We start from the raw sequence: 57,671 nt of genomic DNA on the forward strand, positions 1-57,671 counted from the left end.
TACTTGATTTTGCACCGCAGGATTTTCTTTATGTTTTATTGTATTTACCCCTTGAATTAACTCCTCAAGATAAAGACAATCCGACATTAGATCACACTAAAAATCAAAATCACTATCTCACATAATATGTATTTTAATCTTTCTCTATGTTGTATTGGTCTTACCTCTCGAATTATCTCCTAAAGATAATCACAATCCTACCACCTAAATGACAATAAATTAGATACCTAAAATATTATCTCCAAAAAAAGAAAAAATACTACATTATGTAGTAAATAATGGCGGTCCCGACCGGGATCGAACCGGCGATCTCCTGCGTGACAGGCAGGCATGTTAACCGCTACACCACGGGACCGTATAAAATTAAATGGTGGAGGATGACGGGCTCGAACCGCCGACCCCCTGCTTGTAAGGCAGGTGCTCTCCCAGCTGAGCTAATCCTCCGTAATAAAATAATGGTGACCCGTACGGGATTCGAACCCGTGTTACCGCCGTGAAAGGGCGGTGTCTTAACCGCTTGACCAACGGGCCGTATGTATGGCAGAGAAGAAGGGATTCGAACCCTCGCACCGCGTTAGCGATCTACACCCTTAGCAGGGGCGCCCCTTGAGCCACTTGGGTACTTCTCTAAAATAATGGCTCCGCAGGTAGGATTCGAACCTACGACCACTCGGTTAACAGCCGAGTGCTCTACCACTGAGCTACTGCGGAATAATATAAATTATTCATCAACACTTTCTGGTAAGTGGTGACAAGTAATAATATAAACTATGAATATATAGCCTGTCAATACTATTTATAACTGTTTTAATGTACTTTTGCATATTCCACAAACAAACCGTTTCAAGTCCACTTTTCTCTTTCGTAAATACGTTTGCCCACATTTTGTACATACGTAGCGATACTTATATGGTACAGTTCTCTTTTTAGTTGTTTTCGTTAAAGGTTTGCAGTACCTTGGTGCACCAACATGTTTTAATAATTCTTTAAAATCCTTATCCTCATGCTTAAATCCTTTTTTCATTATGTGGAGATGATAATGGCATAATTCATGTAAGATAATACCCTTTAATTCTTCAATTCCATGTTCATGGAAATACAACTTATTTAATTCAACATTACTTGTTTTTAATAAATACCGTCCTCCGGTAGTTCGTAATCTAGCATTAAAGGTAGCTTGATGTAAAAATGGACGGTTAAAATATTGCAATGATAATTCCTCAACTAATTTTTGTAGTGTTTCGTTTTCCATCCTCATATCTTCCCTTAACTGATTCTATATTCCTTATTTCTTTTTATATTAACTAATATACAACTCACATTTTTCTAGGTATCTGCATACATTAAACTTACAAATGAGAATTTCAAAGATTATAATCGTACAATTTATACTAAATGAGTTGCTCTTAGTAAATCTCTCTACAATGGCGTAAAATTCATCTTTAAAATGAACAATTTCGTTATCCTTTTTATAAAGGTATTGGAAGGTTACCCCTCACTCATTTAATATGTCGCCCATCTTCCAAGTAAAAGATGGGCGAAGATTTTTAAGCTGGAGGTTTTTCATATGGTTATGCCAAGTTGGCTGAAAACCCAAATGCAAAAAGCTTTTTATGAAAAAAACCGCTATCAAATAAAATTATTAAATCAATGTTGGTTTTACTATCAAAAAATTAAGCTTTGACTGTTTCTTTTGATTCAATCGGAAGCATTGACAAGCCTACTCTTTGTTTTTTTTGATCCACTTCAGCAATCCAAACTTTTACAACTTGTCCAACAGATACTACATCTAATGGATGTTTGATAAATTTACTACTCATTCGTGATATATGAACAAGGCCATCATTTTTTAATCCGATATCTACGAATGCACCAAAATCAACGACATTTCTAACAGTACCTTCTAACTGCATGCCAATTTTCAAATCTTCTATATTAAGTACATCTTGTCGTAATAATGGTGCTGCTAATTCATCTCGTAAATCTCTTTCTGGCTGCATTAAGGAATTTAATATATCTTTTAACGTAATTTCTCCAATATCTAGCTGACCTGAAATTTCTTCTATATTTAACCCTTTTATTTTTTCTTTTAATTCATTAGAGCCAAGCTGACTTGAAGACATATTTAATTGCTTCAGTAATTTTTTAACTTGTCCATAGCTCTCCGGGTGAATGCCTGTACGATCTAATGGCTCGTCACCTTCTAGGACACGTAAAAATCCTATACATTGTTCATAAGTCTTTGCACCAAGGCGAGGAATCGTTTTCAATTCTTTCCTGTTTGCTATCTTACCTTTTTCATCACGATAGTTTACGATGTTTTTTGCAACAGTTTTTGATAACCCCGATACATATTGAAGTAGTGAAACCGAAGCAGTATTAACATTTACCCCTACCTGGTTTACAGAAGTTTCAACAACAAACGTTAATGACTCATTTAAGCTTTTCTGAGAAACATCATGCTGATACAATCCAACGCCAACTGACTTCGGATCAATTTTCACTAATTCTGCTAAAGGATCTTGTAATCGCCTAGCGATAGAAACCGCACTACGTTCCTCAACTTGCAGGTTAGGAAACTCTTCACGTGCTAATTCTGAAGCAGAGTAAACACTCGCACCCGCTTCATTCACAATTACATAATAAATATCTTTATTTGTCTCTTTTAAAATCTCTGAAACAAATAATTCGGTTTCTCTCGATGCAGTTCCATTTCCGATTGCAACCATTTCAATCTTGAATTGCAAAAGAATATCTTTTATTTTTGCAACAGCTTGTTCCCTTTTCTTCTGTTGAATTTCAACCTTTTCTCCTTTAAAAGGATGTGGATAAATGACATCAATTTTTAGAACCTTCCCGGTCTCATCAACTACTGCTAGCTTGCAACCCGTTCTAAATGCAGGGTCAACTCCAAGCACTACCTTCCCTTTTAAAGGTGGTTGCAATAATAATGAACGTAAATTTTCTGAGAAAATGTTAATTGCTTGAGAATCAGCCTTTTCAGATAGTTCCTTACGTATTTCTCTCTCAATTGATGGTTGAATTAAACGTTTATATGCGTCTTCAACAACCTCCATTAAAATTGAACGAACAAAAGTTTCTTTTTTAATTACATTTCGTCCTAGAAAAGAAATGATTTCTTCATAAGGTGACTGTACTGAGATTTTCAGGATGTCTTCCTTTTCACCACGGTTCATTGCCAGAATACGATGGGGTACTATTTTAGAAATAGGTTCTGAATACTCATAATACATTTCATAAACTTTTTTCTCATCCTTATCAGCATCTTTTACACTAGCTTCTATTAAACCTTTTCTAAAAGTAGCTTCTCTAATCCATTTTCGATAGTTCGCATCATCTGCAATCCATTCTGCAACAATATCTTTCGCACCTTGTATTACATCATCAACGGTATGTACTTCTAATTCTTCATTAATATATTTTAATGCTTCATCAGCAAGTGAGCCTTCTTTTGGTAGATGAAACATCCATTCAGCAATTGGTTCAAGGCCTTTATCCTTTGCAACTGTTGCTCTCGTTTTTCTTTTTTCTTTATAAGGTCTATATAAATCCTCAACTTCTTGTAATTTAGAAGCTACTTGGATACTTTTTTGTAATTCTTCAGTTAGTTTTCCTTTTTCTTGTATTAAACGAATGACTTCTTCTTTTCTTGATTGCAGGTTAACTGCATATTCATATTTTTCAAGGATTGAATGAATTTGTACTTCATCTAATGATCCCGTTTTTTCTTTTCGATATCTCGCAATAAAGGGGATTGTATTCCCTTCTTCTTTTAATTCAATAACAGTAGACACTTGTTGTGGGGAAATATTTAGTTCAGACGCAATTTTTTTAACTAATTGCTGTGACATGTTTACGACCTCCGATATCTGACTATTTTTGCGTACTTAAATAACCCTTCCAAATAGAAAGGGTTACAAAGCAATTTTAATCATTATTTTAAAAATATGTAGGAAAAGCTGCATATAGCAACTTTTAAAAATCAACAAGTCCCAAACTGATTTGCAGCGCTTCGTCAACCTGATCCATCATTTCATCATCAAGATGAGTAATTTTATCAGTTAACCGCTGTTTGTCAATCGTTCGAATTTGTTCTAGTAAGATAACCGAATCACGTTCAAATCCGTATTTCTTAGCATCAATTTCAACATGAGTTGGAAGTTTTGCCTTTTGGATTTGTGCTGTAATCGCAGCGACTATAACGGTAGGACTAAAACGGTTACCGATATCATTCTGTATTATGAGAACCGGACGAACTCCACCTTGTTCAGAGCCAACTACAGGGGAAAGGTCTGCAAAATATACGTCGCCACGTTTTACTATCAAGTGATTACCCCCCGCTAACTAAGCGCTCCACTTTCGAATCCGCTTCAGACTCAGCATAAAATGACTCAGAAGATATTAATAAGTTGATTTTAGCCATTTCCATGTATCCACGTCGCATTTGCTCTCGACTTTGGCGTCTTTTACGATCCTTCAAAAACATCTTAGTCGCTTGATAAATATATTCATTTCGATTACCGTTTTCTTGCTTTACTAATCCATCTAGTTCGCTTACTACGTGTTTTGGTAAACGTACTGTGATTTCAGTTGTCGCATTTAGTTCGGACAAGTTTCAGCACCTCCAGAATCAACTATTACCCATATATCTCCCTATATTACATCATACCATTAATTTCAAAGAATGGAAAGACACATATCTTCGTTTATCTTAACCAAATAAGCGTGTTTCATACTTTAATACATCAATTATCAAATTCATTTGCTACTAGATAATTACTAACGGACCTAATTTTCCCATCTTTTTTATACACTCTTGGAACTCTATTATTTATTAGACAAGTGACTTCATAATTAATCGTATTCATATGAGATGCAACATCTTCCGCACTCACAATTTTATCATTACTATCCCCGATCAACGTCACTTTAGTCCCTACTGGATACTGTTTGGATAGTTTTATCATACATTGATCCATGCAGACTCGACCTACTATTTCTGCTTTTTCGCCATCTACTAGTACAGAAAAACCTTGCATGTCTCTAAGCCAACCATCTGCATATCCTACAGGTAGCGTAGCAATCCATTCAACATCAGATGTTTTATAAGTTGCTCCATAGCTGACACCGCTATTTGCAGGTAGCTGCTTTATATGAGAAATTTTTGTGTAAAATGATAACGCAGGCTTTAAGCTAAACGGAATTTCTGACTTCATTTCCAAGGATGGTGTTAAACCATACATAATGATTCCAACACGCACTGTATTAAATAAGCCAGTTTCTAATACTGCTGCAGCACTATTTGCACAATGAATTAATGTAGGTGAAAAACCGCTGTCCTTAACCCATTCAATCATTTCATAAAATCTATCTAATTGTTGCTGAAAATATGATCGATCTAGTTCATCTGCTGTCGCAAAATGAGTAAACATTCCTTCAAGATTGATCGATGATTTTTTTAATAAAGTTGAAGCTTTTTCCCACTCAGCCTTTGTTTTTAGACCTAATCTTCCCATTCCAGTATCAAATTTAATGTGAATCGTTACTACATCAGAATCTGAAAGATAATTCGTGATATCTTCTAGCCAATCAACATTATATGCTGTTAAAGTCAAATTATGTTTGATTGCTATATTTATATCCTGTGCTCTAGTTGCTCCTAACACTAAAATCGGAGCATCTATTCCGGCTTTACGAAGAAAAATCCCTTCATCAATGAATGCAACTAATAAACGGGTTGCACCTGACTTCAATACTTGTTTTGCTACTTCTATATAACCATGTCCATATGCATTTGCTTTTAAAGCTACATATATTTCTTGATGATTAGGGTAAAGCGATACAATATTTTTAACGTTCTCTTCAATCGCATCTAAATTCACTTCAACCCATGTGTCGCGATAAAATGGCGTTTCTGACATAATTTACACTTCCTTATCGTTTTACCCTTGCTCTTTATATATATGTGTAAAATTATTTGCTTAAATACAAGAAATGTCAACCTTTAACCTTATACAAATAGTCTATTTCAAATATAAAAAGGCGTGATAGTACTTCATCACGCCTTTTCTCAAGTTTGTAAATATGTTTATTTTGTTCCTGTTTGGCCTACTGATTGAGCAACCTCAATTAATTCACTTTGCGTTAAGTTACTAGATACAATTGTAAAGTCCGTGCCTCCATGTGACCAAGAAATCATTTTGTCTGAAAGAGCACCGACAGTATAGCCTAAGTCAACTGGTTCACCACTGATTTCCATGACAGTACCTGTTTCTGAAATACGCGATTTTTCTTCAATTAAAGTAAATGATTTATCACCTTTATATGAAAGAATAACTTGAACACCATTTTCAGTCTTAACTTCTTGTTGGTCTTCTAATGTTACACCTTTCATTAATTTATTAGGGTATTGCGTTACTAATAAGTCTGATTCATTATTAGTTGACGTTGGGACACTTAAACGTGCACTTGTCATGTTTTTCTTCACATCAAATGCATCATTATCGAACTTCGGATTGTATTTCACTTTATCAAATTGAACGTCTAACACAACATTTTTATCTGAATCTAATAACTTAACTGACTCAGGTGTTAAACCTTTTTTATTAAAAGTGATTTCTTGAGTCGGAAGTAATTGTTTATTTGTATAGTTAGTTTTCGTTTCGAATACATAACCCTTTTTAGTTGATTTAAACGTAGCATCTTTATCTTGAACTAAATCATTTACTAATGATTCCGGTAAATATGGTTGGCTGCTGTTTGACGGCCAATCACTTTGGAATCGGTAACTCTTGTTCAGTGCAGGAGTTAAAACAAATACGCCTTCTTTGTTTCGTAAAATGATTTGATTTTGATCGCTTTTAGCATTTTTTAATTGTACTCGGTAATATGAAGGTTTTTTATGCCAAATGACTACTTCATATTTCTGCGGATCATTTCCGTTATTAATTGTTAATGTAGCATCCGCCTGATAACCACTCATTTTTTCCATCTTATTACTTAATGAACCTACAACATCTTCCCTAGATTTCTTACCACATGCAGCTAATGATAAAAATAACGTAAAGACCAAAAGCATCGCTACAAGCTTTTTCTTCATCTCCCCAGCTCCTTTGTGCCTCTTATATTGTAAAAAGAGAATCTCATGCAAAGGCAATAGAATAAATGTGCGCGAGTAGCTAAGAAGTTTAACCTAGATTTATTCATGCACGTTGCAACCTTGCTTCTCCTATCCTCATAGAACTATATGAGGTCAAGCTCTAAAATATGCAGACTAGCATGACAAGCTAAACTAAAAAAATTACAAAATAAAAAACAGTCACTAAACTCGTAACTGTTTAAACTACTTTGTCTATAATTGCTGTAAAACAACTTGTGCGGCAGCATAGTGCTCAGTGTGTGTAATAGATAAAAAAGGAATAAAAGGCAAATCTACTGATAGAACCGGTTTCCCTTTTTCATCATTCAATATTTCTATATCATGGAAGCTCAGTTCTTTTCCAATCCCTGTACCAAATGCCTTCGAACAAGCCTCCTTAGCCGCGAATCTTCCTGACAAAAACTCTAATTTTCTGCGCTCAGTGAGATTTTTATAAATGTCATATTCAGCCTCAGTTAAAATCCTATTTGCAAAACGTGGTTGCGATACAATAATCTCTTTCATTCTTTCAATCTCTACTAAGTCCAATCCTATACCTACAATCATTTCCTCACCCTTACTTTCATTCCTACGGTTTAAAATTAAAGCTAGAATCATTTACAATTTCAACTGAAGGATGACTTTTTAAATCCTCCATCAGTTTAAAAAGTGCATTATCCTTTTGTTTTGCTTCAATCATACAATCAATTTGGTTAACTGAGCCATATATTTCATTTAAAAAAGTAAGAAACATAGAAGAGTCTACATAATCAGCGTGTGCTCTTATGTCTTTTTCATCTCTTGGACTTGAAATATGCATTTTCATTGGCAATTCAGAAACTGTCCACGTATTGACTGCTCGATCCCAATTTTCAGTCCACAGTTCGTTTACGTGATTCACCAAGTGATGATGATAGTCAAAAACAATCGGCACACCTAGCTTTTCACATGCAAATAATGTTTCATCAAACGTAAATGTTGTATCATCATTTTCGAACATTAACATCTTTTGAATTGGAGACGGCACCGAGCTAAAATTTTCTACCAGTTGTTCTAACGATTTCTCTTTGTCATCATACCCACCACCAACGTGTAATACACAACGATGCTCAGGATTTATTTTCATTGCTTTTAAAAGTTGGTAGTGCATCTTTAATGTTTTAACAGATGACTTTAACAGTTCTTCATCAACCGAGTTTAGAATAACGAAGTGGTCCGGATGAAAATCGATTCTCATATTGTTTTTGAAAGCAAATTCACCAAGCTGATTTAATTCCTCTTTTAAAGGCTTCATAAAATTCCAATCCTTAAGTTCTTCGTGATTAGCTAGCGGAATCAGCTTACTACTTAATCGAAAAAAAGATATATCATGTGCTTTATTGTGTTTAAGTAACCGTAAACAATTATAAATATTTGTTTTTGAAATGAGTTCTAGTTTTCTTATCGCAGCTTCTTTATCTTTTTGTTTTAAAAACTGTGCAAATGTCATAGTTTTTGACGGAGATGCATTTTGTAAATTCATACTCATTGCAACATAACCAAGTCTTACAAGCATATAAATCCAACTTTCTTACATTTTTCCTTAGTTTATGGAAAATGCGTAAAATCACACAGATTATTTTCTAAGACTGTTTGCTTGAGGGGTCTTTGTCTTCCGCAACTCCCACAGGAGTCTCGCACTTTCCGTTATAATCACTCTTGACTTTGTCACTTTAAATCCAAAAAGATAATCTTCTAGAAAAACTCCTTTTCAAAACAAAAAGGTACACGGATTTAACCATGTACCTTCATTTTTATTATTTACTGCTATCTTGGTGTCTGCGTTGTCCGCCACGATTATTATCGCGAGAACCAGAACCTTCACTACGTTTGCTACGGAAGTTTCCACCACGGTTTCCGTCTCTATCACCACGGCGACCATCTCCACGGCGGTCTCCACCACCACGGCGATTATCTCCGCCACCACGTTTGTTTTCGCCGCGACGGTATCCACCGCCACCGCCACCACGTCCACCGCGGTCACGTTTTACCATTGGTGGCTCATCAGTTAATCTGATTGGTGTTTCATTTGGTTCTTTAGTTAACATTTTTAATGCTGCTGCTACAACACTAACTGAATCATGCTCTTCAAGTAATTCTTCAGCAATGCGTTTGTAGAATGCTAAGTTATCACTTTCCATTGTTGAAGTTAATTTTTCAGCAATAATACGTTGTTGACTTTCAATTGCTTCATCCAATGTAGGTGCAGTCATACGTTCCATACGACGTTTAGTTGTACGTTCAATATTCTTTAATTGGTTAAACTCACGAGGCGTAATAAATAGCATCGCAATACCTGATTTTCCAGCACGACCTGTACGTCCAATACGGTGAACATAGCTTTCAGGATCTTGAGGAATATCAAAGTTATAAACGTGTGTTACACCAGAAATGTCTAATCCACGAGCTGCTACATCAGTTGCAACTAATACATCAATTGAACCAGCTTTAAATTTACGAAGTACTTGCTCACGTTTTGCTTGTGATAAATCACCATGAATACCTTCAGCAGCATAACCACGTAGGTTTAATGCTTCAGATAATTCATCAACACGACGCTTTGTACGACCAAAAATAATAGCTAATTCTGGTGTTTGGATATCTAATAAACGTGTAAGCACGTCAAATTTTTTCTTTTCTTGAACTTCAATAAAATGTTGTTCAATATTAGGCATTGTAACTTCTTTCGCTTGAACTTTTACGATTTGTGGATTTGTCATAAAAGTTTCTGCAATGCGACGAATTGGGTCAGGCATTGTAGCTGAGAATAGAAGCGTTTGTTTATTTTCAGGGACTTCTTTTAAGATTGCTTCAATATCTTCAATGAATCCCATGTTTAGCATTTCATCTGCTTCATCTAAAACAACAGTATTAACGTTGTTAAGACGGATTGTACGACGGTTAATATGGTCTTGAATACGACCTGGAGTTCCTACAATGATATGTGGGAATTTCTTTAATGAACGCATTTGACGATTAATGTCTTGTCCACCGTATATCGGTAGGATTTTAACGCCTTTGTTCAGACCAATTTTGTGTAATTCTTCGCCAACTTGGATCGCTAACTCACGTGTAGGTGCAATAACAAGTCCTTGAACATGGTTATTATCTACATCAATTTTTTCTAGTAAAGGAATACCGAAAGCGGCCGTTTTACCAGTACCAGTTTGCGCTTGACCAATTACATCGTGGCCTTGTTTTGCTAATGGAATAGTCTGCGCTTGAATTGGAGTAGCTTCCTCGAAGCCAAGTTTTTCAATCGCAAACAGGATTTTACTACTTAATCCTAATTCTTGAAATGTTGTCAATTTGGTTAATCTCCTTTGTATCTCAATTATATCTATAAAAATTATATGTTTCGTGACTGTTCACATTTGGAAGGTTCGTTTTTAGTGGAAAACAATGTCCGAAGTATCATGAAAAGGAAACAATATCTACTCATTATACGGACATTCCATCTAAAAAGCAAATGAAGTTATATTTTTTCAGCATGATTTTGATTCCTTCTTGTGCGGAGAACAATGGTCCAACTTCCTTAATTTCCCCATGTTTCCTCACTTTTAACATAGTAATCCAGCACATATTTATTTTGCGCCTGAGCAATTCTTCCAATTAATTGTCACGTTAAAAATATAATTAGTAGCAATACTTATGTTACTTACTATTTCTCTCTACTCGTTTGTTTCTAGTAAAGCATTAACGACTTCTTCTAACTTCATTCCTCTAGAGGCTTTCACTAAAACAAGATCATTTGGTTTAACTTCTTGTTTTATAACTTCGATTAATTTATTTTTGTCATCAAAGCTTTTTATGTTTGAAGAGTCCATTTGTTCAAATGCAGAAACTGCTGCAAACTTACTTAATGAACCATAAGTGTATAAATAATCAAATTGAAGTCTTACAACCTCTTCACCAATCTCTTCATGAAAAGCAATTTCTTGGTCACCTAACTCTAACATATCGCCAAAGATAACAAACTTTCTGTTATAGCCAGTTAATTCCGCAGCAAATAAAAGGGCTGCTTTCATCGAGGTAACACTCGCGTTATAAGCATCATTAATAATTGTTAGCCCATTTTTAGTTTTTAATAACTCCATTCGCATTTTCGTCATTTCTAGATTCTGCATACCTAATTGTATTTCTTCCCAAGTTAAAGAGAACTTTCTAGCTACCGCTATCGCTGCCAAAGTATTACTAATATTATGTTTTCCTAGTACACTCAATTTGAAACGAAAATTATTTGTTTTATTTATTTCAAATTCACTACCAGATTCATTCATTTCTATTAATGTAGGATAATAATCATTTTGTTCATTAAATCCAAACGTTTCAATTGTATAAGAAAACTGTTGATCTTTTGTACCATCCAATAATAAGGGTTCATCTCCATTAATGACAAGTAAGCCTTCCTTTGAAAGTCCACTTGCGATTTCTAGTTTAGCTTTTGCAATCCCTGCCCTAGACCCTAATTCTTGCATATGAGATTCACCAATATTAGTGATAATTGCAGCATCTGGCTCCGCTAATTTTGATAAAAACTCGATTTCACCAAAATCACTCATTCCCATTTCTAAAATGGCAACTTCTGTATCTTCATCCATCGAAAGAACTGTTAGTGGTAAGCCAATATGATTGTTAAAATTCCCTTGTGTTTTATGTACTTTATATTTTGCTGAAAGGATGCTAGTTAAAATGTCTTTTGTAGAAGTTTTCCCGTTACTACCTGTAATACCAACTATTTTTCCATTCCATTCTTTTAAATATGATTTCGCTAACGCTTGTAGCGCTTCTAACGTATCATCAACTAAAATGACAGGAGTATTAGTTGGAGCTTTTGCATATTTTTTTGAACAAAGAACTGCACTTGCACCATTTTCGATAGCTTGAGGAAGAAATTCATGTGCATCAAACCTCTCACCGATAATTGGTATAAATAATTTCCCATTTAAATCTCCGCGTGAATCTGTTGATACCCCATTAATTAATAGATCACTACCTACTAACTGACTTCCAGGTATCATCTTTACAATTTGTGATAAAGTACGCACGATCGCCATTATTACCGACTCCTATCCGAAGTATTTCTATCTATTCATATGAAAACACTATTCAATCATGAATAGTGTTTTCAATTGTTAAATATTATATTTAATTTGTTGTTTTTGTTCGTGTCTTTCAATACCTAAGTTAATTAATTTCTCAATTAAACTAGAATATGATAAACCTGAAGCTTGCCATAATTGCGGATACATACTAAATGGCGTGAAACCAGGCATAGTATTCACTTCATTCATTAATACACCACCATCTTCAGTTACAAAGAAGTCCGCACGAGTTAAACCAGAACCATCAATCGCTTTAAAAGCTACTTCTGCATAATGTTTAATCTTTTCATACGTTTCTTGTTCGATTGGTGCAGGAATAATTAATCCTGTTTCGCCACTTTCGTATTTAGCATTATAATCATAAAACTCTACTGAAGGTTTAATTTCACCTACAACAGAACATTCAACTTTATCATTACCTAAAACGGCAATTTCGATTTCACGACCAACAATATTTTCTTCAATAATAACTTTACGGTCGAATTGGAATGCTTCTTCAAATGCGGCAACTAAAGATTCACGATTTTTCGCTTTACTAATACCAACACTTGAACCTAGATTAGCTGGTTTAACAAACACTGGATAACCTAGCTCTTGTTCAACTTTTTCATAACAAGATTCAGCTGTTTCCTTCCATTCTGTTTTTAAGAAGTGAACATACTTCGCTTGTGGAATGCCAGCTTGAGCAAATAAATTTTTCATGATGACTTTATCCATACCTGCTGCTGATGCTAATACACCATTTCCAGCATAAGGGATATTTAATAATTCAAGTAATCCTTGAACTGTTCCGTCTTCACCATTTGGTCCATGTAATAACGGGAATATTACATCAACTGGTCCAGTAGATTCTTGATTTGATGCTGCAGGAATAATTGATGAAGTTAATGCAACAGGAGCAATTTCACTTACATGTTGATCTTCGTTTGAGAATTTTAAAGCAGCTACACTTTCTACTTTGCCTTCTATTTGTTTACCTTGTAACCATTCACCTTGTTCTGTTATATAAATTGGATACACATCAAATTTTGAGTGATCTAAAGCTGAAATAACGGCAAAAGCTGTTTGTAATGATACTTTATGTTCAGCAGACTTACCGCCATATAATAAACCTAACTTAATCTTCATGATGTTCCCCCTACTATTTTTTGCTCTTCCTATTGTACCACTTTCTCCCAAACTGTATAAGCTTTTATGGGTAGAAACCTATATTTCTTTACAACATATGCAAATACGTTGGAGTTGTGATAGAAATACAATCAGCAGCCAAAGCAGATCGCTCAAAGAATCATCTCTCATGTTTTTCCCTAATTACGCAAATAAAAAAGGCCGCGCTTTATTGCGCTAGCCCTTGGTTTTTTTCCCTAAATGCTACTTTCTCATCAAGTGAACGATACATGGCACCAGAAATAACTACCCCAGTCCCTAAAATGACGAATAGCCATAATCCTAGTTTCAGATCAAATAAGAATCCGCCTAATAATGGACCAAGGAATCCTCCAATTGTCCATTTCATACTACCAACTGCCATATATGTTGCTCTAAGTTCTTCTGGAGCAATATTTGCAACAAAAGTCATTTGAACAGGTGACATAACCATTTCACCAAATGTGTAGTAAACAAAAATGATCCCTAGAATGAATAAAATCAACCATTTCCCAAATCCAAATGAAAGTAAAATTGGTGGAGCAAATCCAATAGATAAAATACCTAAACCAAATAATAACGTTCCATAAAACATCGTTTTTCCAATTGATCGATTCGCTAAATAACTTGAAATCGGAAATTGTAGTAAAACAACTAATAAACCATTAAGTGACATAAGAAATGGATACGGTGTCCACTCACCAAAATGAGATTGGAAGCTTTGTTTAAAATAAAGTGGTAACATACCCTCAATTTGTGAGAACCCCATAGAAATAATAATACCAGTAGCAACATAAAAAAGAAGTAATTTATCAGTAAGTATAATATTTACAACATTTTTAAATGGTATCTTTGAGCTTTCCTTTTCACTATTCTTCGCATTTCCAACTGGCAATGTTTCCTTCAATAAAATGAATTGAGCAATACTATAGATTCCTAGTGCAGTTGCAGCGATATAAAACAAACTATCCTTCGAAAAAAATACAATAGAACTTCCCAGTAAAGGTCCTATTACAGTACCAAAATTACTACCTACTCGAAGTAGTCCATACGCTTCAGTTCTTTCTTCTGGTGCAGTTACATCTGCAACCATGGCAGATGCGGCAGGATCAAAAAATGAATTACTGATTCCCAATAAAATTGAAAGGATCAGAAAAGCGGTGTATCCTTCTACAAAAGAAAATGAAACAAGAATGATTGAAGATGAAAAAGTTGAAAATACCATCATACGTTTACGGCCATATAGATCAGCCAATCTCCCACCAAGCATTGAACCAAATAATGATGCAATCGGTGAAATTGACATAATGAAACCGACTTTTAACATAGAATCCACTTTACCTTCTAAATATAATGCAAAAAACGGCATCAGCATCATCATTGCACTACTTGTAATCGTTTCACCGATTACTCGAATCCACACATTACGATCCATACCTTTTAACTTTTTAAAAAATTCCATATAAACGACACCTCCTAGTACGTCTAAATCTTCATTATTAAATGTATATGTAATAAAGTTTAACAATCCAACAAAATAAAAAGGGTGTTCAAATTGACTTTTTAGTCATTGAACACCCACTCTTTTTTAAGCTTGTTCTCTAGTTGAGACTGAAAACATCAGTCCCAAAAATGTTCCTAGTAAAAATAATGTTGAACAAGAGCCCATTAATACAATGCTCACTGTTAAGACAACGTCATTATGTACGTAACCGCTTCCAGTGAAATATAGTATAAAAAGAATAAGACCAATTAAAAAGGCAATACCTGAATATCGAGTATACGTTTCAACGATTTCATAATCAGCTCGCTTCATATAAATAACCTCCTGTAGTATTTTTGTTAAATGCAATACCTTAAATGTGACAACTTTGTGACACTTTCATATTAACACATAATTACAGTATTGTAACTATATTCTGAAAATAATTCGTAAAAAAGAAAAAGCCGAGATTTGTTCATCTCGACTAAATCAATCTATTTATTGAGAAAAATACTTTTATAATTCCCATAACCTTCTTCGTCCATTTTGTCATAAGGAATAAATTTCAAAGCTGCTGAATTAATACAATATCTCAGTCCTTCTGGTCCCGGTCCATCGTCAAACACATGTCCTAAATGTGAATCTGCTTCTGAACTACGTACTTCTATTCGCATCATTCCATGACTATAATCTTTCTTTTCTTCAATTTCACCTTTTAAAATTGGTCTTGTAAAACTCGGCCATCCACACCCAGAATCAAATTTATCTAGTGAACTGAATAAAGGAATACCAGAAACAATATCAACATAAATCCCTTTTTCCTTATGATCCCAATACTCGTTACGGAATGGTGGTTCAGTTGCATCTTCTTGTGTTACTGCATATTGAATTGGTGTAAGCTTCTGTTTAAGTTCTTCTTGACCTGTTTTCCAATGTTCTTTTATAAACTTTTGGCGTCCAGAGCCTTTATAATAAAGCTGGTAACGAATCGGATGTTTTTTATAATAATCTTGATGATGTTCTTCTGCCTCATAAAATGGTTTAGCAGGTAAAACCTCCGTAACAATCGGCTTTTTGAAAACACCACTTTTTTCAATTTCTTCTTTTGATGCTTGCGCTAGTTGTCTTTGCTCTTCACTATGATAAAAAATAGCTGTTTTATAGGAACTACCTCGATCATGAAATTGTCCACCTTCATCAGTTGGATCAATTTGTCGCCAAAATAAGTCCAATAATTTTTCATAAGAATAAACTTCTGGATCAAAAGTAATTTGAACTGCTTCAAAATGGCCAGTTAAATGTGTACAAACCTCTTCGTAAGTTGGATTCTCTTTTTCTCCGCCTGTATAACCGGAAACTACTTTAAGTATTCCAGGCTCTTTATCAAACGGTTTGATCATACACCAAAAACAACCACCAGCAAATGTAGCCAATTCAATCCCCATCTCGAATCCCTCCCAATAAATGTCTTACTTAGTATTTACCATAATGAAGTGCTGATATAAATATTTTTGCTTACGGATCTTGTTTCTTTGCTTGAAACAATTAAGATTTCTATGTAAACTAATACGATATTATATAGGAGGAATCACTATGTTTGAAGAGTTTAAGAAATTTGCATTAAAAGGTAATATACTCGATTTGGCTGTTGGGGTAATTATCGGTGCAGCGTTTGGGAAAATTGTTTCTTCTTTAGTTGCTGATATTATGACGCCGCTCCTCGGATTAATCATTGGGAAACAAGATTTTACTGGCTTAGTTTACCACGGAATAAAATATGGTTCATTTATTCAATCAGTATTCGACTTTCTAATTATTTCTATCTCCGTGTTCTTCTTCATTAGATTACTAAGTAAAATCTCTTTTAAGAAAAAAGAAATTGAAGAGGCTAAACCACCAGTACCTACTAAAGAGGAACAACTTTTAATTGAAATTCGTGACTTGTTACAAGAACAAGTAAAAAATCAAAAAGGCATGGACTCATGAAATATCTGAGTCATGCCTTTTATACTTTATTCATATGAAATAAAAAACCTCGTACCATATATAATATAATACGAGGTTAATAATTTATTAGAATCGGCCATATCCTAAGAAGTGTGAACGTACCCAGCTACTACTTAAGCTGATTGTACCAATACCTTTACTTCCAGCATGAACCATTTTGTTACCACCAATATAAATACCCATATGAGAAGGGCCATTAATATACGTATTCTCTAAGAATACTAAATCTCCTGGTTGTGGAGAACTAATCTTTGTAGCCATATTCCAATATGATTTTACGTTAGCACGTGAGAAACCATATCCATTATGTGAATATACGTACCAAATAAATCCACTGCAATCGAATCCACTTGGAGACGTTCCACCAAATACATAAGGAACACCTTGATATTTCATTGCAAAGTCTACAATTGCATTACCAGAAGCAATTGGTCCTTCATTTTCTGATGGGCCAGCATTGTCTGATGCATTGCTAGAGCTAGAGCTAGAGTCATCACTATCATTTGATAATTCAGCTAATTCAAGTGATTGTTGTTCTAATTGTCTTACTCTTACATCTTCTTTTGCATCTTGCAGTTCTTTAACCGCAAGCTTTAATCTATATTCTGCAGATCTTAATGATTTTTCTTTTGCTGCTTGTGATTTAGATAAATCGCTTTCTTGCGCTACAAGCTCTTCTTTTGCATTGACAAGTGATGCTTTTTTCTCGTTCACAAGTTGTCTTTCTTTTTCAACTTCAGCTTGTTCTGATTCTTGTTCTTTAATGATATCTTGGTCTGCTTCAAAAAGCGTTGTAATTGAATTTAATCGATTAAAGAAATCAACAATACCATCAGAATTGAAAAGAACATCTGTTACTAAGTTAACTTTTGGTTGTTTTTGCATAGCAACAAGACGATCTTCTAGCATTTCGTTACGCTTTTCGATACGGTCTTGTAAGTATGTAATTCTAGCATTCTTATCTTGAATAATCTTTTGAGTTTCTGAGATTTCTTCTTTTTTAGATTGAATTTTTGCTTTCGTATCTTTAATCTTTTGATCTATCTTTTTAACATCATTACTTAATTTTTTGAATTGTGATTGGAATTTATCTACTTCAGCTTGCTTTTTTTCTACTTTCGTTTCGGCATTTACCGAAGCATTCGGCGCTAAAGATACTAAAAATGTACCTGCTATAGCCAGCACTGTAAGTTTTCTTTTAAACATTTCAGCGTGTCTCCTCTCGCTTATCTACTAGGTATTTATATCATAGATTTGCGAAGGGAGTCGCTTTTGTTACAATATTGTAATATAAATGATAAATATGTCTTAATCTGTCGATAAACAAACATAAAATCGTTAGGAAACAGAAATAAAACTCTTCTATTATCTAATAGAAGAGTTTTCAATGTAAATCATGTCATTTTTAATTAAATCTTGATACGTTTCACGTTGTACCACTACTCTAGATACACCGTCTTTTACAAATACAACAGCCGGACGACGAATACGATTATAATTATTAGCCATCGAATAACCGTATGCACCTGTACATGATACAGCTAATAAATCATTGCTCTCAACAACTGGTAACTCACAATCCCAAATTAACATATCTCCACTTTCACAACATTTACCTGCAATTGACACTACCTCTTTATTCTCGTCATTCGCGCGATTTGCAAGCATAGCTTCATATTTTGATCCATAAAGTGCTGGGCGGATATTATCAGTCATTCCCCCATCAACAGATACATATTTTCTTACTGAAGGTAGGTTTTTTGTTGCTCCAATCGTATAAAGAGTTGTTCCTGCTTCACCAACGATACTACGCCCAGGCTCCAACCATAATTCAGGAACTGGATACGATAATTCTTCACATTGTTGTTTAATTATAGAAGTAATTTGATCAATATGCTTTACAATTGATAACGGTTCGTCTTCAGTAGTGTAACGAATCCCAAATCCGCCACCAACATTTAATATTTCAGCTGTATAGTCTAATTCATTTTTTAATTCACTTAAAAAGTTCATTAATATTTTGATTGCATGAACAAACCCATCTGGCTCAAAAATTTGCGACCCAATATGAGAATGTATTCCCAATAATTTTAAATTCGGTGAATTTAACGAAATGGCAACTGCTTCGTTAGCTTGACCTGACGTAATATCAAAACCAAACTTTGAATCTTCTTGTCCTGTCATAACATATTCATGAGTGTGTGCTTCTACTCCGGGTGTTACACGTAATAAAATTGATACATATTCTCCACGATTCTCGGCGATCGCTTGTAAAACTTCTAACTCAAAGAAGTTATCTACAACGAAACAACCAATTTTTGCATCTAATGCTTCTTCAATTTCTTCTATTGATTTATTATTCCCATGAAAATGAATTTTCTCTGGTGGAAACCCTGCTTGAATCGCTGTATATAGTTCGCCACTTGAAACAACATCTAAACAAAACCCTTCTCTTTTTATTAAGCGGGCTTGTTCAATACAAAGAAAAGCTTTACTTGCATAAGCAACTTGATACTTTAATCCAGTCTCTTTTAATGCCTCATGAAATTCTCTACATTTAGACTCAATCAAAGATTCGTCGTATATATATAAAGGTGTCCCATACTGTTCAGCTAATTGAACTGTACTGCATCCTCCGATTTCTAGATGTCCATTATGATCAATTCGACTATTACCATGTAAATACATTAATATTCTCCCTTCATAACTAAACACAAGTTCATTCACCAGAAGCCTTCTTCAATGTATTAGTGTATTAAAAAAGGCACATGAAGGATATGTTCATGTGCCTATCACTTTTAAAATAAAAAGGATATTGCCAATCACATCTCTTCAATAGCTCTTCACAAATACAAGTGACAGTACTACATTTATTAAATGCAGTCCCAGCATTTTAGCGTGTGGCGCTCTAATGCTTCGGCATCGGATCCTTTTTCGTTTAGTCTTCAAACCCACAGTTCTCTTAAACGATACTCATATACAATGCAACCTCTACGAATAGATTGTTTTTATTATATTAGTCTATGTATAACACAGTCTAAAATTGGATGTCAAACCTTTTTAAAAAATAAACTGTAATTTCAATTTTTTACTATTTATTAGTCTAAACAAATTTTTCTTTTCAAAATATTATCTTTACTATAAAATACTAATTACGCGCTAAAAAAAGGTGATTAATATGAAAAATCTAATCAATAATAAAAAACATCATATAAAAAAAACAAGCCACTAACTTCATGTTAGTGGTTTTTCTTTTTTGTTGCCTTAGGACAACACTCTTAGCTAAAGTAGAAAAAATTGGTCAGAGGTGAATAGATTGCATTCAACCAAAATTGCATTACTTTCCATTTGTAGTAACTCTTTTATTGTTTTATTAAAATTAGTAGTTGGAATCATTACAGGATCTGTTGCTATTATTTCGGAGGCAATCCATTCTTTATTAGATTTAGTCGCTTCCATTATCGCATTCTTCTCAGTGAAAATTTCGAATCGCCCACCCGACAAGGAACACCCTTATGGTCACGGTAAATTTGAGAATATTTCAGGGACTATTGAAACACTTCTCATTTTTATTGCAGGAATTTGGATTATTGTTGAATCTGTTGAAAAACTAATTCACCCTACACCAATAAAACTTCCTTTTATAGGTGTAATCGTGATGCTACTCGGGGCTTTCATCAATTGGCGAGTTGGTAAAAAAGTTCAAAAAGTAGGAGACGAAACGCATTCTGTCGCAATGCAATCAAATGCATTACATTTATTAACAGACGTCTATTCATCGCTAGGTGTTGCGGCTAGCTTAATTTTAGTCTCGCTCACAGGTTGGGTACTACTAGATGCATTAATAGGGATTGGAATTGCATTATATATAATGAAAGAATCTATAGAGCTTGGAAAGAAATCATTTACCCCATTACTAGACACCGGGTTATCTTCAAGCGAAATACTACAAATTGAACAAGTTTTATTAAATTTCAAAACACAATTTATTGAATACCATGATTTACGAACAAGAAGATCTGGCGCTGAAGAACATATCGACTTTCATCTAGTTTTGCCATCTAGCATGAGTATTGAAGAAGCTCATCTACTTTGCGATCAAATAGAAGATGAAATCAAAAAAGTTCTCATAAATCCCCAAATTTTAATTCATGTCGAACCGGAAAATGAAATGGTTAGAAACGTAAAATAACGAAACATAAAAAGCGCATCTATAATAGATGCGCTTATTTTGTAGACAACTATATTAACTAAAATCAGACTACCTGGAAACGTTTGTCTTTTTAGGCTTAGGAGCCGAATAATTAGCGTAGTTACCTTACCTTAGATCCATAAATAAGCACCGCAATTAGGAGAAACACAGAAAGCGAGCGTTTGACGGGCAGTCTATAAGATCATTTCATCCTTAGGCTGCTGCTCATTTTCTTTAATTTTTTGTGCTCTCATCGTAATCATCGCATAACCGATTGCCATGATAATGCCAAAGATATAGCCACCGACTGTGAAAATAATAGTCCTTGAGTAGTAAGCCTTCACACCATAGGTTTCAAGCATCCACCATTGTGCTCCAGTAAATATAATATCTTTAACAATCCAAGCTATAAACAAATATTGGAACAACTTGAACAGTGAAGGATGTTTATAAAGTATCTTACTTTCTTCTCTTTCTTGTCCCTGAATAGCGGCAATATCAATCATAAAATAATATGGTAATGGCTTCTTTATCGCTAAAAGAATAATGAATACCCCGATTAGGCCAATGTGGTAATACACATTATATAGAAGTAAATTTTCTTTTGTCCCAGCAAAAAGATCTAATGCAGTACTAACACTCATCGTAGTAATAATGAAAATCCCAGTTACATTAAATTGTTTAGTATACCAAAAACGAAATAATGTATATAAAATCCCAGGAATGGTTGGGACAATCATCGCCCAATAATCTCCAATATATGGCTTTAATAGTTTATAACCAACTAGTGGGAAAACTAAATACAAAATTAGATCGTAAATTATCAAATTACTTTCTTTTTTCATTTTTATAACCTCATTTTTCCTTATTCTACTATTGTAGTATTAGCGTTTAAATTTGATTATAGCAAAAAAGTTCCTATGCAAACACTCTATCTACAATATCTTCATAAATGACAAGTTCTTTATCACTTTGCGATATTCCTTCACATATAAAATATTTAAATTGTTTAATAGGTAACTAATCGATGTATACAAAACAGACTTGTTAGGCCCCAGGTATATCAGCCTTCCCGCATTTCCCACGTGAGTCTCGTTCCTTCTGTTAATCAACTTCTGTCTTTTAAGTTATAAAGCACTCTATTCGAAAAGAACAACAAAAAAGAGAACATCCATATATCATGAATGTTCTCTCATATTTATTAAAATAAAGTTAAAGAGCCAGGCCCTGTTAAAAGTAAACCGACTGATGTAGCAATTATGAGTAGATTATATTCAATACCATTTGAAGTAATCCAAAAGCCATTTTTTAAATGCACTTTTAATATGGCAACTAACATAACCAGTATGATTAACCAAGCACCAACTGTTGTGTACAAGCCTGCCGCAACAAGTAATCCTCCTATTAGTTCCGCTGCTCCTGATAAAAATGCAAAAAATCCACCAGGTTTCACACCAATCGACTCTAACCATTGACCAGTTCCTTTAATTCCATAACCACCAAACCATCCGAATAATTTCTGAACGCCATGTCCTGCCAATATAATTCCTAAAACAAGTCGAATAACTAATAATCCCTCATCTAGCATAGCTACACCTCAATCCCTTTAATTTGAGATATCTGTTGCTCATTAAATAATTATTCTAAATTCGAGATAATTATGTTATTTATTGTTCATTTCAAAAAAACAATCAGTTTTCGTGCTTATAAAGAATAGAATATGATATAACACTCCATTTTCACATAAACCAAAGGGGAGCTTAATCATGAAAAAAGTCGTTCTAATCATTGTAATTAGTTCTTGGTTTATTTTATTATTACTAGCCGTTCATTTTAATTTGTTCCAATTATCTTTAAATGATATTAAGCATTTTATTGAAGATTCCACAATACACCCAATGATATTATTCGTAAGTATTTTCTGTGCTAGAATTTTTTTATTCATTCCGAGTACAATGCTAGTTGTTGCAGGAAGTTTATTTTTTCACCCTATTGAAACAATCATCCTTTCAATGATTGGTATGTTCATAACTGAAACCATTATCTATGGAATCAGTAGAAGTATGTTAAGTAATCATATTCAACAATATATGGAAACAAAATACCCAAAACTCAATAACGAGATTATTTCCAATGGGAAAAAATATTTATTTATTACTGTTGCGACTCCTTTAGCTCCCACAGATGGCGCTTGCTTTATTGCTGCTTCAACCAAAATGCCCTATTTTTCATATATCACTACCGTGCTAGCCGGAACGATTCCAATCGTAACGCTCTATACTCTTTACGGTAATTTCTTATTAGCTGCACCATGGGTAACATTATGTATCTCTGCCCCAATCGTAATCATTTTAATTGTTTATATCTCCATTCGGAAAAAACAAAAAAACGAGCTTCACTATACTTCCGAAAATGAAAATGTATAAATTCATCTGATTAGATCCCAAATTATTAAATCATTTTAATTTTTTATGAATAAATCAATCATTCTATCATCATATTTGTTCTATAATAAGAATAGCATTCATTTTAATTTGGAGGTTTCTGATGGAAACAAATAAAATATTATCTTCATTATGTTATTTCAGTGTATTTTTCGCACCATTCTTACTCCCAATCATTGTCTATTTCGTTTCAAAAGATGCTTTTGTTAAAACTCATGCGAAACGATCATTATTTTCGCACTTTCTTCCATTTATCACGTTTGTAGTCTTTTTTGTGCTTTCGTTCTTATCTTTTAATTCAATTGAAACTACGTATGGATGGATTATTTTTGCATTTGTAATTGTATTTATTATTAACTTTGTCGTATTTGTTTGGAATATCATCCAAGGAATAAAAGTATTAATTCATTAATTCAAGTACGAATAAAAAGATACACCATTCATTAATGGTGTATCTTTTTTCATTACTATATCTATTCAATTAACTTTACATGCACAATATTAGTCAGGTTCTTCGGTATAAGTATGTTTGCTGTTAATCAGTTTCTGTAAATCTCCTCTATAAAATGTATCTTTAAATTCCTTTATTTTAAATGGGATTAAAGGGGACAGATAGGGAACACCTACTGATTTTAAACTCGCCATATAAGTGATTAAAATAGTTGTCGCGATGATTAAACCGTTAAAGTCAAAGAAGTTAGCAATAATTAAAAAGACTGGTCTTAAAGTCGTATCAGCTCCAACTAGACCTCTGTTTAACACTAAGAAACTAGAAAGAGTTGTTATACCTATAACAATTAAACTGACTGGGTGGATTAATTTTGCAGTAACCGCCGTTTGGCCAATTACGATTGTTCCAATTAAAGAAACCAAAATTACTGCACTTTTTGGAAGGCGAAACGAAACATCTATTAACATTTTTATCAAAAATAAAAGAATGGAAATCTCCCAAAAGGTTGGTAGCAGTTCGTCCTTTGAAAGGATTGCTTTTGAAATTTTGTTTGGCAAATCATCTTTATGAAAATTTGCTAACGCAACATATATTCCAGGCAGATATATTCCTAATATAAAGGCGATTAAGCGCATGATTCGATTAGTAAACCTACCAGGTGAAATATGATATTCATCAGGTGCCTGAATAAAATCAATAAATAAAGCAGGAGCAATGATGGCAAAAGGGTATCCATCAACAATAACTGCCACTCTTCCTTCGAATAAAGAAGATACTACTCCGTCAATTCGTTCTGAATGCCTTACTCGAGAAAAAAATGACCTTGGTTTTCCATCTAACACATCTTCCAATACTCTCTCACTTAAAACATACTTTATATCAAGACTTTTTAGCCTCTTTTTAACTTCATCTAGTATACCTTTATCAACAATATTTTCTATATATATAATCGAAGCTGATGTTGGGGAAATAGAGCCAAATTCTACAGTTTCTACACAAAAATTGGGAGTCTTTAAGGAACTTCTTATCAAATTAATATTCGTTTTCATTTTTTCTGTTAGTCCAATTTGCGGACCTCTTACCGAACGTTCTCCAATTGATTCTTCTATGCTTCTTTCCGCCCACTTGGGAGATGGGATGATGATTCCTTTTCGATATCCATTAATTAGCAAAACAGTACTACCTTGTGCAATCGCATTGGTCAATTCTTGATAATGATTCGTAGTTTTCACATCTGTAGATTCAATCGTTCTTTCAATAATTTGATCAATTACAGATTCCTTAAAAGCAACAGTCTTCAATTGTTCTAATAATGGTTTAACCACATATTCCTGAATATGGTCCAAGTCAATGATACCGTCTATGTAAACTATATTAATTTCGACAGATTCTTTTATGCCCACCTTTATATTTCTTACAACCAAATCAGATGTATCGTGAAAAGTATTCTTTATATTGATTATATTTTCTTTAAGCCATTTTTGAATTACCTTGTTAGACATCCCATTGCCTCCCTTAAAGTTAGTATTTGGGAATCTTACAATACTATACTTGTAACCGAGACTGTTTAAAAAAGAAAAAGACTACTTGCTTAGTAGCCATTTTTTTAGAAAATGCCGATATTAAGAAGGAACTGCTCTTATTAAAAAATTGAAAGTAAAAAAAAAAGATAGGTTAGAATGTTAATTCCAATCCTATCTTTCAACACATTTTCTACATTATTTCTCAGGAAATTTCCAAATTCGACATGTCACATAGACGATTATGAATTAGTCTCCCTGTGAGGTCATATATACTTGTTCTGAGTTGGTCTTCTTAATCGATTTTTTTATAAAAATTGAAAGTAAGAAAATGAAGGTTACAATGATTGAGCTAGCTAGTACTAATTGTGTTGTTGATAAAGAAAACAATTTAGCTAAATAAACTGAGTATGCAAGGAGTGATGATGTCACTAATTTTGCAAGCATCGCGATCAAGAAAAACCTCTTAAATGAAACTTTACTAATACCTGCTCCTACACAAATAATTTCATCTGGTAAAATCGGTATAATAAACATTAGTGTCAGTATAATCGTTTCATTTTTTGAAACATATTCCTGATAGCTTTTTAAATGCTTCTCTTTTATTAGTTTTGAAACTATTTTTAATCCACCTATTCTAGCTATGAAATACATGACAACAATACCTAATAAGGAGCCTAAAAAGCCAAGGTAAGCACCTTCGAACGAACCTAACACTGCGCTTCCAGCAGGAAGTGTTACTGCTTCAGGTAATGGTAATATAATTGGTTGTAAAAAGCATATACTGAAAAATAATAATTTTGCAATTGATTTATGATCTATTAGTATTTGCTCAATCCCATACATATCTGCAAATACTAAAAACTTTGTTACATAGTAAATTAAAATAACAATGACAATACATAATAGTACGATTGATAAAGCAATTTTTGTTAATTTTAATAGCTTAGTATTGTTTGATAAAACAAGATAAGCATCAAGGAAACAGATTCCAATAATCGTCAGCGTAAATATTACTTTATATACAGTTACAATTGTAGGTAGAAAATTAAATAACAAGTAAATTGCTAATGATGCTATTACGATGTGTATGAATAGTTCTTTCATTATATTTATATTTTTGTTTCGCAAATTAATCAAATCCCTCCACAACTGTATTCATTCTGGTGTATTATTTATGTTCTAGTATTCTTGTTATAATATATTATAGAATGTATTTAAAAGTTTAAAATGAACCTTAGCATGAATTTTTGTAAGTCTTAAGTCTTACAAATAGGTATTTTTAATCTATTATAGATAATTGACTACTTGTTGAGCAATTATTTATTGATGTAGGATTGGAGTGATTTAATGTCTAGACAAAAATGGCAGTCTAGTAGCAAATACATTGCATTAGGCATTGCACTAGGAGCGACATTTGGAATTGCTTTTGACAATATATCACTTGGTATTGGATTTGGCATTGCCTTGGGTGCTGCATTTAGCTATATTTATCAAAAGAAATAAATAACTTACCTAAAAAATAAAAATGGGAGTAAAGTTAGGATCAAACCTACTTTCTACTCCCGTTTTTTTCACATTTAGCTCTGTTTTAAGAAGTTTTTTGAATGTCACTGTAGATTCATTACAATTATTCTACACTTAACATCAGAATGCCTTTTTTTCTTCAAATAAAGCACTTTATAAAAAACTATTTAACATTTTTATCGAAATCTTACTAGGTTTTACATTTGTCATTTTGTCAGATGTATCTATCGAATAATCTTTAAATAAGATCTTTAATAGAATAAATTTTCCCATTCATTAACTCTTTGTTTAATAGTAAGTTAATCAATGCTTTCCCTACTACTTCAGGTGATCGTAGTTCACCTTTCTTTTTATAATCCAAAAATTTATTAATCTCAGCAAATGCGTCTTCTTTTGCTCCACGTATTACACATTGCATATCAGTATCCATTATTCCAGGATTAAACCCAATAATCTTATTGTTTTTATCATCCTTTTCTTGCTCAAGTCCTGCTACATTTGTATGCATATTAATGGCCGCTTTTGAACTGTTATATACACTCCATCCGTGAATTGAACGTTCAGCAGCACCTGAGGTTACATTGACAATAACGATTTCTATGTTATAAGGTCTTAATTCCTTTAACAATAAATTGTTTATGATCATTGGTGCTAAGTAATTTAAATGCACTGCTTTTTCAATCATGTTAGCATCTAAGAAACCTAAGCGCTCAATTGGTTCAACCATCCCTGCATTATTGATAACATAAACCTTTTTAGGCAGTTTCATAATCAATTTTTGAATGATTCCCTTAAATATCGTTTCGATTTCATTTCTATTACAAAGATCTAGTTGAAGATGAGTATATATATTTTTTTTCATTTTTTCAAAATAATCTACGTGATCATTCGTACTTCGTGATAAGCCAATTACCTCTATATTAGAATGTACGAGTCTCTTCGATATTTCAAAACCTAGTCCTTTTGATGCGCCAGTCACAATTGCAATATCCATTTATTAACCCTCCGCCTTTTCCTCTATCATTAAACATAAAAGGCTGATATCATCCGTTAGATACCAACCTTTTCTATAAGTAAGCAAGTGTTTCGATTTCATATGTTTTCATTTCATAACTGAATTCTTTCTTTACCAAAAATATGATTGTTACTTTTATTTTAAAATACGACTGACTATAAAACAAATTAGAAAACTATTATCAATCAACTCCGATTTAGAAATATACAAAAAAGTGGAGTCAGACCAATGATCACTCCACTTTTTTTGTGTGTATTCTAATAGATTGTAGCTTTTGGGATTTAAAACGGTAAAGACTACAACGGATAGTGCGAGACTCCTGTGGGAGATGAGGCCCACAGGATGTGAGTCATACATGCGATAAGACAGGACGACGTGGTTGTAGCATGCCTACCTACCATTTATTTACTAGCTCACACCTACAGAAAGAGGTCATCCTAGAGTTGTAATCAATTCTTATAGCAACAGTGTATTAGAAAACAGCCTTTTTTAATTCGAATTAGAAATCAAAATTATCAGGGTCTGGACCTACTCGGTGATTTTGATTTAAAGCATCTATTGTTTTCATTTCTTCAGCTGTTAATTCGAAATCAAAAATATTAGCATTTTCTTGAATTCGGTGCTCTTTAATAGACTTCGGAATGATCACAATTTCATTTTGTAAATGCCAACGTAAAACGATTTGTGCAATTGATTTATTATGAGCTTTAGCTATTTTGGACAATGTTTCATTTTCAAATAATTGTCCTTGCATTAGAGGTGCCCATGCTTCCACTTGAATTGAGTTTTCTTTTAAGAAGTTTCTTAATTCTACCTGACTTAATAATGGATGTAATTCAACCTGGTTAACCATTGGTTTGATTTCTGCAATTTCTAGTACATCTTGTAGATGATGGATTTGGAAGTTACTCATACCGATTGCCTTAACTTTACCTGTTTTATAAAGTGTTTCTAGTGCTTTCCATGTGTCTACATATTTGCCTTCTACTGGCCAATGAATTAAATAAAGATCTAAGTAATCAAGACCTAGTTTCTTTAAACTTAGTTCAAAAGCATCTAAAGTTGATTGATACCCTAAATCTGCATTCCATACTTTTGATGTAATGAATAAATCTTCACGGCTTATACCATTTTCTTCGATTGCTTCTTTAATTCCTTGTCCTACTCCTTCTTCATTTCCGTAAATCGCTGCAGTATCAATACTACGATAGCCATTTTTAATTGCAGCTTTCACAGAATCGATAACAATTTGTCCATCTTCAACTTGGAATACTCCTAAACCAACTACAGGCATTTCAATTCCATTATTTAATTTTACTCGACTATTAATATTATTCATTTTATATTTCTCCTTTATATTTTGTTTTTTATTGTAGGAAAATGAGGTATTATTTCTTCACCTAGTTCTTGAATAACTTCCTCTGCAGGTCTTTGGCTGTCAAACAATGCAAAGAATAAATGATTGACCCCAATTTCTTTATAGATATTTAATAAATCAATTAAAGCATTTCTACCAATTCGGTAACCCAATCTGATAGGCGTTGGGCCTTCGTTTGGATTTTCTGATAAATCTAAGTGCATCGGTTGTGTAAAAGGTTTAAATGTACCAGGGTGATACTGTTTTACTAAACTTCTCCAATGCTGAATGGCTCCTTCTTGTTGAAATGGCGACCTAGGATAATACATCCAACCATCTCCATGTTCAGCAAACCATGCCATATCTTGTTGGCTATAACCTGTAATCATCGTTGGAACTCTTTTTGTTGGTTTTGGTACTAAATTAGCTCCATTCATTTCTCCCATTGAAGAAGATATTATTGGAAAATCCTTGTATAAAACATGTTGAAGATATTGAAACGACTCGACAAAACGATTTCCTCTATCCTCATGAAGTATACCCAATCCCATAAAATCTGCTCTTCGATCACCAGAAGAAACACCCATAATAAGTCTTTCAGGAAACAAATTTTCTATTGTTGCAATCTCTTTCGCTACTCTTAACGGATGTCTCAGCGATAAAACTACAGCTGATGTTCCTAACGCAATTTCCTTCGTTTTGCTTGCTAGATACGTAAGATATATGAACATATCATAAATTTGTCCAGTTGCAGGATCCCCAAATGAGGGATCTTGCAATAGAACATCACGAAACCACAAGCTTGCAAATCCTAAATTCTCTGCAAGCTGAGCTAACTCTACTTGTTTTTCCATTGTAGGTGTTTGAAATTGATAATTTTCCAATGGTATATGCAGTCCGAGCGTTAGTTCATTCTCCTGATACATACGTTGGTAAGCATGATGTTCATGAAAATTATTCATCAGTTTCACATCCTAAAGTTAATTTCAAATATCAAGAATTTGATTTTTGACTATTTCTTTTTTCTAAAGATGCACTCCATAAACTTAGTAGTACAGCTCCAAATACCATTACCCCACCAATCCAAGGTGTATGAATTAACCCAATTGAATCAACAATCAATCCACCTACAAATGCACCAATTGCAATTCCAACATTAAAAGCTGCAATATTCAAAGCAGATGCGATATCAACAGCTGATGGAACATACTTTTCAGCTAATTGAACGACATATATTTGAAGTCCTGGAACATTCATAAATGCTAATAAACCTAAGAAGAAAATAGTTACAATACCTACGATTTTAAATGGTGCTGTAAACGTTAAGATCACTAACACGATTGCTTGGACAACAAACATCCAAGTTAATGCCTTTAACGGATTATGATTTGCCGCTTTTCCTCCTAATGTATTTCCAATCGCAACTGCAATTCCATAAACTAATAAAATTACACTCACCGAACTAGGAGCAAAACCTGTAACCTTTTCTAAAATTGGTGCTAAATATGTGAAAGCAACGAATGTACCGCCATAACCTAATGCTGTAATTGAAAAAGCTAATAATAACGGACCATTTGTTAAAATTTTAAAGTTATCACTTAACTTTGAAGGCGGAGCTTGTTTTAACGCCTTAGGTACAAGAATCGCGATTGCAATAATTGCTATTAGACCTAAAATGGCTACAGCCCAAAAAGTAGATCTCCAACCAAAATGCTGTCCAATAAATGTACCTAAAGGAACTCCAGTAACAGTAGCTACTGTTAATCCTGTGAACATAAATGCAATCGCACTTGCACGTTTATTCTCCGGTACCAAATCCGCAGCAATTGTTGAACCAATAGAAAAGAATACTCCGTGAGAAAACGATGTAATAATTCTTGCAACAAGTAGTAATCCAAAGCTTGTCGACACTGCTGCAACACTATTACCGACAATGAAGATTACCATCAACAACATTAAAAGTGTTTTTCTACTCATTTTGTTTGTAAGAGCAGTAATGATTGGTGCACCAAATGCAACCCCCATTGCATATCCAGATATTAATAAACCAGCTAATGTGATCGAAATACTTAAATCATCAGCTAAAGTAGATAACAAACCTACAGGAACAAATTCCGTTGTTCCAATTCCAAATGCACTAATAGCTAAAGCCATTAAAGCCGGAGTTCCACCTTTATTCTCTTGAATATTTATCGTAGAAGTAGTTGAACTCATAAAAGAATCCTCCTTATAAAATTAAATTTTGTAATAAATGGCCTACAGAACACGGCGCCTTATATATTGTGTTCTAGGACGATATACGCAATTATGAATCATATGAGCCATAATGAGAAGTACGCACTTAAAAGTATTGTAGGTACTAAAAAGTAACTATTGTATCAAATAAAGCTAGAATGGTTATTTAGAAAAATCTTGTGTTCAAATTGATGAGCACATTTGCCATTATGCGTGTTAGTCATAGAAAAAAGAAGTATGCACTTTCAAGTGACATAGTTACTTTTTAGTAACATTTACATGTTTAAAGGTGTTTTACTTTAAGAAATTTTCACAAAGAAAAAGAATACTACACACGTATGACATACAGTGATATGATATGTAAATCAGTTTGACGAATAAAATTAGAAAACTAATGGAGAAAATAGATGATCTTTGGAGGAAACGATATGAAAGGAAACAGTATGAAAAAATATAATATTCCTGTTGAAGCTTCGTTAGATGTCATTGGAGGCAAATGGAAGGTTGTTATACTTTGTCATTTAATGAAAGGCAAAAAAAGGACAAGTGAATTAAAGAGACTAATGCCAGAAATCACTCAAAAGATGCTAACTCAACAATTAAAAGAGTTACAAGAAGACAATATCGTAAATCGTGAAGTATTTAATCAAGTACCGCCAAAAGTAGAGTATTCTTTAACCGAATATGGTTGGTCATTAAAAGAAGTATTGGACTTACTTTGTTGTTGGGGAGAACTTCATATTGAAAAAATGTATCCTAATAAATGTGATGTTTTGCTTTCACCAGTTGAAGAAGAAACAGTATTAAGTACATGAAAAAAGCCCCTACTTTTCAAGAGTAGGGCCTTTCCTATTTTATCCGAATGCAACTAATATTAATGCATCACTTTCTTTCCCGAATCTGTGCTTAACACCTCTTGGAACAGTAATCATCGATCCTTCTGGGATCATAACTTCCTCTGACTCAGTCTCTAAGATAAAACTTCCTTTAAAGGCAATAATCATTTCGTCTACTTTGTCATGCTGCTCGTATGCATATTCTTGTGGCTTAAGATTGATTAATAATAAACTGCCTTTTTGAAACTCTTTTAATACATGATCTTTATCTACTTCTAAAGCTGAACCAAATTTAATGATATCAGTTATTTCCATTCAATTTTCCCCCTAACGTATTTTCCACTTTTGTATTCCGTTTAAAGCACTTAGTCCAAACATAAAAAAAGAAAAAGCCCATGTCAAGTTTAGGAAACAATGACAAGGCTCTCTCTTTTTTATTTTTCTAAATGGATCCTAAATTTTTGTGCTTTACCAACTACTTTTTTGTTTGAATCTAATACATCACTTGTTGTAATTTCCACCCAATCAAGACTTGGTGTAGTTTTTTCTATAATAAATCCTAAAGCACCTTGTTTAGAAGCATTTGGCTCAATTTCTCCACCTAAATATTCTATATAGAAATCATCATGAAATGCTTTTTCTTCATTATTACTAGTTTTTAGATGGGACACTGGTCCGAAATTTACTTTTTCATTAGATTTGTTCACTAGTTCAACTTCTACTTTTACAAATTGGAAGTTTTCATAACCCTCGGTGTAGTAATGAAAATAATCCATTAAAGAATAGGTTGGAGAATTTTGTATAAGCTTTACATTTTTAATTTTCATTTCAACAGAACCAATCGTAAATGTCTTATTCAGAGTAGCTTTTCCTTCTAATGTTATTTCTCCTTTATCATCTTTTAACTTTTGTCCTACCTTTAACAACTTTGTATCATCTGAAACTTGTGGATTCGGCACATAAATATCACTTAAAGATTTGGCTCTATTTTTTTCTATATTTGAAGCAATTTTTGTCTGTTGGCTTTCGGTTTTCACCTCGCCATTATTAACTTTTTGCATATCACTACACGCAGATAACAACATAATCCCCATTAAAAGTGGAATATACTTTTTCATTGAAAATCCCCTTCCATCCATGTCGACTATTTAAAGTAAAAGAGTTCCCATCAAACACTTTATTCAATGGGAACATCTATTCAAATTTTCTTATTTGCCATTCTTTAAAATAGAAAAGATATTTTTTGCTTGGTCTGTATTATCGATTTTCCCTGCAAAGTACTGACTACCTGGTCCATATGCATATACGTTTACGTCTTCACCAGTATGTCCGCCAGTTGTCCAACCTGTTACAGAACGCGTATCAAAAATTGTTTCAATTGCATTATCGATCGTTACTAAGTCTTTCTTTTGAGCAGCCGATTTAACAGACTGAATCTCTTCTTGTTTTAATGGAAGATCAATATATGATTTAAGCGTTTGTTCTACATCAGCACCTTTTACAATTTGTTCTGCCATAAAATCAGGGGTACGTTTTGCAGCAGAAATCGGAGCACCAAACCAGTTGTAATCTCCTCTTGCACCAACTGAATAACCACCAGTAGAATGGTCAGCTGTTGCAACAACTAATGTATGCTTGTCCTTTTTCGCAAATGCAATTGCAGTTTTAAATGCCTCTTCGAAGTCTTGCATCTCACTCATCGCGGCTACAATATCATTATCGTGACCAGCCCAGTCAATTTGACTACCCTCTACCATTAAGAAGAAACCGTCTTTATCCTTCGCTAGTTTATTAATTGCAGTATTTGTCATGTCTCTTAATGATGGCATTGTTGCCTCACGATCCATCATCTTAGGCATTCCACCAGGTGCAAATAATCCTAACATTTTCGAATTTTTATCTTTTAACATATCCTGTTTATTCGTAACATAAGAAAAACCATCTTTTTGGAATTCCTTCGTTAAGTCACGGTCAGCTCGTACAAAGTTAGACAAACCACCGCCTAGCATGACATCAATTTTATGACCACCTTTAATCATTTCATCATAGTAATCGTCAGCAATGGCATTCATATTTTTACGACTTACATCATGTGCGCCATAAGAAGCTGGAGTAGCATGTGTTATTTCTGAAGTAGCTACTAGACCTGTTGATTTTCCTTTTTCTTTTGCAGCTTCTAGTACTGTTTTTACATTAGAGCCATCATTATCAACACCAATTGCAGCATTATATGTCTTAATCCCAGCTGACATTGCCGTTGCTGCAGCTGCAGAATCTGTTACATTTTGTGCTGGATCTTCTGGATATGTCATTTGTTGCCCAACAAGATAGTGGTCAAATTCAGTTTGCTCTACTACCTTTGTAGCAGGATTATCTTTTAAATAACGATAAGCAGAAGTATATGAAACACCCATTCCATCACCAATTAAAAAGATCACATTTCTAATTTCATTTTTCTTAGATACTTCTTTTGCTTGCACTTCATTATTTGAAAATGACCCAATCAAAGCACCAGCTGTAATCGTAGAAAGTACAGCCACCGGAATTAATTTCTTTTTAAATGTATTTTTCAACAATAGAAAAACCTCCACACATTTTTATTTTATTTACTATTTAACAGTAACTAAGATTTATTAATCTGTTGTTTAACTGATGTAAACAGTAAATAAAAGAGTATGTAGTAGAGGTAAAAAAATTAAAAAATATTAATATTAGAAGTTTCTCGAATAAAGTAAAAATGTAGTTTAACTTAGGTTTACAAGCCTCAATCCATTAAAAGAACGATTTAATATAAGTTAATAAATAGCATTGATAATTAACAATTTATTAACATTCTAAAAACCTTCACACTAAAGTCTTATTTTCTTGAAAATAAAAAAAGATTGAACAGATGTCTGTAATTACATCTGTTCAATCTTTTTACATTTACTCTTTTCACGAAAAAGTTGATCGGAAGTTGCCCAATTACTTAGAGAAAAGGTGTTCTCTAAAACAATTAGTTAAAAAATGTAGCCCAAAGCAAGTAAGCATTTAATACTGCAATAACAGCTGCGATAATCCATGCAACTACTTTTAGCCAACCTCTATTAACAAATGGGCCCATTTTCTTTTCATCACTCGTAAACATGACCAATGGTATAACTGCAAATGATAACTGTAAAGAAAGAATAACCTGACTCAATATTAATAAATCCGTTGTACCTTTTGCACCATAGAGATACGTTACAATTAAGGCTGGCGTAATGGCAATTAAACGAGTAATTAATCTTCTTAGCCAAGGTGATAATTTAATATTCAAGAATCCTTCCATTACGATTTGGCCGGCTATTGTTCCTGTTAGTGTTGAATTTTGCCCAGAAGCTAGTAATGCCAAACCAAAAAATGTACTTGCTAGAGTAGTTCCTAACAATGGTGTTAATAATTGAAACGCATCTTCAATAGATGCTACTGCCGTATGCCCCGTCTTATAAAATGTTGAGGCAGCTAATATTAAGATTGCTGCATTTACGAATAATGCAATCATTAGTGCAATTGTTGAATCCATCGTCGCATACTTAATCGCTTCTTTTTTCCCTTCATTCGACACTTCAAATTTTCTTGTTTGCACAATAGAAGAGTGAAGGTATAAATTATGCGGCATAACGGTAGCGCCTAAAATACCTAAAGAAATGTATAACATTTTTGGATCAGTAATAATTTGTGAGCTCGGTATAAACCCATTAAATACAGCTTTTATATCTGGTTGTGACATTGTTAGTTCAAAAATAAAACAACCTGTAATTAAAATAATTAATGAGATAACTAGTGCTTCAATATATCGAAAACCTTTATTTTGTAATAGTAATACAAGTAAAACATCAAATGCTGTAATACAAATACCGTAAAACAGAGGTATATCAAATAATAAATTTAAAGCGATAGCCGATCCTATCAGTTCTGCTAAATCACACGCTGCAATGGCAGCCTCACATAGTATCCATAATACAAACGAAACAGGTTTACTAAAATGATCTCGACAAGCTTGAGCTAAATCTCTACCTGTTACAATACCTAATTTAGCAGATAGTGATTGTAAAATGATTGCCATAATATTAGAAATAAGTATGACTGATAAAAGTGTATAGTTAAACGCCGATCCACCTGCCAGAGATGTAGCCCAATTCCCTGGGTCCATATATCCAACAGCTACTAAATAACCTGGCCCAGCAAAAGCCATAAATTTTCTTAAAGAACTCGCTTTTTTAGGAATCGGTAGCGAACGATGCACTTCTTGTAAACTTGGTTGAGTTTTTTCCCTTCTCCAACCAATATCGTCATAATTAGATTTTTCCTGTGCTTTTTCTGACAAGTTTCCCACCACCTATTTTATTGAATAAATCAAATAGTTTTTCCCTAGGGAAAGATTTTAAATTATATGCTGATTTTAACATAATAGTTCTTATTTGAAATAGAAAAATGAATTATTATAGTTTTTTAATGTTAGTGGGATTTTATTAGGATTTTATTAGTTTTTTACCTATTATTTATACTTAAAAAAACTATATTAAAACACCACTTCGACGAAGTGGTGTTTGCTTTACATATCTTATTTATGCTTTACGTATTTTTGAGGAGATATTGTTTGTTCCTCGTCCTTAGGATTAATATATTTAATTGCGATAAATGCGCCTATAATGCCAAGTATCAACGACAGAATCATCATATAATTATCAGGACCTTTCATTAAATAAGCAAAGGCTGGTGGGCCCGCTGCAACACCAACAAATCGCAATGAACTGTATAAAGAAGTAATTGTGCCTCTTTCTTCCTTTTCAATTCCTTCTGTTACTAATGAGTCTAAGCTTGGTAAGGATAATCCAATTCCAATACCACATATAATGAGATTTAAAATCAACAAAAAGATGTTTTTTGAAAACAATGGTATGAGAAAAGAAAGACTGACTATAATGAATCCAATATAAATGCATCTTTTCATGACAGTTTTCTGATCACCAATTTTTTTGCCTGTCACATAAGATGTAAATGATAAGGCTGCCAAAGGAATGGCCAATACTAACCCCTTCATTACACCGTGTATTTGGTAACGATTTTCTAATAAAGATGATAGATAAAAAAGCATGCCAAATAAAATAAACATAATGATGGCACCCAAAATAAAGATAGTATAAAGCCAGCGTCCATTTTGTCTTAAAATTCTCCTTATGGATCGAACGAACTTCTTCACTGATTTTACCTTTTGTTTCTTCTTTTGTTTTGGTTGTTTCACAAAAATTAATATTAAAATAATGGCAATCGCACATAGAATTGGAATTGCAAAAAATGGCAAAAACCAAATTATCGATGCAAGTACAGAACCTAATATAGGACTCAGTACTTTACCAAATGTATTAGATGTTTCTACAAGCCCTAAGCCACAGCTAACTTCTTTTTCATCTTTAAACATATCTCCAACACAAGGAATAACAACTGGCATAGCACCAGCAGAACCAATTCCTTGTATGATCCGTCCAATTATGATCCAAAGGAAGGGGTTTTCCATTTTCCAAGATGCCCAGCCTGTTAGTACACCACCTAATCCTGCAATCAATAAACTAGGTATAATAACTTTTTTTCTTCCCCACTTATCAGACAAGTAGCCAGCAATTGGAATGAGAAGAATGGCAAAAATTGAATATACAGTGATTATCATTGATACTTTAAAGCCAGTTATCCCTAATTGTTTTTCAATTTTTGGTAGTACAGGAATCAGCATTGAATTTCCTAAGGTCATTACTAAAGGTACACTGGAGAGTGCCCACAAACTCATTTTTTGTTTTTTTTCCATAATTCCTCCACCGCATTCTAAACAAATCACATTACCTGCAATACATTTACTTTACCCTAAACCTTTCTTCTTACAGTTAAAATATTTTTCCAAAGAAGTTCATGACGTTGAATATCATAATAAATGGATATTACTCCCAAACCTAACTGAATGATGGAGGATTTTTATAGTATTAAGAGGTGCTTACATAGAAAAAATTGTTATATCCCCGTTATCCACATTACATATTACAATTCAAGATAGACAATATTAATAATATGGTGATGAATCACCAACTAATTTCGATGTGGAGGGATTCTATCTTGAACATTCGTGAAGGACTCATCCCAACTGTACTTGGTTCAGCTGTTACAGCTACTGGTTATGCATTAAAGCAAAAACGCGGGTCTAACAAAATGATTGCAAACACCGTTTTTGGTTTCGGTTTAGCCCACATTGTCTTAGGTGCAATTGACCTTGTAGAACATCGAAGCTAGAAAAAAGGAGAACATTAAATGTTCTCCTCATCAGTGTGTAAAAAATTTTTAAAGTGGATAATAAATAACCATATTTAAACGAGTTATTGTTTCTCCAGAATTAAAGTAAGTGTGTTCACGATCTGCTTTAAATTGGATTGAATCTCCGGCTCCTATAATATGGGCAGTATCATTAACAGTCAAAGTCAATTCTCCTTCGAAAACTGTAATGAACTCCTCAGTACCAACTCCATGTGGACTAGCGTTTAACTTTCCGCCTTTCTCTAACTCTGCAGAATACACTTCGAATCTTCTTGTTTCATCAAAAGGGAAAAATGGATAAACTCTGTACTTTCCGTTATCCTCCGTTAAGGCATGTACTTCATTTTTACGTATCACTTTTGTATCTGGCTGTGGATTTTCAATTAATGACGTAAACGATATTTTTAAACCATTTGCTATTTTCCAAAGTGTCGTAATTGTTGGGCTAGATTCTCCTCTTTCAATTTGTCCAACCATTGTCTTACTTACACCTGTTAATTCCGCAACCTTTTCCAAACTTAATTTTTTTCTCTCTCTATGATTTTTCAAATTTTTTGCAATGATAAAATTTAGCTCTTCCATTTAGAAAAACTCCTAACTTTTTTGTTGTGCGTTATAACGTCCATAATGTATACTTTAAAATACAATACGTTATATAGACCGTTTTGAACATTATAACATAATAAGGGAGAGAACTTTATGCCAGTGCTTTCATTTTTACTGTTTGTTTTTGTCGCTTCATTTACCCCTGGGCCAAATAATATTATGGCAATGATCTTTGCAAATCAGAATGGCTTCAGAAAATCCATTAGGTTTTGCTTTGGTGTTGGAGTTGGATTCTTTATCATTATGTTAATTTGTAGCTATTTTAATTTAATGTTACACTCTTTTATCCCAAAGATTGAACTTTTCCTAACGATTTTTGGCTTTGTATACATGTTGTATTTAGCTTATAAAATTATGAAAAGTAGCGCTAACCAATCAAACAGTGAAGATAGTAAAAATAATACTTTTTTCACAGGAATCTTATTGCAATTTATTAATCCAAAAGGACTGATTTATGGCTTAACAGCTGTCTCATCTTTTATTATTCCATATTACAATTCGAACTTCAGTTTAATTCTTGCATCATTCTTTCTAGCTTTTGTCGGTTTCGTTAGTACAGTTTGTTGGAGTGCTTTTGGTTCAGTCTTTCAAAAATTTTTATCAACCTACCGGAAACAATTCAATATTGTTATGGCACTATTGTTAGTTTATACTGCCGTTTCAATCATTCATTGATATTCCATTATGCAAAAAAAGGCAAGTATTCAATATACTTTGCCTTTTTCCTTTATTTAAAATCCTTTTATGACAATATAATGAGTCTCGGGCTTAGCACCTAATCTAAGTGGGATCCCAGTCGTACCATATCCATTGCTAACAATTTGTGTAATGCCATTTTGCATGTGAACTTTACCTTTTTCATATGGACCAAAACCTAAAATCCGAATCTGCCCACCATGTGTGTGCCCACTCAATACTAAAGTTATCTTATGTTCAGGCTGTATCAGTTCCATTACTTTTGGATTATGACTAACTAATAATGTAAATCCCGTTTCCTTTTTTCCCTGAAGAGCACGATTGATATCGATCTGTCCAGTATTCAAATCATCTACTCCAATTAATGTCCACTCTATTTGTTGATGCTCCATCAGCGTAGCATCATTTTTTAAAATACATACGTCAAATTTCTCGAAAATACCCATTAATTCATTCAGGCCGTTTTCATGATCATTATTTCCCCATACAAAGTAAATTGGCCCAAGACTTTTTAAAGTTTTGATATTACTTTCAACCCTATGAAAGGGCACCCCCTTTTCAAGTAAATCTCCACCTATAATCACTAAGTCAACTTTATATTGCATTTTTTTTATGATAGTTGGATGTATATATCGCCTATGTATATCTGAAATAAAGAAAATTCTTAACGGTTTATCAAGCAGTGTATTTGAAAAAGAAAATTCATGCTTTTTAATGATATTTAAATGCGCTTCTTTATACATTAAAAATAAAAGAATCATACAGAATGATGAAATTAGTAGTAGTATGTAAATCACTCCATGACCTCCTAAAAAGTTGAGTAAATGACCAATATAATAGATGTCGGTAAGTCGAGACCCGGCTCTCACCTTTCGCCCCACGAAAAAGGAAGTATCCTGGAGTTGTCATGAACTAACCTAAACTTAAATAACAAATCAGACAAACATAAAAAAAGACCCTTTTATAAAGAGTCAGTCTATATTAGAACATTTTTAACATAGAAAAATAGATATAAAACACCCGTACCTAATAATATGACAGCGGCAACTAGAAAAAAACCATAAACATAACCTTTTATTGCAGAAAGTATATCTAGCAATGAATTTTTCATAAATTCTAACAGTCTCTTCATATACATCACCCGCCCATTTTTACAAAAATTAATGAAGGTAGTGTTCTAACATCCTACTAGCAATCCACTTTAAATCAATCCATTTTTTATCAATTTTACCGACAATCCAAATCACAAATATATTTAGTTTCATGATGTCCGTCAGCTTCGAGAAATTTTGAATTTTTGTTTATTTTACCATATTTACTATGAATACTGACAAAGAAAAATGCATCCCACTTATCGTAGGATGCATTTCTTAAAAATATCCTATTTCACAACTGTTACAGTTGTGGCTTTTGTAGTTACTTTAAAGCCTTGTTTATTTTCAACTTCAGCTGATATAGTGTAAGTACCTTCTGGAACATCTTCTTCAGGAGTCCATTTCACATGGATTTCAGTATCATTTTCAACAATCAGTGAATCAATTAACTTTCCGCTCTCGCTTTTAATTAATACCTTCCAATTTACACGATTGTTTGCAAATCCATTAATACCCGCTGGGTTGCTAGAGCTTACATTTTTAGATGGATAAACGCTGAAATAACTAACTAGCATTTCATCATTAATATAAGATGGATCACCCCAAACTGTGTAACCATGATTTAAGGCATAGTCAGCACCCAACACTACCACACTCTTAGGCTCTTCATTTACAATCGTACTTGTTTGTCCAGATTGTAATGGCATATACTTACCGTTATACCAAATGATAGCACCGTTATACCCACTACCATTTTCATTGTCCGTAGCTTTAAATGATATTTCATATTTGCCATCTTTAGGCTGTACTTGTATATCAGAAACTACTGGTGCAATTGAGTCTACATTCACAGGAATTTTTACAATTTGTGGTTTTGCGTCCTTATAATCAAGAGTCGTTTTGATCACATAGTTATATGTTCCATCCTTGACGACTTGACCATTATTGTCTGTAACATCCCATAAATAACCACCAATCATATAATCACGGAATGACATAATATTTTTACGGAATTTCCATGGCTTTCCAGTTCCCGTGTATTCACTAAAATTACCAAGGTATTGAATCTTTTCACCTTTTACATTCTCTACATACATTTCAGTTTCCTTTAAATTACGAAGTGCTGTAAATGTTGGGAATACACCTGGAAAAGGACCATTAGGAGATATGACGATACGATTCAAATTAAACTTTCCTGTTCTTGGGTCATAACCAAGTGGGAATGTTCCTTCAGCACCAGGCTCATCATTCCAAAGTACTGTATAACCTAAGAATGCATCTTGATCCCAAGCAACAGGATCAATGTTTTGTGGTTGATCCCATTCTCCATAGTAACCCATATAAGGTACTGTCAAAGGTACTGCAGAATCACTATTTTTTCCAGTCGGTACTAATCGTACAAAGCCCTCAACAAATGTTCCTTTATTTAAATGACTAGGCAATTTAATTTGTACATCTAGGCTTTTTTCCTGTCCTGGCTTAATTTTTAATGTTTTACCGTTTGAAAACGTGACTGATTCTCCGTTTACACTTGCAGATGCGCCTACTAATCTTTCACTTTTTAATGTCAAATATTCTTTAGAATCAATTGTCCCGTCATTGTCCAAATCAAATTCTTTTGTCTCTTTGCCATCTGTTAGTACATCAACATAAACCGAGTATTCTAGATCCTTAACACCAATGTTATTCAGTGCTTCTACGTTTAGTTTGAAGTGGGCAGTACCTTCATTGATTTCTTTTAAAGCAACTGCACCCGCTTGCTCTAGTGATGCATTTTTATTTGTAACAATTACAGGTGTTTTGATAGCATTTTGAATTTGCATTAAGCCAGAACCCTGCATGCGTGGTGAATATGGTACTTCACTGTTCGTACGCGGATCCTTTACAACTTTTGCGGTATTCATTAAAGCAATTTTTGCTTTTAAAGCGGTAGCTTTTGACTGAGTTAAGCCTTTATCGTATAAAGCCTGTAATAATAATGCTGAACCACCTGCTACATGAGGTGTTGCCATTGATGTTCCACTCATAATCTCATATTCATTCCCTGGTACAGTTGAATATATATTTCCACCTGGTGCAGATAACTCCGGTTTAAAATCTAAAGTATGTGGCGTTCCATATGATGAAAAATCAGATATTGTATCTTTATCCGAATTTTCAACATAAGTGCCTTTCGATAGCTGCAATTTAACAGTATGTCCACTAGTTAATTTAGAAACGAAAGCATTCCCTATCTCTTTACTTGTTGTTACAGCCGGCGTTAATATTGGACTAAAATAAACGAATGGATAATCAACTTCATCATTAGGTGGAACTAGTATGACAGCTTTTGCACCTTTCTTTTTGGCTTCAGATTGAATATAAGAATAAGTTCCGTATTTTTGCTTCGGCTTCGCAACGACAATCTTACCTGTTACATTTTTGCCAGTAAAATCTGCAGTTCGTCCTTCTCCTACAAAAACCATTTCATATTGTTCTGATGGAGCCAATACTTTAGAAAGCTTAAAGTTAAACTGTGTTTGATCTTGATAAGGTAGCTGTATACCATTTTCATCAACTAAAGTACTCATATGTATTTTCGTATTTTCATAGGATGATACTGAAATCGCAAATGGGCTTACCCCTGGTTCCCCGACTGTACCGATATCTGGATTCTCTGCATATGGTTGTAATGAAGATTGTATTAAATTATTTTTTGTACTGTAAGAAGAGTTTCCTCCTGCTACAACGACAAGTGTACCCTGCTCTGTTGCTTTCCTAATTGCTTTTTGGATTGGATCATTTTCCTCACCAACAAAACCTGCGTCAGAACCTAAACTCATATTGATTACATCTGCTCCCATCGTTACGGCGTGTTCAATTCCAGCAATAATATCATCCTCATATGCACCTCCGCCATTATCGGAGAATACTTTTTCAGCTAATAACTGTACCCCTGGCGCAACACCTTTTACACCGTCAGAGGTTTCATCACCATTTGCACCGACAGTACCTGCAACATGCATACCATGAGGACTTCCAGTTTGACCACGTGGAATTACATCTGTATCCCCGTCAGCCCAGTCATATCCAGTTGGAACTTTGTCGCTATACCATATCTCTTTTACTTCGGTATCAGCTAATTTATCTTGGATTTCTTTTTCAGTCCACTTTTCTTTTGCCTTCCCTTTTTCTGTTAACGTCATATCTTTATGCGTATAATCTAAACCTGAATCAACGATCGCCACAAGCATTCCTTCACCCTCATAGCCATACTCTTCCCAAACTTTTTGTGCTTGTACCAATTCCTTACTTGCTCCCATAGTTGGCTGGAATGTTCTTGCAATGTGAACATTTGTTACACCTGTTGTTGACTGAATATCTTTTACATTCTGAAACTCAGTTTCCACACTAAATCCATTAAATCCCTCATAGAAACGTTGCTTTACTTTATGCTTACTCTTAGCACCATTGGAAATCTCAGAGATTACTTGATCCTGCTTTTCCTTATATTTCACCTTTTTACTTTTCTCACTTTTCTCTAATACTTCTGGCTGCTCTACTTCAACAATGACACGAACCTTCTCATTTGGTTTATAAGGTGGTAGTTGTCCCTTTTCTTTCAGCTCTGAGTATCGTAATGTATCTGCCGATGCATCTGCACTTTGATTTTGCTCATCAATAAAAATCTTCTGACCTTGCTTTATTATTTCTTCTAAACTCGGAGTGTGCTCTTGATTAACTCCATTTTCTTCTGCAAAAATAGTTGTCGTTAATAGCATTGTTACTAAAGTGGTAGTTGCAATTACCCTATAAGGAAAACGTTTTCTTTTTTTCATCTCTTCTCTCCTCATCCGTTTCTATTAAGACATATCATTCTATTAATCTATTAAGATTAAATAGAAAAAGCATTCCATACTTAAAAATGTCTTAGATAATCACATTTTTAATTACAGAATTTAATGAAATTATAATCGTCTTCTAACGATAATCATATTGGGTTATTCTAAAGGACTTTTATCATATGAGATGAGTTAGAAATATTCATATGTGCAGATCAATAAAGAGAAAACTAATGTAATTTAGTAGAAAAGAACTAAAACATATTGGGTTATTTATTGCAAATTGCTATGAAATAATTTTTTTAGAATGTGTATCACGTTTGAAGATGATAAATTAAGTGGATTTCCCTATTTGTGAACCTTACATTATTATGGTAAACATTAAAAAACACCAAAAATAAAAAGGCTTGGGTAAAAATTAATTTACACTTAGCCTCTTTTAAATAGTAATGATAAGAATAGTTATTTTTTTACTTGAATATCCTCTTCTTTAAATCTCCTTTGTATAAGTGCAATTACTAATAAACAAACAGGTATAATAATTTGAAGTGGTATATGTAGATAGTAAGGTAAAATTTCCAACCTTTCTTTGTCATTTTCAACGATGTTCGGGGCAAGCAAAAGTGAACTTAGCAGTATAATTACACCAATTGGATAAATTAATTGTGCACTTTTTTTTACATTAAATAGGTCTGCAGATTCTGAAACTGCACAATAGTAAAAAACTGTTATTTTTGCGAAACCTCCACAAACCATAAAAATTACAATAAAAACATCTAATCTTTGAAGAAAATTAACAATATTTATGTAACTGATCGATGTTAGTAGTGGAAAAAAGGTTCTTTCTAATACAGGAACTCCTAAAATGGCTATATTTTTTAGAGTGAAAATCAATAAGATTAAACCTGAAAAGATTAAGGCAGGCATGCCTACTTTTAATGCTTTTTCTTTTTTATTTAATAATGGCATCAACATAATAAATGTAATCAGTTCACCAAATGGTAAGGTTAGTCCTTGTGGAATAGCTGCCTTAATAATCGGTGACCAACCATTTTCTAAAACCGGTCTGAAATTATTGAAATTATACACTTTAGCTATAAACTCAAAGGATATTATTAATACAGTAATGAGCAAGACTAATACAAAAATAACTTCATTTGTACGAACAATTGTTTCAATGCCTTTATTAAGTCCGTACATAACTAATAACAACATTAATATACCAATTAATATTAAGGATGATGAGCTAAAGAGAGTCATGACCAATAGTTCTTCAAATTTACGTAAAACTAGTGAAGACATGTAGATAAAATAGATAATATATGTAAGTACTACAATTTTCCCTGCATACTCTCCTAATATAATTTGAACGGACTGGCTAAAAGGAATATCGGGATTTATTTCAAATAACTTAGTATACACGTAGTATAATAAACATCCTAAAATAAGAGATAGTAATAAGCCGATCCATGCATCTTGTTTAGCTCTTGGAGCAAGAGCAACAAGAGACGCAGTACCAACCTCGAACAAAAACATCGTACAAAAAAATTGAAAGCCACTTATTAATATCTTCCTATTCATCTCATTACCTTCTTTTAGGAGATTGATAACATAACGTTTTAACTATTATTTCCTAACATTACCCACATTATGAGCTTCAATGGTTAACTTTGGCGCGCACTAAGGCAAAATAAAAAGTAGATATTACGAAAGTCGATAAATTTTCATCATTTTCTCAGATTACATTCGGATTTTTGAAAAGAGTAAATGGCTCTAAAAACTATCAATCACTCCATATTGGCATGTACATTAAAATCCACTTTTAGTTTGGGATAATATTTATTCCGCCAATCTTTTAATTCATTGGAAGAAAGCATATGTTGAAATTGTTGACCAAATCCAAAAATATCTGCATTCCTTCCCTGCGTTTTCTTAAGTATATTGTAAAATCTCTGTTCAATAAGCATTTCAAGTTCTTTTCTAATTCTTTTATCCGTTATTCCCTCCTCTCTTTCTAAAATATACATTTTTAATTTCAAGTCGCTAGACAAAAACGGTTTATTATTTTTCATCGAAGTTTTATTTTGGATTGAACTGTTGGTTACCATAATACTAGCGAATCCTAGGCTTTCTATTTTTCCTTTTTCATTTTGGTTTTGGAACACGTTAATTAATTGACTTTCGTGCGGACTGATTCTCTCAACAATATTTCCTTTCTTCAAAATATCAGAACCTACAAAGACTAATACTGTATCTTTTCCAGAGCGAACAACTGGAACTGCTATATCTTTAGTATGTAAAAATGTACTTTTATAGACATCCCAAATAGGTATACTAAACATCTCGGGTGCCCAACCTTCACCTTTATTAAAAAAATCATAAATCGAAGTAGCTTGAACACCTAATTTTTCATTTATGTTTGCTAATACCTTCTCTACGTTCTCATCTGTAATGGCTATTAACGCCCTTGACGGAATTTCTTTTGAAACCATTAAGAACTTTATTAGCTCCTTAAATTCCTTTTTACTTTTTGCTAAATTACTTTGTACAACGATTAATCTTATTTGTGAGTAATCAACGGCATCTTCAGAGTTCGTACGAATTTGTCCAAGTATACTTGCAACCGTATCACCTGTTCCAGTTACAACCTTTGATATTTGATTCTCATTTTCTAGTATAGGAATTTGTAATGTTAATTTATATTCCTTACCAGCTTCCTTAGAGATCCCCATAACCAAAGGAAGTGAGCGCTTATTTATATCTTTAATATCCCAACAGCCACAGAGAAATATTGTTGATATGATGACAATCAATAATTTAAATGATTTATGATTTTTCATAATCGAACACGCCTCTTTTCGCTAAGAAACCATATATAAATATAGTAAATGGAATAACAATCATAAAATAAGCTTGAGCACTTGTACTCCACAGAAAGTATTTTTCAATTAAAGATTTGTTTGGAATAAATATTGATAAAATAAATGCGATCATCGAAATTGCAATCATCCAATTAGATAATTCCGCTGCCTGACGTTTAAACATTTTCTGTATAATACGTCCAATCATCCAAAGCAAGACAGCATTACTCAGTATAACTAAACCAACTAAAGATACCCCAAAGAAAATCGCTTGTCGATTGAATGAAAACCAGCTTATGTCCACTGAATCCATTGCCTCCAAGAAAGGATCAGTCAACGAAACAACTGCTTCTTGTCCAAATATAAAAAGTGGTATATACACTACAGTTAAAAAGAACAGCGTTACACAAACCCATGGAATCAAAAGATGTCGGAACTTCAATCTTGTGTTAGATGAAATAAATCCCAAAAATAAAAACGACGAAAAGCCTAAAAGGTAAAGAAATTTTATATGAAACAAAAACTTATGAGGTAAATGCCAGCTTGGCGTAACATTATGTACATCAAAATTGACAACAGAAGTAAAAATGTTAAGTAACACTAAGGGAATAACAATCAAGAAAATAACTATAGAGGATCGTAAAATCGTGCCTAAACCTTTTACCGCTGTATAAACTGTTATAAAAAATAACAGGATCATGATTGACCAATAAGGGGTCCGAGGCAAAAATATAGAAATGATGACTTCAGTGTGAAGTCGAATATTAAGTGCAAGTAACGAAACTAGATTGATTATTAATGGGATTAAAATAACAAATGAAGCCCATCTCCCCATTTTTAAATAAATATCAATGACATCTTTTTCAGGAAAAAAATTTAATCCTTTAAAATAGATCCAAATTAAAAACAATTGAAGTAAAGCCTGACACAAGACTACTTCCCAATGAGCTGTTTTCGCTAAAGCATAGATGAGATTAGGGTAGACTAAATAACCAAAACTTAGATTTATGATAATGAAAATTACACCAATTTGAATCCGGTTAGTCACTTTACGTCTCCTTTTTGTCCAATCTGAAACGTCATATAAGGAATATCGTTTGAAGTTAAACTTGCTAAATAGATAACTGTGAAAATTAAACCAATACATACACCTAAAATTCCGAAAAGTGATGCCAATATTAAAATGGGGTATTTTAGTAAACGGATGTACAATGAGTTTTGCATTCCGATTACTGCCGAACTCGCAATTACAACTGCAGTAATCACAATAACCAACAAATTACTGACTAATTTTGCTTCAACCATCGCCTGTCCCAATATGACTCCGCCTACCATCGTGATAGCCGGTCCAACACTCTTAGGAAGTCTCACAATTGCCTCTAGAATTAAATCAACTAAAACAACCATTGCTATGGTTTCAAGAAAAGCCGATAAAGGTATACCTTCCCTACTTTTTGCGACAAATAAAGCAAGATCCGTTTTAAATACTTCAGGGTTTACTGACACCAATGCAACATATAAAGCGGGAAGTATTAGCGTCGCGAAAGCTCCAATTACTCTAAACATTCTAAGTAAAAATGAAAGTATAAAGGGGAAATTACGATCGTTTACACTACTTAACATATCCCCGAGTAAATGAGGGAAAACAAGTGCGAAAGGACAATTATCTAAAAAAAACACAATCCTGTTCTTTTTTAAGGAATGGATGGCTTGAATCGGAAGTTCCGTTGCGAATAGATGACTGACTGGACTCAATCTTCGTTGACCAAATTGTTTATTAAAATCGTCTATTGTTTCAATATCATTTTTAATTTGTTTTAACTGGTAGTTAACTTTTTCAATAAGGGCATTTGGCGTTCTTCCTTTAATATAAAGCATCGAAAGTTTTCGCCTTTCTAACTCCCCAACCTGATAAGAACAATGGCACAGATTTTCATTCCCTAGCCTTTTTCTAATCATTCCAATGTTTATATTAATATCTTCTCCAAAGGCATCCAAAGAGGAGTAAATTGGACTTTCATTCTTAGGTTCTGCAATACTACTCCGTAGATTTTGAACGATGGGGTCAACAACAGCGTTCTCCTGGCCATCTTGTGAAAAGATAACTAAATTGCCTTCTAGCACTGCTTTAATTACTTGTTCATTTTCAACATTAATCTTGCCACTTAGGTTTGTGAAAAGCTCCCTTACTGAATTAGTCGAAGCAGCCATTTGTTGAACATATAATTTAGACTTAGTTACATCTACAAGTGTTTTATATCCAATAAGATAGATTGCTGAATGATTTACTAGCTCTTCTTCAATAAAAAAGTCATCTTGATTGGAAAACTTGGATTCTATTTCTTTCACTATATTCCTCATTCATTTACCCCTTACGATATATAAATCTAAAGGAAATTATTTACAACACACAGCAATTTTATGCAAATTGTTAATCTTTTCGGGTGATAAATAAAACTCGCTAACATTTTGAATTTCCTACTCTAGATTTCAACTCCGATTTTTTGTGAACTAATTAAGTTGATATCAGTAGACCCGACAGTAACTTTGAAACAGAATACAAAATAAGATTGAGGGTAAAATAGGATAAACTTTCCTGTTTTGGAGGAACTATTTTTTATGAAAGCTGACCTATTACTTGAAAAAAACGAGAAATCACTAAGAGAATTGTTATTTAATAGTTCAGACTTCAAGTTTAGTGATTTTGAGACCGGTAACCGACATTATCGGCTATTTTATTTAGAAACAATGATTGAGTCCGCTAAAGTGCAAGACCATATTATCCGCCCATTACTGACGAATATGAATGGTAATATACGGGAAGCAGTCTCAATACTGGATTACAACGAAACTGATCTTCTTTTAGATGCTTCTAAAGCCTTAGTGGAAGGAAAAACTGTAGTTCAAATAAACGGTGAAGCCAAGTTCTATTTACTAGGAACAGAGTTAGTTAAAGAACGCTCTATAAACATTCCTATGAATGAACGTGTGTTACGCGGATCCCACGAAGCATTGAATGAAAACATCAATACAAACCTAAATATGATGCGAAAGTTGATAGAGACACCAGATCTTGTCATAAAATTTTTCCAAGTTGGACGCAGGTCTAATACTAAAGTTGCTATACTCTATTTAAATTCTCTCGTCAATGAAGTTGTATTAGCTGAGTTTGAACGTAGAGTTGCAAAGATCGATATTGATTATATTGAAGCACCGAATTTTCTCCAAGAATTAATCGAAAAGAAGAATTTCACGTTGTTCCCGAAAATACTCGTTACCGAAAGACCAGACCGTATAAACTCTTACTTAATGGATGGGAAAATCGCAATACTGACTGATGGGTCACCTGATTGTCTTATCCTTCCTGTTTCGTTTTGGGCATTCTTCCAAAGTCCAGATGATTATCAAATCGGCTGGCTGATTGGTAGTGCAATTAGATTACTTCGAATTATTTCTTTTTTTCTTGCATTTAGTTTACCGGGAATATACGTTGCTCTTGTGACTTTTGATCCACGTATTGTCCCTTTCGAAATCGCGCTGACGTTACAAAGCTCTATGCAATATATCGCTTTGCCGCCAGTTCTCGAAGCAATCGCAATGCTTTTAATACTAGAAATATTACGAGAAGCAACTGTGCGGCTTCCAAGTCCTATTGCCCAAACAATTGGAGTTGTTGGTGGTATCGTTATTGGTACAGTTGTAGTTCAGGCGAATTTAATTTCTAATATGATGGTAATTGTCGTAGCACTTACAGGTATCGCATCATTTAATATACCTTCTTATGAAATGAGTAGTGCAGCTCGTATGTTAACGTACCCGTTCATCATCATGGCCTCGATGTTTGGGTTGATTGGTCTAGAAATTTCATTTCTTTTGTTGCTGACACATTTATCAAGATTGGACACTATGGGAATTCCTTACTTTTACTCTTGGTTCTCGGTAGACACAATAAAGGATACACTTTTCAGATTTCCAATCAGAAGTTTAAAAAAACGACCATTTGAAAGCTTGGCAAAGGAAGATAATAGAATAAAAAATCCAAGGGGGTAGGCTGAATGATTCACTTGAAAAAGATTTCATTAAATCAACTAATATGCTTAGTTATTCTTACCCAAGTTGGTGTTAGTGTTTTATCGATTCCTTATGCAGAATCCCGCCATGCAGGCTATGACTCTTGGATGTCTATTTTGGTTGGAGGAATATTGGCACAAGTTGTTATCGTGATTATCTATTCCCTAGGAAAAAGATACCCTGATCAGTCTATACAACAATACATTTTCTCCATTTTGGGAAAGCCACTAGGCTCGTTAATGCATCTTTTATTTGCGATATATTGTGCTGAATCTAGTATTATGGTCATTATTTCATATGCGGATGTATTGAATCGATGGGTACTATTTCAGACACCTTTTTTCGTTATTGTTGGTATATCACTAATTGTTGCGGCATATATTGCTTCCTCAACCTTACGTTCAATTGCTACAATTACTCAATCAATTGTGACTATGTTTTTGATTTGTTTTGTGATTATACTTGTAAGTGGAATGGGGAAAGGTGACTGGCGTAATTTTCTGCCGATTGGTACTCACGGTATTGGTGCAATTATTAAGGATGCTATCCCTGCTTTTTGGGCGTATGCTGGTTATGAGCTTCTTTTGTATGCTTTTCCTTTCGTAAAATGCAATAAAAAGAAAGATATTTTCATTGCTATGTCAATTGCTAATGGGCTAACAACTTTATTTTACCTACTTATAGCAATTATTGTGACGTACAATTTTAGTGAGAGTCAGTTAAATACCATTACAGAACCAATGGTTTTTATTCTTCGTAAATTTAGATGGCCTGTCGTTCAAAGCTTAGATATTTTATTTATGACATTTTGGCTCTCTGTAACTACGGTAACTGCTTATATTTATTTATTTTTGTCCGCACGTTATTTTGCATTTGTAGGAAGAAAAGAAATTCATAAACATCCCTTAATTGTATGGATAATAGCAATTTTATGTTTCACGGTTGCAATTTGGTTCTCTGATCGTCAATCGATATCCAAATTTTCAGCATACCATAACAAAGCTACTATGATAATGATTGCTCTTGTTCCAACAATTTTACTTTTAATATCATATGTAAGAGAAAAGGTGGCAAGAGAATGAGAAAAATTATGATTCTTCTGTTGCTTTTGCCACTTTTAACAGGATGTTGGGATCGATTGCAATTACGTAAAATGAATTTAGTGGACGTAGCTGGTTTTGACTTAAACGAAGAAAACGGTGAAATTGAAATCCATTATATTGTCTCCAAGCTCAAGAGTACTGGTCAAGGCTCTGGAGAGGCAACTTCACAGATAACAAAGCTGAATGGGACAAGTTTAGTAGAAGCAATTGGTCAAGGTCAATACACCGACCAGGCTCCCTTTATTGGGATTACAACAGGGACATATATGTTAAGCGAGAATTTCGCATCACATGATCCTGTTTCAGCACTTGACTTTCTACTCAAAGCCCCTTACTCGGCAATTAATATCCCCGTAGTCGTTTTTGAAGGGGATATGGCAAAGTTTTTGGATACTGTGCCGAAAGCAAATAGTGAATTTACTGAAAATCTGTATGATTTTAATAAGGCTTTATCCATGAATAATATTATACCAAGCATTTCAATGATGAATTTAATCCTATCCAAAGAAGAACCGTTAACAGATATTGCTATTCCAGTAATGAAACAATCCGGTATGGGAGTAGAATTAAGTGGCGCACTTTTATTTCGACAAGGTTTGAATACAGAAACTAAGCTTAGCAAAGAACAAATTCAAATGATGATGTTAATGAATGGGAAAGGAGCAGGAAAGCAAAGATATACCGGAAACATATCAGAAAATGGTAAAGAACAACCTATCACTGATAAAAATAAGCAAAATAATTACGGATTTTCTGTCAAAAACGAACATACAAAATTCACATTTACATCCAAATCAAACAAATTACCGAAAGTAAAATTAAATGTCCAATTAAAAATAAATATATTTGATCTTGGAAAAGCATTTCACCAGAATAAACCTGATTACATAAATCATATGGAAAAAGAACTGAGTAAACATTTAAAAGATATGGCTGTCACAACAATTGAAACAATGCAAAAAGCCAATTGTGATATTCTTGGTATCGGTAAGGAATTAAAGGCTCACCACCCTGATATATGGAAGTCTTTGGACTGGCGGAAAGACTATCCTCGCATGACGATTGAACCGACGTTTGATGTTCAAATTATTAATTCGGATGTGGAGTAACATTGATATCTCTCCTCCTTGTTATAGACACATCTTTTTCCTTCCTATCATGCTGAAGTGAAGGATAGAATCAAAAAGAGGCTATGGTAAACTAAGTGTTTACTTCATAGCCTCTTTTTTTCTATATTGTTATACTTTAATTGAGACAATTTGATTCTATTTCGTTCACTCTGACCATTGTCCCTACTATCTATGAATTAATTTTATTTCACCAAAGTTTTAAATCAGTAAGTTTATGTATAATATTTACGTAAACTGCAAGCACTTTTTTGCTTACACACTTAAACCTCTCCAAAAAAAGTTTACGATTTCATTTGCCATTTCATCTACCGAATTGATGATAGATTGATTATTTAAATCCCTAAAATTTCCAACTTTTAAAATTGCAAAGAACGCATGAGTTGCGAATTTTGGATTCCCCGTTGGAATTTCACCTTTATTCATTGCATTTTCTATTGCACTTTGAATTACTTCATACATTTTTTCCTCAGCATCATTCATTTGAAACATTTGCTCATCTGTTAATGAAATTTTTGCATCTTTTATAAAAGTTTTCAGGTCAATATCAAAAGTGGCTTTTAAATGAATTTTTACAATTTCCAATAAGTTATCTTTTAATGGTCTTTCTATTGATAAAATTTCTTTAATTCGGCCACTTATTCTAAGCATCATTTGGACCATCGCATCAGTGAAAAGTTCAGCCTTAGTTGAGTAATAATAATAAACCGTCGCTTTGGTCACGTCACATTCTTTTGCAACATCATCCATCGAGACAAGTTGATATCCTTGTTTTAGAAAAAGCTTTACTGCATTCTCTAATATAATTTCTTTAGTAGGCTTTTTTCGATTGCTCATATGAGGTCGCCCTAATGGTCGATTAGTTTGTCGCAAGGTACTTCTCTCCTAACTAATTAATGAACTTATTATAACATATTAAAGTTCTTGATTAATTAACCTACCAGTATATATAATTAATAAGAATTATTCATACAAGATAGAAAGGTGGACCACTAATGAAAAGACACCCATTCAACTCATGGGGAAAAATGGTTGGAGGACAAAAAACTAGATGGCTAACCATTTCTGTTTGGGTTTTATTAACCATGTTTTTATCTATTTCATTTCCGTCTGTAAATGAAGTAGAAGATAACAAAGCAGACAACTTACCCAAATCCTCTATGTCACAAAAAGCTGATGATGTCATAAAGAAAGAATTTCCGAATGACTCGGGTAGCCCTTTATTAATTGTTTGGCATAGGGATAATGGTTTAAACGATGATGATTACCAAGCAGTTCAAGCACTTTATAAGGAATTAAGAAAAAATACGTTAGATAAACAGAAATCTCTACCTCCTTTTGATACGTTGCCAAAACCTGCGCTGATCCAAAGTGCATCAAAAGATAGTACGACTCTCATTACACCTATTTTCTTTGATGAAAAAGCAGAAGATAAGACATTACAAAATAACTTAAAGAAGATTAAATCAATAGTAAATCGCACTAGCGGAGAAGACCCATTTGTTAACAAACTTGATGATCCTGGGTTACATATTCGCTTTTCAGGACCTGTTGGCATTCAGACAGATGCTGTTAGTCTTTTCTCACAGGCTGATATTAAATTACTAATATCTACTGTATTACTTGTATTGGTATTTTTAATTCTTCTATACCGCTCACCTATCATGGCAATTGTTCCATTAATAGTTGTTGGTTTTTCTTATGGAGTTATTAGCCCATTATTAGGATTATTAGCAGAAAAAGGAATCATTACAGTTGATTCGCAGGCAGTTTCCATCATGACCGTTCTATTATTCGGTGCTGGAACAGATTATTGCTTATTTTTAATTTCTAGGTACCGTGAATACTTACTTATTGAAGAAAGTAAATTTAAATCATTACAACTCGCAATAAAAGATTCAAGTGGTGCAATAACAATGAGTGCACTTACAGTAGTATTAGGTTTAGCTACATTACTACTTGCTGAGTACGGTGCATTTCATCGGTTTGCTATCCCATTTAGCTTGGCAGTTCTCATCATGGGTATTGCAGCCATTACTCTTCTTCCTGCTATTCTAGTTATTTTAGGAAGAGTTTCGTTTTTTCCATTTATACCGAGAACGACAGATATGGAGATTAAACGAGCAAATAAAAAAGGGAAACCTTTGAAAAATAAAAAATCAAAAGTAACCCTTAACCAAAAAATAGGAACTTTAGTTACACGTAAACCATGGAGAGTCATTCTTCTTTCAGTCTTACTTTTAGGTGGCCTAACTATCTTTGTACCAAAAATTCAGTACACCTATGATTTGTTAGAGTCTTTCCCTAAAGACATGCCATCTCGAGAAGGATTTGAATTAATTTCGGATCACTATTCATCTGGTTTATTAGCACCTGTTAAGCTTGTGGTTGATACAGAAAACAAAACTATTCCTTTGAAAGAAGAGCTAGAAAGACTTACTTTTATAAAAAACGTCTCTGATCCTCAAGTTGGTAAAAATAATAAAAACCTACAACTATATGAGGTTTCTTTAAAAGATAATCCTTATTCGAATAAAGGTATGGAACGCATTCCGCAACTTGAAAAACAATTAAAAAACACTTTAACTAAACACAGTCTTTCGAGTCAAAACTATTGGATAGGTGGAGAAACTGTTACAAATTTAGATACGAAAAATACAACTGAAAGAGATCAAAAAATTATTATTCCAGTAATGATTGGATTCATTTCATTGCTATTGCTATTCTATTTACGTTCTATAACGGCAATGGTTTATCTAGTATTAACGGTAATTTTATCGTATTTCTCTGCATTAGGTGCAGGTTGGCTTATTCTACATTACGGTTTAAATGTACCTGCAATTCAAGGATCGATTCCTTTATATTCATTCGTGTTCTTAGTAGCCTTGGGCGAAGATTATAATATTTTTATGGTATCTGAGATTTGGAAAAATAAAAGAAAACAAAACCATAAAGAAGCGATTGCAAATGGGGTTTCGAAAACTGGATCAGTCATATCATCTGCTGGATTAATTTTAGCTGGAACGTTCTTGGTACTGGCTACATTGCCAATACAGGTTTTAGTACAATTTGGAATCGTTACATGCGTAGGTGTTTTAATAGATACATTTATTGTCCGTCCGCTCCTAGTACCTGCAATTACTACCGTGTTAGGAAGATTTGCTTTTTGGCCTGGGGAACTTTGGATGAAAAAGGATGAAAGTCAGGTTGTTGAAAAAGGCTAATTTCATTAAGAAAACTTATAGTTTTATGTTAAAGCTCCAGTTTGATAAATTGATGATAATAGAGCACCACCTGACTGTAGTCCAATAATTTATTTAAGTATAGACAATAACATAAAAGAAAAGAGGCTATAGTAATTTTAATTTACTTCTAGCCTCTTTTCCTCTTCTATATTATTAAGCTTTGATTGTTTTAGAAATTTTTATGGTAATTATATTTATAAATGCCTTAAG

Annotated in this window: 51 protein-coding genes, 5 tRNA genes and 1 riboswitch; of the genes, 13 read left to right on the forward strand and 43 right to left on the reverse strand. The window is 33.5% G+C overall.

Going from position 1 to position 57,671, the window contains the following annotated elements; genetic code table 11:
• Positions 1 to 279: 279 nt before the first annotated feature.
• From ACX6U0_RS18105 to ACX6U0_RS18130, 6 genes are all read right to left on the reverse strand, one after another.
• A tRNA-Asp gene (locus tag ACX6U0_RS18105) sits at positions 280 to 355 on the reverse strand.
• Positions 356 to 368: 13 nt separating this feature from the next.
• Positions 369 to 444: transfer RNA gene (locus ACX6U0_RS18110), tRNA-Val, on the reverse strand.
• Between the two features lie 12 nt (positions 445 to 456).
• Positions 457 to 531, reverse strand: a tRNA-Glu gene (locus tag ACX6U0_RS18115).
• 7 nt (positions 532 to 538) lie between these two features.
• A tRNA-Ser gene (locus ACX6U0_RS18120) sits at positions 539 to 629 on the reverse strand.
• A 7-nt stretch (positions 630 to 636) separates the two neighbouring features.
• Positions 637 to 711, reverse strand: a tRNA-Asn gene (locus tag ACX6U0_RS18125).
• Positions 712 to 796: 85 nt separating this feature from the next.
• Positions 797 to 1,252, reverse strand: coding sequence for a SprT family protein (locus ACX6U0_RS18130; protein ID WP_464961273.1), 456 nt, complete (start codon positions 1,250 to 1,252; stop codon positions 797 to 799).
• Between the two features lie 321 nt (positions 1,253 to 1,573).
• Here ACX6U0_RS18130 and cmpA point away from each other — a divergent pair, with 321 nt between their 5' ends.
• Positions 1,574 to 1,684 (forward strand): cortex morphogenetic protein CmpA, encoded by a 111-nt coding sequence (cmpA, locus tag ACX6U0_RS18135; protein ID WP_088003988.1) that lies wholly within the window; start codon positions 1,574 to 1,576, stop codon positions 1,682 to 1,684.
• Here cmpA and ACX6U0_RS18140 read toward each other — a convergent pair.
• The 13 genes from ACX6U0_RS18140 to msrB all read right to left on the reverse strand — a co-directional run bounded on the left by ACX6U0_RS18140 (position 1,674) and on the right by msrB (position 16,377).
• Entirely contained in the window at positions 1,674 to 3,872 is a 2,199-nt protein-coding gene (locus ACX6U0_RS18140) for a Tex family protein (RefSeq protein WP_464961274.1), read from the reverse strand. The genes cmpA and ACX6U0_RS18140 overlap by 11 nt on opposite strands.
• A 124-nt stretch (positions 3,873 to 3,996) precedes the next feature.
• Positions 3,997 to 4,347, reverse strand: a complete 351-nt coding sequence (gene ndoA, locus ACX6U0_RS18145) for a type II toxin-antitoxin system endoribonuclease NdoA (RefSeq protein WP_056476047.1) — start codon at positions 4,345 to 4,347, stop codon at positions 3,997 to 3,999.
• A 4-nt stretch (positions 4,348 to 4,351) separates the two neighbouring features.
• Positions 4,352 to 4,633, reverse strand: a complete 282-nt coding sequence (locus ACX6U0_RS18150) for a CopG family ribbon-helix-helix protein (protein WP_069033898.1) — start codon at positions 4,631 to 4,633, stop codon at positions 4,352 to 4,354.
• Between the two features lie 133 nt (positions 4,634 to 4,766).
• Positions 4,767 to 5,942, reverse strand: a complete 1,176-nt coding sequence (gene alr / locus ACX6U0_RS18155) for an alanine racemase (RefSeq protein WP_464961275.1) — start codon at positions 5,940 to 5,942, stop codon at positions 4,767 to 4,769.
• 167 nt (positions 5,943 to 6,109) lie between these two features.
• Positions 6,110 to 7,120, reverse strand: a complete 1,011-nt coding sequence (locus tag ACX6U0_RS18160; RefSeq protein ID WP_464961276.1) for a LolA family protein — start codon at positions 7,118 to 7,120, stop codon at positions 6,110 to 6,112.
• Positions 7,121 to 7,372: 252 nt separating this feature from the next.
• Positions 7,373 to 7,726, reverse strand: coding sequence for a holo-ACP synthase (gene acpS / locus ACX6U0_RS18165; RefSeq protein ID WP_464961277.1), 354 nt, complete (start codon positions 7,724 to 7,726; stop codon positions 7,373 to 7,375).
• 22 nt (positions 7,727 to 7,748) lie between these two features.
• Positions 7,749 to 8,714, reverse strand: coding sequence for a UV DNA damage repair endonuclease UvsE (gene uvsE, locus ACX6U0_RS18170; protein WP_464961278.1), 966 nt, complete (start codon positions 8,712 to 8,714; stop codon positions 7,749 to 7,751).
• A 241-nt stretch (positions 8,715 to 8,955) separates the two neighbouring features.
• Positions 8,956 to 10,506, reverse strand: a complete 1,551-nt coding sequence (locus ACX6U0_RS18175; RefSeq protein ID WP_464961279.1) for a DEAD/DEAH box helicase — start codon at positions 10,504 to 10,506, stop codon at positions 8,956 to 8,958.
• A gap of 363 nt (positions 10,507 to 10,869) precedes the next feature.
• Positions 10,870 to 12,255 (reverse strand): UDP-N-acetylmuramoyl-tripeptide--D-alanyl-D-alanine ligase, encoded by a 1,386-nt coding sequence (locus tag ACX6U0_RS18180; RefSeq protein WP_464961280.1) that lies wholly within the window; start codon positions 12,253 to 12,255, stop codon positions 10,870 to 10,872.
• Positions 12,256 to 12,333: 78 nt separating this feature from the next.
• Positions 12,334 to 13,434 (reverse strand): D-alanine--D-alanine ligase, encoded by a 1,101-nt coding sequence (locus tag ACX6U0_RS18185; protein ID WP_464961360.1) that lies wholly within the window; start codon positions 13,432 to 13,434, stop codon positions 12,334 to 12,336.
• A 205-nt stretch (positions 13,435 to 13,639) separates the two neighbouring features.
• Entirely contained in the window at positions 13,640 to 14,911 is a 1,272-nt protein-coding gene (locus tag ACX6U0_RS18190) for an MDR family MFS transporter (protein ID WP_464961281.1), read from the reverse strand.
• Positions 14,912 to 15,037: 126 nt separating this feature from the next.
• The gene (locus ACX6U0_RS18195) at positions 15,038 to 15,265 is read right to left on the reverse strand and encodes a hypothetical protein (RefSeq protein ID WP_464961282.1); all 228 of its coding nucleotides are present in this window, start codon (positions 15,263 to 15,265) and stop codon (positions 15,038 to 15,040) included.
• A gap of 161 nt (positions 15,266 to 15,426) precedes the next feature.
• Positions 15,427 to 16,377: a peptide-methionine (R)-S-oxide reductase MsrB gene (msrB, locus tag ACX6U0_RS18200; RefSeq protein ID WP_464961283.1), complete on the reverse strand. Its 951-nt coding sequence runs from the start codon at positions 16,375 to 16,377 to the stop codon at positions 15,427 to 15,429.
• Positions 16,378 to 16,525: 148 nt separating this feature from the next.
• Between msrB and mscL the strand changes: the two genes are divergently transcribed.
• Positions 16,526 to 16,918 (forward strand): large conductance mechanosensitive channel protein MscL, encoded by a 393-nt coding sequence (gene mscL / locus ACX6U0_RS18205; RefSeq protein WP_464961284.1) that lies wholly within the window; start codon positions 16,526 to 16,528, stop codon positions 16,916 to 16,918.
• 87 nt (positions 16,919 to 17,005) lie between these two features.
• On the opposite strand, the gene ACX6U0_RS18210 is transcribed toward mscL, so the two are convergent.
• Complete coding sequence (locus ACX6U0_RS18210) at positions 17,006 to 18,145, reverse strand: C40 family peptidase (RefSeq protein ID WP_464961285.1); 1,140 nt, start codon at positions 18,143 to 18,145, stop codon at positions 17,006 to 17,008.
• Positions 18,146 to 18,304: 159 nt separating this feature from the next.
• Positions 18,305 to 19,627: a diaminopimelate decarboxylase gene (lysA, locus tag ACX6U0_RS18215; protein ID WP_464961286.1), complete on the reverse strand. Its 1,323-nt coding sequence runs from the start codon at positions 19,625 to 19,627 to the stop codon at positions 18,305 to 18,307.
• A gap of 140 nt (positions 19,628 to 19,767) precedes the next feature.
• A riboswitch (Lysine riboswitch) is annotated at positions 19,768 to 19,941 on the reverse strand.
• Positions 19,942 to 20,255: 314 nt separating this feature from the next.
• On the opposite strand from lysA, the gene ACX6U0_RS18220 reads away from it, so the two are divergent.
• The gene (locus ACX6U0_RS18220; RefSeq protein WP_464961287.1) at positions 20,256 to 21,131 is read left to right on the forward strand and encodes a cation diffusion facilitator family transporter; all 876 of its coding nucleotides are present in this window, start codon (positions 20,256 to 20,258) and stop codon (positions 21,129 to 21,131) included.
• 194 nt (positions 21,132 to 21,325) lie between these two features.
• Here the strand turns inward: ACX6U0_RS18220 and ACX6U0_RS18225 are convergent, their stop codons facing one another.
• Together ACX6U0_RS18225 and ACX6U0_RS18230 are read right to left on the reverse strand one after the other, a co-directional pair.
• Complete coding sequence (locus tag ACX6U0_RS18225) at positions 21,326 to 21,976, reverse strand: VC0807 family protein (RefSeq protein WP_464961288.1); 651 nt, start codon at positions 21,974 to 21,976, stop codon at positions 21,326 to 21,328.
• A 356-nt stretch (positions 21,977 to 22,332) separates the two neighbouring features.
• A complete protein-coding gene (locus ACX6U0_RS18230; RefSeq protein WP_464961289.1) occupies positions 22,333 to 22,719 on the reverse strand; it encodes a DoxX family protein in 387 nt (128 codons plus the stop codon).
• A gap of 178 nt (positions 22,720 to 22,897) precedes the next feature.
• Between ACX6U0_RS18230 and ACX6U0_RS18235 the strand changes: the two genes are divergently transcribed.
• Positions 22,898 to 23,557: a TVP38/TMEM64 family protein gene (locus ACX6U0_RS18235; RefSeq protein WP_464961290.1), complete on the forward strand. Its 660-nt coding sequence runs from the start codon at positions 22,898 to 22,900 to the stop codon at positions 23,555 to 23,557.
• A 121-nt stretch (positions 23,558 to 23,678) separates the two neighbouring features.
• Positions 23,679 to 23,987 carry a magnetosome magnetite crystal formation protein family gene (locus ACX6U0_RS18240; protein ID WP_464961291.1) on the forward strand — a complete coding sequence of 103 codons (309 nt, stop codon included), beginning with the start codon at positions 23,679 to 23,681 and terminating at the stop codon, positions 23,985 to 23,987.
• An 89-nt stretch (positions 23,988 to 24,076) separates the two neighbouring features.
• Here ACX6U0_RS18240 and ACX6U0_RS18245 read toward each other — a convergent pair whose 3' ends face one another.
• Together ACX6U0_RS18245 and ACX6U0_RS18250 are read right to left on the reverse strand one after the other, a co-directional pair.
• Positions 24,077 to 25,528: a spore germination protein gene (locus ACX6U0_RS18245; protein WP_464961292.1), complete on the reverse strand. Its 1,452-nt coding sequence runs from the start codon at positions 25,526 to 25,528 to the stop codon at positions 24,077 to 24,079.
• A gap of 267 nt (positions 25,529 to 25,795) precedes the next feature.
• A complete protein-coding gene (locus ACX6U0_RS18250) occupies positions 25,796 to 26,677 on the reverse strand; it encodes a TVP38/TMEM64 family protein (protein WP_464961293.1) in 882 nt (293 codons plus the stop codon).
• 219 nt (positions 26,678 to 26,896) lie between these two features.
• Between ACX6U0_RS18250 and ACX6U0_RS18255 the strand changes: the two genes are divergently transcribed.
• Complete coding sequence (locus tag ACX6U0_RS18255) at positions 26,897 to 27,052, forward strand: hypothetical protein (RefSeq protein WP_464961294.1); 156 nt, start codon at positions 26,897 to 26,899, stop codon at positions 27,050 to 27,052.
• 259 nt (positions 27,053 to 27,311) lie between these two features.
• On the opposite strand, the gene ACX6U0_RS18260 is transcribed toward ACX6U0_RS18255, so the two are convergent.
• The 4 genes from ACX6U0_RS18260 to ACX6U0_RS18275 all read right to left on the reverse strand — a co-directional run bounded on the left by ACX6U0_RS18260 (position 27,312) and on the right by ACX6U0_RS18275 (position 31,659).
• The gene (locus ACX6U0_RS18260; RefSeq protein ID WP_464961295.1) at positions 27,312 to 28,067 is read right to left on the reverse strand and encodes an SDR family NAD(P)-dependent oxidoreductase; all 756 of its coding nucleotides are present in this window, start codon (positions 28,065 to 28,067) and stop codon (positions 27,312 to 27,314) included.
• A 520-nt stretch (positions 28,068 to 28,587) separates the two neighbouring features.
• Complete coding sequence (locus tag ACX6U0_RS18265; protein WP_464961296.1) at positions 28,588 to 29,427, reverse strand: aldo/keto reductase; 840 nt, start codon at positions 29,425 to 29,427, stop codon at positions 28,588 to 28,590.
• A gap of 14 nt (positions 29,428 to 29,441) precedes the next feature.
• Positions 29,442 to 30,407, reverse strand: a complete 966-nt coding sequence (locus ACX6U0_RS18270) for an LLM class oxidoreductase (RefSeq protein ID WP_464961297.1) — start codon at positions 30,405 to 30,407, stop codon at positions 29,442 to 29,444.
• A 31-nt stretch (positions 30,408 to 30,438) separates the two neighbouring features.
• On the reverse strand, positions 30,439 to 31,659 hold the full coding sequence (locus ACX6U0_RS18275) for an MFS transporter (RefSeq protein ID WP_464961298.1): 1,221 nt from the start codon (positions 31,657 to 31,659) through the stop codon (positions 30,439 to 30,441).
• Positions 31,660 to 32,123: 464 nt separating this feature from the next.
• Here ACX6U0_RS18275 and ACX6U0_RS18280 point away from each other — a divergent pair, with 464 nt between their 5' ends.
• Complete coding sequence (locus ACX6U0_RS18280; protein ID WP_464961361.1) at positions 32,124 to 32,495, forward strand: winged helix-turn-helix transcriptional regulator; 372 nt, start codon at positions 32,124 to 32,126, stop codon at positions 32,493 to 32,495.
• A 39-nt stretch (positions 32,496 to 32,534) separates the two neighbouring features.
• Here the strand turns inward: ACX6U0_RS18280 and ACX6U0_RS18285 are convergent, their stop codons facing one another.
• The 5 genes from ACX6U0_RS18285 to ACX6U0_RS18305 all read right to left on the reverse strand — a co-directional run bounded on the left by ACX6U0_RS18285 (position 32,535) and on the right by ACX6U0_RS18305 (position 38,340).
• Entirely contained in the window at positions 32,535 to 32,831 is a 297-nt protein-coding gene (locus tag ACX6U0_RS18285) for a cupin domain-containing protein (RefSeq protein WP_464961299.1), read from the reverse strand.
• A 119-nt stretch (positions 32,832 to 32,950) separates the two neighbouring features.
• Positions 32,951 to 33,634, reverse strand: a complete 684-nt coding sequence (locus tag ACX6U0_RS18290; RefSeq protein WP_464961300.1) for a DUF4352 domain-containing protein — start codon at positions 33,632 to 33,634, stop codon at positions 32,951 to 32,953.
• Positions 33,635 to 33,724: 90 nt separating this feature from the next.
• Positions 33,725 to 35,092 (reverse strand): alkaline phosphatase, encoded by a 1,368-nt coding sequence (locus ACX6U0_RS18295; RefSeq protein ID WP_464961301.1) that lies wholly within the window; start codon positions 35,090 to 35,092, stop codon positions 33,725 to 33,727.
• Positions 35,093 to 35,511: 419 nt separating this feature from the next.
• Positions 35,512 to 36,864 carry an Nramp family divalent metal transporter gene (locus ACX6U0_RS18300; RefSeq protein ID WP_464961302.1) on the reverse strand — a complete coding sequence of 451 codons (1,353 nt, stop codon included), beginning with the start codon at positions 36,862 to 36,864 and terminating at the stop codon, positions 35,512 to 35,514.
• Between the two features lie 237 nt (positions 36,865 to 37,101).
• On the reverse strand, positions 37,102 to 38,340 hold the full coding sequence (locus ACX6U0_RS18305) for an MFS transporter (RefSeq protein WP_464961303.1): 1,239 nt from the start codon (positions 38,338 to 38,340) through the stop codon (positions 37,102 to 37,104).
• A 302-nt stretch (positions 38,341 to 38,642) separates the two neighbouring features.
• Here ACX6U0_RS18305 and ACX6U0_RS18310 point away from each other — a divergent pair, with 302 nt between their 5' ends.
• Positions 38,643 to 38,816: an asparagine synthase gene (locus ACX6U0_RS18310; protein WP_088003923.1), complete on the forward strand. Its 174-nt coding sequence runs from the start codon at positions 38,643 to 38,645 to the stop codon at positions 38,814 to 38,816.
• Positions 38,817 to 38,864: 48 nt separating this feature from the next.
• On the opposite strand, the gene ACX6U0_RS18315 is transcribed toward ACX6U0_RS18310, so the two are convergent.
• A complete protein-coding gene (locus ACX6U0_RS18315; protein ID WP_464961304.1) occupies positions 38,865 to 39,419 on the reverse strand; it encodes a helix-turn-helix domain-containing protein in 555 nt (184 codons plus the stop codon).
• Between the two features lie 117 nt (positions 39,420 to 39,536).
• Between ACX6U0_RS18315 and ACX6U0_RS18320 the strand changes: the two genes are divergently transcribed.
• A complete protein-coding gene (locus ACX6U0_RS18320; RefSeq protein WP_464961305.1) occupies positions 39,537 to 40,118 on the forward strand; it encodes a LysE family transporter in 582 nt (193 codons plus the stop codon).
• 56 nt (positions 40,119 to 40,174) lie between these two features.
• Here the strand turns inward: ACX6U0_RS18320 and ACX6U0_RS18325 are convergent, their stop codons facing one another.
• From ACX6U0_RS18325 to ACX6U0_RS18355, 7 genes are all read right to left on the reverse strand, one after another.
• On the reverse strand, positions 40,175 to 40,936 hold the full coding sequence (locus tag ACX6U0_RS18325) for a metallophosphoesterase (RefSeq protein WP_464961306.1): 762 nt from the start codon (positions 40,934 to 40,936) through the stop codon (positions 40,175 to 40,177).
• A gap of 179 nt (positions 40,937 to 41,115) precedes the next feature.
• Positions 41,116 to 41,271, reverse strand: a complete 156-nt coding sequence (locus ACX6U0_RS18330; RefSeq protein WP_464961307.1) for a hypothetical protein — start codon at positions 41,269 to 41,271, stop codon at positions 41,116 to 41,118.
• Between the two features lie 249 nt (positions 41,272 to 41,520).
• Complete coding sequence (locus ACX6U0_RS18335; RefSeq protein ID WP_464961308.1) at positions 41,521 to 45,051, reverse strand: S8 family serine peptidase; 3,531 nt, start codon at positions 45,049 to 45,051, stop codon at positions 41,521 to 41,523.
• 465 nt (positions 45,052 to 45,516) lie between these two features.
• Positions 45,517 to 46,635 carry a GerAB/ArcD/ProY family transporter gene (locus ACX6U0_RS18340; RefSeq protein ID WP_464961309.1) on the reverse strand — a complete coding sequence of 373 codons (1,119 nt, stop codon included), beginning with the start codon at positions 46,633 to 46,635 and terminating at the stop codon, positions 45,517 to 45,519.
• Between the two features lie 206 nt (positions 46,636 to 46,841).
• On the reverse strand, positions 46,842 to 47,894 hold the full coding sequence (locus tag ACX6U0_RS18345) for a Ger(x)C family spore germination protein (protein WP_464961310.1): 1,053 nt from the start codon (positions 47,892 to 47,894) through the stop codon (positions 46,842 to 46,844).
• Complete coding sequence (locus ACX6U0_RS18350; RefSeq protein ID WP_464961311.1) at positions 47,881 to 48,963, reverse strand: GerAB/ArcD/ProY family transporter; 1,083 nt, start codon at positions 48,961 to 48,963, stop codon at positions 47,881 to 47,883. Before ACX6U0_RS18350 ends, ACX6U0_RS18345 begins: the two co-directional genes overlap by 14 nt.
• Entirely contained in the window at positions 48,960 to 50,276 is a 1,317-nt protein-coding gene (locus ACX6U0_RS18355; RefSeq protein WP_464961312.1) for a spore germination protein, read from the reverse strand. Before ACX6U0_RS18355 ends, ACX6U0_RS18350 begins: the two co-directional genes overlap by 4 nt.
• 258 nt (positions 50,277 to 50,534) lie before the next feature.
• Here ACX6U0_RS18355 and ACX6U0_RS18360 point away from each other — a divergent pair, with 258 nt between their 5' ends.
• The 3 genes from ACX6U0_RS18360 to ACX6U0_RS18370 are packed head-to-tail and all read left to right on the forward strand — an operon-like array spanning position 50,535 to position 54,198.
• A complete protein-coding gene (locus ACX6U0_RS18360) occupies positions 50,535 to 51,965 on the forward strand; it encodes a spore germination protein (RefSeq protein ID WP_464961313.1) in 1,431 nt (476 codons plus the stop codon).
• A 5-nt stretch (positions 51,966 to 51,970) separates the two neighbouring features.
• Positions 51,971 to 53,068: a GerAB/ArcD/ProY family transporter gene (locus ACX6U0_RS18365; RefSeq protein ID WP_464961314.1), complete on the forward strand. Its 1,098-nt coding sequence runs from the start codon at positions 51,971 to 51,973 to the stop codon at positions 53,066 to 53,068.
• Positions 53,065 to 54,198 carry a Ger(x)C family spore germination protein gene (locus ACX6U0_RS18370; RefSeq protein ID WP_464961315.1) on the forward strand — a complete coding sequence of 378 codons (1,134 nt, stop codon included), beginning with the start codon at positions 53,065 to 53,067 and terminating at the stop codon, positions 54,196 to 54,198. The genes ACX6U0_RS18365 and ACX6U0_RS18370 overlap by 4 nt, the downstream gene beginning before the upstream one ends.
• Positions 54,199 to 54,471: 273 nt before the next feature.
• Here the strand turns inward: ACX6U0_RS18370 and ACX6U0_RS18375 are convergent, their stop codons facing one another.
• Positions 54,472 to 55,089 carry a TetR/AcrR family transcriptional regulator gene (locus ACX6U0_RS18375; RefSeq protein ID WP_464961316.1) on the reverse strand — a complete coding sequence of 206 codons (618 nt, stop codon included), beginning with the start codon at positions 55,087 to 55,089 and terminating at the stop codon, positions 54,472 to 54,474.
• Positions 55,090 to 55,211: 122 nt separating this feature from the next.
• Here ACX6U0_RS18375 and ACX6U0_RS18380 point away from each other — a divergent pair, with 122 nt between their 5' ends.
• Complete coding sequence (locus ACX6U0_RS18380; RefSeq protein ID WP_464961317.1) at positions 55,212 to 57,440, forward strand: MMPL family transporter; 2,229 nt, start codon at positions 55,212 to 55,214, stop codon at positions 57,438 to 57,440.
• The last annotated feature ends 231 nt before the right edge of the window (positions 57,441 to 57,671 follow it).

This window comes from Gottfriedia sp. ABJ_BB2_2 (genome assembly GCF_055484705.1).

Bases quoted from the DNA above. Each gene is read 5' to 3' on its own strand.
- ACX6U0_RS18330 (WP_464961307.1), bottom strand. From the start codon at position 41,271: ATGAAGAGACTGTTAGAATTTATGAAAAATTCATTGCTAGATATACTT.
- mscL (WP_464961284.1), top strand. From the start codon at position 16,526: ATGTTTGAAGAGTTTAAGAAATTTGCATTAAAAGGTAATATACTCGAT.
- acpS (WP_464961277.1), bottom strand. From the start codon at position 7,726: ATGATTGTAGGTATAGGATTGGACTTAGTAGAGATTGAAAGAATGAAA.
- ACX6U0_RS18255 (WP_464961294.1), top strand. From the start codon at position 26,897: ATGTCTAGACAAAAATGGCAGTCTAGTAGCAAATACATTGCATTAGGC.
- ACX6U0_RS18340 (WP_464961309.1), bottom strand. From the start codon at position 46,635: ATGAATAGGAAGATATTAATAAGTGGCTTTCAATTTTTTTGTACGATG.
- ACX6U0_RS18260 (WP_464961295.1), bottom strand. From the start codon at position 28,067: ATGGATATTGCAATTGTGACTGGCGCATCAAAAGGACTAGGTTTTGAA.
- ACX6U0_RS18225 (WP_464961288.1), bottom strand. From the start codon at position 21,976: ATGAAAAAAGAAAGTAATTTGATAATTTACGATCTAATTTTGTATTTA.
- ACX6U0_RS18380 (WP_464961317.1), top strand. From the start codon at position 55,212: ATGAAAAGACACCCATTCAACTCATGGGGAAAAATGGTTGGAGGACAA.
- uvsE (WP_464961278.1), bottom strand. From the start codon at position 8,714: ATGCTTGTAAGACTTGGTTATGTTGCAATGAGTATGAATTTACAAAAT.
- ACX6U0_RS18365 (WP_464961314.1), top strand. From the start codon at position 51,971: ATGATTCACTTGAAAAAGATTTCATTAAATCAACTAATATGCTTAGTT.
- ACX6U0_RS18240 (WP_464961291.1), top strand. From the start codon at position 23,679: ATGGAAACAAATAAAATATTATCTTCATTATGTTATTTCAGTGTATTT.
- ACX6U0_RS18140 (WP_464961274.1), bottom strand. From the start codon at position 3,872: ATGTCACAGCAATTAGTTAAAAAAATTGCGTCTGAACTAAATATTTCC.
- ACX6U0_RS18235 (WP_464961290.1), top strand. From the start codon at position 22,898: ATGAAAAAAGTCGTTCTAATCATTGTAATTAGTTCTTGGTTTATTTTA.
- ACX6U0_RS18275 (WP_464961298.1), bottom strand. From the start codon at position 31,659: ATGAGTTCAACTACTTCTACGATAAATATTCAAGAGAATAAAGGTGGA.
- msrB (WP_464961283.1), bottom strand. From the start codon at position 16,377: ATGGGGATTGAATTGGCTACATTTGCTGGTGGTTGTTTTTGGTGTATG.
- cmpA (WP_088003988.1), top strand. From the start codon at position 1,574: ATGCCAAGTTGGCTGAAAACCCAAATGCAAAAAGCTTTTTATGAAAAA.
- ACX6U0_RS18290 (WP_464961300.1), bottom strand. From the start codon at position 33,634: ATGAAAAAGTATATTCCACTTTTAATGGGGATTATGTTGTTATCTGCG.
- lysA (WP_464961286.1), bottom strand. From the start codon at position 19,627: ATGTATTTACATGGTAATAGTCGAATTGATCATAATGGACATCTAGAA.
- ACX6U0_RS18360 (WP_464961313.1), top strand. From the start codon at position 50,535: ATGAAAGCTGACCTATTACTTGAAAAAAACGAGAAATCACTAAGAGAA.
- alr (WP_464961275.1), bottom strand. From the start codon at position 5,942: ATGTCAGAAACGCCATTTTATCGCGACACATGGGTTGAAGTGAATTTA.
- ACX6U0_RS18160 (WP_464961276.1), bottom strand. From the start codon at position 7,120: ATGAAGAAAAAGCTTGTAGCGATGCTTTTGGTCTTTACGTTATTTTTA.
- ACX6U0_RS18315 (WP_464961304.1), bottom strand. From the start codon at position 39,419: ATGGAAGAGCTAAATTTTATCATTGCAAAAAATTTGAAAAATCATAGA.
- ACX6U0_RS18285 (WP_464961299.1), bottom strand. From the start codon at position 32,831: ATGGAAATAACTGATATCATTAAATTTGGTTCAGCTTTAGAAGTAGAT.
- ACX6U0_RS18195 (WP_464961282.1), bottom strand. From the start codon at position 15,265: ATGAAGCGAGCTGATTATGAAATCGTTGAAACGTATACTCGATATTCA.
- ACX6U0_RS18265 (WP_464961296.1), bottom strand. From the start codon at position 29,427: ATGAATAATATTAATAGTCGAGTAAAATTAAATAATGGAATTGAAATG.
- ACX6U0_RS18370 (WP_464961315.1), top strand. From the start codon at position 53,065: ATGAGAAAAATTATGATTCTTCTGTTGCTTTTGCCACTTTTAACAGGA.
- ACX6U0_RS18210 (WP_464961285.1), bottom strand. From the start codon at position 18,145: ATGTTTAAAAGAAAACTTACAGTGCTGGCTATAGCAGGTACATTTTTA.
- ACX6U0_RS18270 (WP_464961297.1), bottom strand. From the start codon at position 30,407: ATGAATAATTTTCATGAACATCATGCTTACCAACGTATGTATCAGGAG.
- ACX6U0_RS18345 (WP_464961310.1), bottom strand. From the start codon at position 47,894: ATGAAAAATCATAAATCATTTAAATTATTGATTGTCATCATATCAACA.
- ACX6U0_RS18245 (WP_464961292.1), bottom strand. From the start codon at position 25,528: ATGTCTAACAAGGTAATTCAAAAATGGCTTAAAGAAAATATAATCAAT.
- ACX6U0_RS18305 (WP_464961303.1), bottom strand. From the start codon at position 38,340: ATGGAAAAAAAACAAAAAATGAGTTTGTGGGCACTCTCCAGTGTACCT.
- ACX6U0_RS18355 (WP_464961312.1), bottom strand. From the start codon at position 50,276: ATGAGGAATATAGTGAAAGAAATAGAATCCAAGTTTTCCAATCAAGAT.
- ACX6U0_RS18230 (WP_464961289.1), bottom strand. From the start codon at position 22,719: ATGCTAGATGAGGGATTATTAGTTATTCGACTTGTTTTAGGAATTATA.
- ACX6U0_RS18190 (WP_464961281.1), bottom strand. From the start codon at position 14,911: ATGGAATTTTTTAAAAAGTTAAAAGGTATGGATCGTAATGTGTGGATT.
- ACX6U0_RS18130 (WP_464961273.1), bottom strand. From the start codon at position 1,252: ATGGAAAACGAAACACTACAAAAATTAGTTGAGGAATTATCATTGCAA.
- ACX6U0_RS18280 (WP_464961361.1), top strand. From the start codon at position 32,124: ATGAAAAAATATAATATTCCTGTTGAAGCTTCGTTAGATGTCATTGGA.
- ACX6U0_RS18335 (WP_464961308.1), bottom strand. From the start codon at position 45,051: ATGAAAAAAAGAAAACGTTTTCCTTATAGGGTAATTGCAACTACCACT.
- ACX6U0_RS18320 (WP_464961305.1), top strand. From the start codon at position 39,537: ATGCCAGTGCTTTCATTTTTACTGTTTGTTTTTGTCGCTTCATTTACC.
- ACX6U0_RS18180 (WP_464961280.1), bottom strand. From the start codon at position 12,255: ATGGCGATCGTGCGTACTTTATCACAAATTGTAAAGATGATACCTGGA.